Origin of the sequence: Ancylobacter sp. (assembly GCF_965249975.1) — a bacterium.
In the GTDB taxonomy this organism is placed as follows: Bacteria; Pseudomonadota; Alphaproteobacteria; order Rhizobiales; family Xanthobacteraceae; genus Ancylobacter.
On sequence record NZ_CBDFNE010000010.1, the window covers coordinates 1 to 48,450 of the forward strand.

General features: G+C 70.2%; 43 protein-coding genes and 1 pseudogene. 21 read left to right on the plus strand and 23 right to left on the minus strand.

Going from position 1 to position 48,450, the window contains the following annotated elements; translation table 11 throughout:
- The 5 genes from ACP2AH_RS10130 to ACP2AH_RS10150 all read left to right on the plus strand — a co-directional run.
- A partial coding sequence (locus tag ACP2AH_RS10130; RefSeq protein ID WP_425105689.1) for a phosphoribosylanthranilate isomerase occupies window positions 1–433 on the plus strand: 433 nt, incomplete at its 5' end.
- The gene (gene trpB / locus ACP2AH_RS10135; RefSeq protein WP_425105690.1) at window positions 430–1,662 is read left to right on the plus strand and encodes a tryptophan synthase subunit beta; all 1,233 of its coding nucleotides are present in this window, start codon (window positions 430–432) and stop codon (window positions 1,660–1,662) included. The genes ACP2AH_RS10130 and trpB, both read left to right, overlap by 4 nt.
- On the plus strand, window positions 1,659–2,498 hold the full coding sequence (gene trpA / locus ACP2AH_RS10140) for a tryptophan synthase subunit alpha (protein WP_425105691.1): 840 nt from the start codon (window positions 1,659–1,661) through the stop codon (window positions 2,496–2,498). Before trpB ends, trpA begins: the two co-directional genes overlap by 4 nt.
- 145 nt (window positions 2,499–2,643) lie before the next feature.
- Complete coding sequence (gene accD, locus ACP2AH_RS10145; protein ID WP_425105692.1) at window positions 2,644–3,597, plus strand: acetyl-CoA carboxylase, carboxyltransferase subunit beta; 954 nt, start codon at window positions 2,644–2,646, stop codon at window positions 3,595–3,597.
- A gap of 7 nt (window positions 3,598–3,604) precedes the next feature.
- Window positions 3,605–4,954, plus strand: a complete 1,350-nt coding sequence (locus tag ACP2AH_RS10150; RefSeq protein ID WP_425105693.1) for a bifunctional folylpolyglutamate synthase/dihydrofolate synthase — start codon at window positions 3,605–3,607, stop codon at window positions 4,952–4,954.
- A gap of 111 nt (window positions 4,955–5,065) precedes the next feature.
- On the opposite strand, the gene infC is transcribed toward ACP2AH_RS10150, so the two are convergent.
- Entirely contained in the window at window positions 5,066–5,590 is a 525-nt protein-coding gene (gene infC, locus ACP2AH_RS10155; RefSeq protein ID WP_307018739.1) for a translation initiation factor IF-3, read from the minus strand.
- 327 nt (window positions 5,591–5,917) lie between these two features.
- Here infC and ACP2AH_RS10160 point away from each other — a divergent pair, with 327 nt between their 5' ends.
- Complete coding sequence (locus ACP2AH_RS10160) at window positions 5,918–6,721, plus strand: alpha/beta hydrolase (protein ID WP_425105694.1); 804 nt, start codon at window positions 5,918–5,920, stop codon at window positions 6,719–6,721.
- 19 nt (window positions 6,722–6,740) lie between these two features.
- Here the strand turns inward: ACP2AH_RS10160 and rsmD are convergent, their stop codons facing one another.
- Both rsmD and ACP2AH_RS10170 read right to left on the minus strand, forming a co-directional pair.
- Window positions 6,741–7,298, minus strand: a complete 558-nt coding sequence (rsmD, locus tag ACP2AH_RS10165) for a 16S rRNA (guanine(966)-N(2))-methyltransferase RsmD (RefSeq protein WP_425105695.1) — start codon at window positions 7,296–7,298, stop codon at window positions 6,741–6,743.
- A 12-nt stretch (window positions 7,299–7,310) separates the two neighbouring features.
- Window positions 7,311–9,458, minus strand: coding sequence for a pseudouridine synthase (locus tag ACP2AH_RS10170; RefSeq protein WP_425105696.1), 2,148 nt, complete (start codon window positions 9,456–9,458; stop codon window positions 7,311–7,313).
- Window positions 9,459–9,593: 135 nt separating this feature from the next.
- Here ACP2AH_RS10170 and ACP2AH_RS10175 point away from each other — a divergent pair, with 135 nt between their 5' ends.
- Window positions 9,594–10,025 carry a nucleoside deaminase gene (locus ACP2AH_RS10175; RefSeq protein WP_425105725.1) on the plus strand — a complete coding sequence of 144 codons (432 nt, stop codon included), beginning with the start codon at window positions 9,594–9,596 and terminating at the stop codon, window positions 10,023–10,025.
- 3 nt (window positions 10,026–10,028) lie between these two features.
- Here ACP2AH_RS10175 and ACP2AH_RS10180 read toward each other — a convergent pair whose 3' ends face one another.
- The 9 genes from ACP2AH_RS10180 to ACP2AH_RS10220 form a co-directional block, all read right to left on the minus strand.
- A complete protein-coding gene (locus ACP2AH_RS10180; protein WP_425105697.1) occupies window positions 10,029–11,036 on the minus strand; it encodes a patatin-like phospholipase family protein in 1,008 nt (335 codons plus the stop codon).
- A 151-nt stretch (window positions 11,037–11,187) separates the two neighbouring features.
- Window positions 11,188–12,453 carry a phosphoribosylamine--glycine ligase gene (purD, locus tag ACP2AH_RS10185; protein WP_425105698.1) on the minus strand — a complete coding sequence of 422 codons (1,266 nt, stop codon included), beginning with the start codon at window positions 12,451–12,453 and terminating at the stop codon, window positions 11,188–11,190.
- Window positions 12,454–12,697: 244 nt separating this feature from the next.
- Window positions 12,698–14,695: a MacB family efflux pump subunit gene (locus ACP2AH_RS10190; RefSeq protein WP_425105699.1), complete on the minus strand. Its 1,998-nt coding sequence runs from the start codon at window positions 14,693–14,695 to the stop codon at window positions 12,698–12,700.
- Window positions 14,696–14,699: 4 nt separating this feature from the next.
- Window positions 14,700–15,902 carry an efflux RND transporter periplasmic adaptor subunit gene (locus tag ACP2AH_RS10195; RefSeq protein ID WP_425105700.1) on the minus strand — a complete coding sequence of 401 codons (1,203 nt, stop codon included), beginning with the start codon at window positions 15,900–15,902 and terminating at the stop codon, window positions 14,700–14,702.
- A 114-nt stretch (window positions 15,903–16,016) separates the two neighbouring features.
- Window positions 16,017–16,211, minus strand: a complete 195-nt coding sequence (locus tag ACP2AH_RS10200; RefSeq protein ID WP_425105701.1) for a hypothetical protein — start codon at window positions 16,209–16,211, stop codon at window positions 16,017–16,019.
- Window positions 16,212–16,249: 38 nt separating this feature from the next.
- Window positions 16,250–17,152, minus strand: a complete 903-nt coding sequence (locus ACP2AH_RS10205; protein ID WP_425105702.1) for a S49 family peptidase — start codon at window positions 17,150–17,152, stop codon at window positions 16,250–16,252.
- A 63-nt stretch (window positions 17,153–17,215) separates the two neighbouring features.
- Entirely contained in the window at window positions 17,216–18,001 is a 786-nt protein-coding gene (locus ACP2AH_RS10210) for a tRNA1(Val) (adenine(37)-N6)-methyltransferase (RefSeq protein ID WP_425105703.1), read from the minus strand.
- Window positions 17,998–18,222, minus strand: a complete 225-nt coding sequence (locus ACP2AH_RS10215) for a DUF2007 domain-containing protein (protein ID WP_425105704.1) — start codon at window positions 18,220–18,222, stop codon at window positions 17,998–18,000. Before ACP2AH_RS10215 ends, ACP2AH_RS10210 begins: the two co-directional genes overlap by 4 nt.
- 54 nt (window positions 18,223–18,276) lie before the next feature.
- Window positions 18,277–19,209 carry a rhamnan synthesis F family protein gene (locus tag ACP2AH_RS10220; RefSeq protein ID WP_425105705.1) on the minus strand — a complete coding sequence of 311 codons (933 nt, stop codon included), beginning with the start codon at window positions 19,207–19,209 and terminating at the stop codon, window positions 18,277–18,279.
- Window positions 19,210–19,566: 357 nt separating this feature from the next.
- On the opposite strand from ACP2AH_RS10220, the gene ACP2AH_RS10225 reads away from it, so the two are divergent.
- Complete coding sequence (locus tag ACP2AH_RS10225) at window positions 19,567–20,586, plus strand: polyprenyl synthetase family protein (RefSeq protein ID WP_425105706.1); 1,020 nt, start codon at window positions 19,567–19,569, stop codon at window positions 20,584–20,586.
- Window positions 20,587–20,653: 67 nt separating this feature from the next.
- Here the strand turns inward: ACP2AH_RS10225 and ACP2AH_RS10230 are convergent, their stop codons facing one another.
- On the minus strand, window positions 20,654–20,977 hold the full coding sequence (locus tag ACP2AH_RS10230) for a YnfA family protein (RefSeq protein WP_425105707.1): 324 nt from the start codon (window positions 20,975–20,977) through the stop codon (window positions 20,654–20,656).
- A 20-nt stretch (window positions 20,978–20,997) separates the two neighbouring features.
- The gene (locus ACP2AH_RS10235; protein WP_425105708.1) at window positions 20,998–21,885 is read right to left on the minus strand and encodes a 4-(cytidine 5'-diphospho)-2-C-methyl-D-erythritol kinase; all 888 of its coding nucleotides are present in this window, start codon (window positions 21,883–21,885) and stop codon (window positions 20,998–21,000) included.
- Window positions 21,886–22,127: 242 nt separating this feature from the next.
- Here ACP2AH_RS10235 and rimP point away from each other — a divergent pair, with 242 nt between their 5' ends.
- The 6 genes from rimP (at window position 22,128) to truB (ending at window position 29,973) form a co-directional block, all read left to right on the plus strand.
- A complete protein-coding gene (rimP, locus tag ACP2AH_RS10240) occupies window positions 22,128–22,970 on the plus strand; it encodes a ribosome maturation factor RimP (protein ID WP_425105709.1) in 843 nt (280 codons plus the stop codon).
- On the plus strand, window positions 22,970–24,589 hold the full coding sequence (gene nusA / locus ACP2AH_RS10245) for a transcription termination factor NusA (protein ID WP_425105710.1): 1,620 nt from the start codon (window positions 22,970–22,972) through the stop codon (window positions 24,587–24,589). Before rimP ends, nusA begins: the two co-directional genes overlap by 1 nt.
- Window positions 24,590–24,630: 41 nt before the next feature.
- Entirely contained in the window at window positions 24,631–25,338 is a 708-nt protein-coding gene (locus ACP2AH_RS10250; protein ID WP_425105711.1) for an RNA-binding protein, read from the plus strand.
- A gap of 65 nt (window positions 25,339–25,403) precedes the next feature.
- Window positions 25,404–28,367: a translation initiation factor IF-2 gene (gene infB, locus ACP2AH_RS10255; protein WP_425105712.1), complete on the plus strand. Its 2,964-nt coding sequence runs from the start codon at window positions 25,404–25,406 to the stop codon at window positions 28,365–28,367.
- Window positions 28,368–28,537: 170 nt separating this feature from the next.
- A complete protein-coding gene (gene rbfA / locus ACP2AH_RS10260) occupies window positions 28,538–28,969 on the plus strand; it encodes a 30S ribosome-binding factor RbfA (RefSeq protein ID WP_244379980.1) in 432 nt (143 codons plus the stop codon).
- Entirely contained in the window at window positions 28,966–29,973 is a 1,008-nt protein-coding gene (gene truB, locus ACP2AH_RS10265) for a tRNA pseudouridine(55) synthase TruB (RefSeq protein ID WP_425105713.1), read from the plus strand. The genes rbfA and truB overlap by 4 nt, the downstream gene beginning before the upstream one ends.
- A 36-nt stretch (window positions 29,974–30,009) precedes the next feature.
- Here truB and ACP2AH_RS10270 read toward each other — a convergent pair whose 3' ends face one another.
- Complete coding sequence (locus ACP2AH_RS10270; protein ID WP_421698910.1) at window positions 30,010–30,381, minus strand: winged helix-turn-helix transcriptional regulator; 372 nt, start codon at window positions 30,379–30,381, stop codon at window positions 30,010–30,012.
- A 77-nt stretch (window positions 30,382–30,458) separates the two neighbouring features.
- Here ACP2AH_RS10270 and ACP2AH_RS10275 point away from each other — a divergent pair, with 77 nt between their 5' ends.
- From ACP2AH_RS10275 to mbfA, 4 genes are all read left to right on the plus strand, one after another.
- Window positions 30,459–30,785, plus strand: coding sequence for a nuclear transport factor 2 family protein (locus ACP2AH_RS10275; protein ID WP_425105714.1), 327 nt, complete (start codon window positions 30,459–30,461; stop codon window positions 30,783–30,785).
- 215 nt (window positions 30,786–31,000) lie between these two features.
- Window positions 31,001–31,270: a 30S ribosomal protein S15 gene (rpsO, locus tag ACP2AH_RS10280; protein ID WP_371348376.1), complete on the plus strand. Its 270-nt coding sequence runs from the start codon at window positions 31,001–31,003 to the stop codon at window positions 31,268–31,270.
- A 251-nt stretch (window positions 31,271–31,521) separates the two neighbouring features.
- A complete protein-coding gene (gene pnp, locus ACP2AH_RS10285) occupies window positions 31,522–33,678 on the plus strand; it encodes a polyribonucleotide nucleotidyltransferase (protein WP_425105715.1) in 2,157 nt (718 codons plus the stop codon).
- 451 nt (window positions 33,679–34,129) lie between these two features.
- On the plus strand, window positions 34,130–35,086 hold the full coding sequence (gene mbfA, locus ACP2AH_RS10290; protein WP_244379998.1) for an iron exporter MbfA: 957 nt from the start codon (window positions 34,130–34,132) through the stop codon (window positions 35,084–35,086).
- Between the two features lie 103 nt (window positions 35,087–35,189).
- Here the strand turns inward: mbfA and ACP2AH_RS10295 are convergent.
- From ACP2AH_RS10295 to ACP2AH_RS10325, 7 genes and pseudogenes are all read right to left on the minus strand, one after another.
- A pseudogene (locus ACP2AH_RS10295) lies at window positions 35,190–35,878 on the minus strand (IS5 family transposase); the annotation flags it as partial.
- Window positions 35,879–36,064: 186 nt separating this feature from the next.
- Complete coding sequence (locus ACP2AH_RS10300; protein ID WP_425105726.1) at window positions 36,065–38,080, minus strand: methyl-accepting chemotaxis protein; 2,016 nt, start codon at window positions 38,078–38,080, stop codon at window positions 36,065–36,067.
- Window positions 38,081–38,197: 117 nt separating this feature from the next.
- Complete coding sequence (locus ACP2AH_RS10305; protein WP_425105716.1) at window positions 38,198–39,196, minus strand: asparaginase; 999 nt, start codon at window positions 39,194–39,196, stop codon at window positions 38,198–38,200.
- A gap of 64 nt (window positions 39,197–39,260) precedes the next feature.
- Complete coding sequence (gene glcF, locus ACP2AH_RS10310; RefSeq protein WP_425105717.1) at window positions 39,261–40,580, minus strand: glycolate oxidase subunit GlcF; 1,320 nt, start codon at window positions 40,578–40,580, stop codon at window positions 39,261–39,263.
- A 3-nt stretch (window positions 40,581–40,583) separates the two neighbouring features.
- Window positions 40,584–41,912, minus strand: coding sequence for an FAD-binding protein (locus tag ACP2AH_RS10315; protein ID WP_425105718.1), 1,329 nt, complete (start codon window positions 41,910–41,912; stop codon window positions 40,584–40,586).
- A gap of 1 nt (window position 41,913) precedes the next feature.
- Window positions 41,914–43,335 (minus strand): 8-oxoguanine deaminase, encoded by a 1,422-nt coding sequence (locus ACP2AH_RS10320; protein WP_425105719.1) that lies wholly within the window; start codon window positions 43,333–43,335, stop codon window positions 41,914–41,916.
- Window positions 43,335–44,831, minus strand: a complete 1,497-nt coding sequence (locus ACP2AH_RS10325; protein WP_425105720.1) for an FAD-linked oxidase C-terminal domain-containing protein — start codon at window positions 44,829–44,831, stop codon at window positions 43,335–43,337. The genes ACP2AH_RS10320 and ACP2AH_RS10325 overlap by 1 nt, the downstream gene beginning before the upstream one ends.
- Before the next feature lie 284 nt (window positions 44,832–45,115).
- Between ACP2AH_RS10325 and ACP2AH_RS10330 the strand changes: the two genes are divergently transcribed.
- Window positions 45,116–45,535, plus strand: a complete 420-nt coding sequence (locus ACP2AH_RS10330) for a hypothetical protein (RefSeq protein ID WP_425105721.1) — start codon at window positions 45,116–45,118, stop codon at window positions 45,533–45,535.
- Between the two features lie 70 nt (window positions 45,536–45,605).
- On the opposite strand, the gene ACP2AH_RS10335 is transcribed toward ACP2AH_RS10330, so the two are convergent.
- The gene (locus tag ACP2AH_RS10335) at window positions 45,606–46,460 is read right to left on the minus strand and encodes a hypothetical protein (protein ID WP_425105722.1); all 855 of its coding nucleotides are present in this window, start codon (window positions 46,458–46,460) and stop codon (window positions 45,606–45,608) included.
- 268 nt (window positions 46,461–46,728) lie between these two features.
- On the opposite strand from ACP2AH_RS10335, the gene ACP2AH_RS10340 reads away from it, so the two are divergent.
- On the plus strand, window positions 46,729–48,060 hold the full coding sequence (locus tag ACP2AH_RS10340; RefSeq protein WP_425105723.1) for a DUF3422 family protein: 1,332 nt from the start codon (window positions 46,729–46,731) through the stop codon (window positions 48,058–48,060).
- Window positions 48,061–48,144: 84 nt separating this feature from the next.
- On the plus strand, window positions 48,145–48,450 hold a 306-nt coding region (locus tag ACP2AH_RS10345), incomplete at its 3' end, for a hypothetical protein (protein ID WP_425105724.1).

Consider the following 48,450-nt stretch of genomic DNA (forward strand, 5'->3'; position numbering starts at 1 on the left):
CCTGCCGGTCATGAAGGCGCTCGGCATTGCCTCAGCTGAGGACCTTGCCGCGCTGGCCGCCTATGAAGACGTGGCCGACCGGCTGCTGCTCGACGCCAAGCCACCCAAGGGCGCCACCCTGCCCGGCGGCAATGGCGTCGCCTTCGACTGGAACCTCATCGCCGGCCTTGACCCCGCCCAGCCCTTCATGCTGTCAGGCGGGCTCGACCCGGAAAACGTCGCGGACGCGGTGCGGCTCATCCATCCGCCCGGTCTCGACGTATCCTCCGGTGTCGAACGTGGACCCGGCATCAAGGACCCGTCCCGCATCGAGGCTTTCCTGCGCGCCGCGCGGGCGGCCGAGGCGCAAGGGTCTTCCGCCCCGACCGGCAACACTGCCCCCGGCTCCGCGCCGACGCCGCCTTCACCTGCCAGAGAGACGAGCCCGTCGTGAACGCTCCCAATTCCTTCCGCACCGGCCCCGACGACAACGGGCATTTCGGCCTCTTCGGCGGCCGTTTCGTTGCCGAAACGCTCATGCCGCTCATCCTCGATCTGGAGACGGCCTATAACGAGGCCAAGGCCGATCCCGCCTACAAGGCGGAGATGGATGCCGGGCTGAAGCACTATGTCGGCCGCCCTAGCCCGCTCTATTACGCCGAGCGGCTGACCGAGCATCTGCGCGCCGGCGCGCCGGCCGGCATGGGCGCCAAGATCTATTTCAAGCGCGAAGAGCTGAACCACACCGGCTCGCACAAGGTGAACAACGTTCTCGGCCAGATCCTGCTCGCCCGCCGCATGGGCAAGAAGCGGATCATCGCCGAGACCGGCGCCGGCCAGCACGGCGTCGCCACCGCCACGCTGTGCGCCCGCTACGGGCTGGAATGCGTGGTCTATATGGGCGCCGTCGACGTCGCCCGGCAGGCGCCCAACGTGTTCCGCATGAAGATGCTCGGCGCCAGCGTCGTTCCCGTCCAGTCCGGCTCGAAGACGCTGAAGGACGCGATGAACGAGGCGCTGCGCGACTGGGTGACCAACGTTTCCGACACCTTCTACTGCATCGGCACGGTGGCGGGCCCGCACCCCTACCCCGCCATGGTGCGGGACTTCCAGAGCATCATCGGCGCCGAGACCCGCGAGCAGATGCTGGAGATGGAAGGCCGGCTGCCGGACAGCCTGATCGCCTGCATCGGCGGCGGCTCCAATGCCATGGGCCTGTTCCACCCCTTCCTCGACGACCCGAGCGTGAAGATCTTCGGTGTCGAGGCCGCCGGCCACGGCATCCCCTCCGGCCAGCATGCCGCCTCGCTCACCGGCGGGCGCCCGGGCGTGCTGCACGGCAACCGCACCTATCTGCTGATGGACGGCGACGGCCAGATCGCCGAGGCGCATTCCATCTCCGCCGGCCTCGACTATCCCGGCATCGGGCCGGAGCATTCCTGGCTGCACGACACCGGCCGCGCCACCTATATCTCCGCCACCGATGACGAGGCGCTGGAAGCGTTCCAGCTGGTGGCAAAGCTCGAAGGCATCATCCCGGCGCTGGAGCCGGCGCATGCGCTGGCCAAGGTCGCGCAGCTCGCCCCCACCTTCCCGGAAGATCACCTGATGGTGGTCAACCTCTCCGGCCGTGGCGACAAGGACATCCCGCAGGTGGCGGACATTCTGGGAACGAGCCTATGAGCACCCGCATCGAAACCCGTTTCCGCGCCTGCGCCACGGAAGGGCGGGCCGCGCTCGTCACCTTCGTCACCGCCGGCGATCCCGACCACGACACTTCGCTCGCCCTGCTCAAGGCGCTGCCGGCGGCGGGCGCCGACATCATCGAGCTCGGTGTGCCCTTCACCGACCCGATGGCCGACGGCCCGGCGATCCAGGCGGCGGGCCTGCGTGCGCTGGCGGCCGGGCAGACGCTGGCCAAGACGCTCGCCATGGTGAAGACCTTCCGCGAGAGCGACGCCACCACGCCGCTGGTGCTGATGGGCTATTACAACCCGGTCTATGTCTATGGGGTCGAGCGCTTCCTCGCCGACGCCAAGGCGGCGGGCGTGGACGGCCTGGTGGTGGTGGACCTGCCGCCGGAGGAAGACGGCGAACTCTGCCTGCCGGCGCTGGCGGCGGGGCTCGACTTCATCCGCCTCGCCACCCCGACCACCGACGACAAGCGCCTCCCGGCGGTGCTCGCCCACACGGCGGGCTTCGTCTATTACGTCTCGATCACCGGCATCACCGGCGCGGCGCAGGCCGACCCGGACGCGGTCGGCCGGGCGGTGGCGCGCATCAAGCGCCACACCACGCTGCCCGTCGCGGTCGGCTTCGGCGTGAAGACCCCGGAAAGCGCCGCCGCCATCGCCGCCAATGCCGATGGCGTCGTGGTCGGCTCGGCGCTGATCGACGCGCTGCGCGCCACGCTCGATGCCGAGAACCGCGCCACGCCCGCGACCATTACCGCCGTCACCGATCTGGTCGGCCGGCTCGCCGAGGCCGTGCGCGGGGTGCGCCGCCAGGCTGCCGAGTAGCGTTTGAGGACGGCGCACGCCCGCGCGGCCGCGGCCGAATCGCGCGTGCGCCTTTTCATCGCCCTTCTGCGGCATTAGATGAGGGGCGGCCGGCGGCGGGGAGACCCCCGTCGCGGCCGCTGCGTCACCGTCCGGAGCCCGACCGTTGAACTGGATCTCGAACGTCGTCCCCAAGCTGAGCTCCTTCCTGAACCGTCGGGAAGTGCCGGAAAATCTCTGGGTGAAGTGCCCGGAGACCGGGCAGATGGTGTTCCATAAGGATCTGGAGGCGAATCTCCACGTCGTCCCAGGCTCCGGCTACCATATGCGCATGGACCCGGCGTCGCGGCTGCGCTCGGTGTTCGACGGCGGCAAATGGTACGATATCGGCCTGCCGGCGGTTGCGACCGACCCGCTGAAGTTCCGCGACGAGAAGCGCTATGTCGACCGTCTGAAGGACGCCCGCGCCAAGACCGGCGCACAGGACGCGGTGAAGGTCGGCTATGGCAAGCTGGAAGGCCTCCCCGTCACCGTGGCGGTGCAGGATTTCGGCTTCATGGGCGGTTCGCTCGGCATGGCGGCGGGCGAGGCCATCGTCACCGGGCTTGAGACCGCCGCCTCGCGCGGCACACCCTTCATCATGTTCGCCTCCTCCGGCGGCGCCCGCATGCAGGAAGGCATCCTCTCGCTGATGCAGATGCCGCGCACCACCTGCGCCATCCAGGAACTGCGCGAGGCCAAGCTCCCCTATATCGTGGTGCTGACCAACCCGACCACGGGCGGCGTCACCGCCTCCTATGCCATGCTGGGCGACATCCAGATCGCCGAGCCGGGCGCGCTCATCGGCTTCGCCGGCCCGCGCGTCATCGAGCAGACCATCCGCGAAAAGCTGCCCGAGGGCTTCCAGCGCGCCGAATATCTGCGCGACCACGGCATGATCGACCTCGTCGTCCACCGCCACCAGATGCGCCCGACATTGGCGCGGCTCTGCCGCCTGCTGATGCGCGCCCCGGCCGTGGCGGGCGAGGCGAAAACGCCGGTGAAGCCCGCCGAGGACAAGGCGCCCGAGGCGCCGGCCCTGCCGGCCCCCGCCGCCAACCCCGCGCCCGCCAGCGCCTGAGGCCCCCATGAGCGCGCTCCCCGCCGCCGGCCCCGCGCCCACCGAGGGGCCGCGGGCGCCGGTCGACGACATTTTCGACCGGCTGCTGGCGCTGCACCCGAAGCTGATCGACCTCTCGCTCGACCGGATGTGGCGGCTGCTGGAGCGGCTCGGCCATCCCGAGCGGCGCCTGCCGCCGGTGATCCATGTCGCCGGCACCAATGGCAAGGGCTCGACCGTCGCCTTCATGCGGGCGATCCTGGAAGCCGCCGGCCGGCGCGTGCATGTCTACACCTCGCCGCATCTGGTGCGCTTCAACGAGCGCATCCGCCTCGCCGGCACGCTGGTGGACGATGCCCGCCTCACCGGCGCGCTGGCGCGGGCGGAAGAGGCCAATGGCGGCGAGCCGATCACCTTCTTCGAGATCACCACGGCGGCGGCGCTGCTGCTGTTCGCGGAAACCCCCGCCGACATATTGCTGCTGGAAGTCGGCCTCGGCGGCCGGCTCGACGCCACCAATGTGATCGAGCGGCCGCTGGTGAGCGTCATCACCCCGGTCTCCATCGACCATGTCGATTTCCTCGGCGAGACCGTGGCGGAAATCGCCGGCGAGAAGGCCGGCATCCTCAAGCGCGGCGTGCCCGCCGTGCTCGGCCACCAGCCGCGCGAGGCGCTGCGCACGATCGAGCGGCAGGCGGCGCGGCTCGGCGTGCCGCTCTCGGTGATGGGCGAGCACTACCAGGCGCATGAGGAAGGCGGCCGGCTGGTCGTCGCCGACGAGGCGGGCCTGCTTGACCTGCCGCGCCCGCGCCTGGTCGGCCCGCACCAGATTGTCAATGCCGGCCTCGCGGTGGAAGCGCTGCGGGTCGCCAATCTCGGCCTGCCGCCCGCCGCCTTCGAGGAAGGCATGCGCAGCGCGCAATGGCCCGCGCGGCTGCAGCGGCTGGGCCCCGGCCCGCTCACCGCCCGCGCGCCGGAAGGCGTCGACATCTGGCTCGATGGCGGCCACAACGCCGCCGGCGGTCAGGCGCTCGCCGCCGCTCTGGCCGATCTCGAAGACCGGGTGCCGCGGCCGCTGGTGCTGATCGTTGGCATGCTCGGCAACAAGGATGCGGACGCCTTCCTCGCCCCCTTCGCCGGCCTCGCCCGCGAACTGATCGCGGTGCCGGTGCCGGGCGAGCACAAGGGCGCGGCGCCGGAGGCGCTGGCGGACGCGGCGCGGGGGCACGGGCTCGACGCCTCCACCGCCCCGAGCGTCGCCGCCGCGCTGGAAGGGCTGGCGGAATTTCCCGTCGGGGCCGCGCCGCGCGTGCTGATCGCCGGCTCGCTCTATCTCGCCGGCGCCGTGCTCGGCGAGAACGGCTCACTGCCGGACTGACGCGCAGGTTTGGGCGCAGGCCGGCGCGAACGTTGGCGCACAAACGACAATCCCGGACACGGCCTCGCGGCCGTTCCGGGATGATGTCGGTCGAAGGGTGACCGCCGCGCCTCAGCGCGGGGCCAGCACCATGATCATCTGGCGGCCTTCCAGCGAGGGCTCGGCCTCGACCTTGGCGATGGTCGCCAGCTCTTCCTTCACCTTGTTGAGCAGCTTGTAGCCGAGCTCCTGGTGCGCCATCTCGCGGCCGCGGAAGCGCAGGGTGATCTTCACCTTGTCGCCTTCCTCGAAGAAGCGGTGGATGGCCTTCATCTTCACCTCATAGTCGTGGGTGTCGATGCCGGGCCGCAGCTTGATTTCCTTGATCTCGACGACGTGCTGCTTCTTGCGCGCCTCGTTGGCCTTCTTCTGGTTCTGGTATTTGAACCGGCCATAGTCGAGAATCTTGCAGACGGGCGGGGCCGAGTTCGGCGCGATCTCGACGAGATCGAGGCCGGCGTCCTGCGCCATCGCAATCGCATCGCGCGTCAGCACGACGCCGCGATTCTGCCCGTCCTGGTCGATGAGCTGAACTTCGCGGATGCGGATATCTTCGTTGACGCGCGGACCGTCCTTTTCCGGCGCGACGGGTCTCATGGGGCGGCGAATGGCGTCTTCTCCTCTGCCATTTCAGAATGTGGCGTTTCCACCGCGCTTCGAAGGGTCGCCGGCCGGCTGATTTCCGCGCGCGTAAAACGGTCGCAGAAGATCGTGACAAACCCGTCAGAAGTCAACGGCGGTAAAGCACGGATCGCATGTAATAACGCCTGCCGGGCCGGCTTTCGTCGTCGCCCTGCCCGCCGGGCCTGTTCCCACGCGAGGTGTGCCTGTAAGCCAAGATGGCGCGCGCGCCTCGAATCGCAAGGCTTTTGCCGGCCGAGAGGTTGTGACGCACCGTTCGTGCCCCGACCGGAGGAGACAGAGATGAGCGAGGCCACCCCCACCCGTCCCGATGCGGGCGCCGCCCCTTCCTTCCTCACCGTCGGCGCGGATGCCCCCGCCATCGCGGTGCGCGTCACCCCCGGCCGCGCGACGCCCGAGCATCCCGGCATTGTCTGGTGCGGCGGCTTCCTCTCCGATATGCGCGGCACCAAGGCGGAGGCGCTGGCGGATTGGGGCGCGGCGCACGACCGGCGCGTGGTGCGCTTCGACTATTCCGGCCATGGCGAATCCGGCGGCGCCTTCGAGGAGGGCACCATCTCGCGCTGGGCCGAGGACGCCTTCGCCGTGTTCGACCGCATGACCGAAGGCCCGCAGATCGTCGTCGGCTCCTCCATGGGCGGCTGGATCGCGCTGCTGCTCGCCCGGGCGCTGGCGGCGCGGGGCGAGAGCGCCCGCCTCGCCGCGCTGGTGCTGATCGCCCCGGCACCGGACTTCACCGAAGAACTGATGTGGAAGGCGATGCCGGAGGATGTCCGCGCCGCGCTGCTGCATGACGGGCGCTGGGTGCGCCCCTCGCAGTATGGCCCCGGCCAGGTCATCACCCGGGCACTGATCGAGGACGGGCGACAGAATTTGGTGCTCGGCGCGCCCTTCGCGGTCGGCTGCCCGGTGCGCATCCTGCAGGGCGTGGCCGACCCTGATGTGCCGTGGCAGCACGCGCTGCGGCTCGTCACCTGCCTCGCTGAGGACGATGTGGTGCTGAGCCTGATCAAGGATGGCGACCACCGCCTCTCGCGCCCCGAGGATATCGAGCGGATTCTGGCGGCGGTGCAGGAGGTGGGGTGAGGGCGCGCCTGCGCGCCGCTCAGGCGGGCGCGCGCAGGAAGACGATCTCGCTGCTGTCGTAGCGGCGGCGTTCCAGTTCCTCGAAACCCTCGGGGGCGGTGAAGGCGGCCTCGACCGATTCCTCCACCACGACGAGCGCTTCCGGCGCCAACCATTTGCCGGAAAGGGCGCTCGCCAGCGCCTTTTCCGCCAGCCCGCGCCCATAGGGCGGATCGCAGAACACGAGATCGAAGGCGTCATTGGCGAAGGCCTCGCCCAGCTTCGTCGCGTCGCGGCGGAAGATGCGGGTGATGCCGCCGACGCCGAGCGTCTCAACATTGGCGCGGATCAGCCCGCGCGGCTCCGGCGCCTCGTCGACGAACACCGCGAGCTTCGCACCACGCGAGAGCGCTTCCAGCCCCAGCGCCCCGGTGCCGGCGAACAGGTCGAGCACGCGGGCACCGTCGGCGGCATCGCCATAGGCATGGGCGAGCACGTTGAACAGCGCCTCACGCAGCCGGTCGGAGGTCGGCCGCGTGGCGTTGGATGAGGGGCCGCGCAGCGCGCGACCCTTGAAGCGCCCGCCGACGATGCGCATCGACGCGCCCCGTCAGCCGCGCGGCGACCGCGGCGGACGCCCGCCCGGTTTGCCACCAGACGGCTTGCCGCCGGAGGGACGATTGCCGGACGGCTTGCCGCCCGAGGGCCGGCCACCTGCGGGTTTTCCGCCGAAGGACTTGCCGCCGAAGGATTTGCCGCCCGCGGGCTTGTCACCGAAGGATCGGCCACCCGGCTTGCCGCCGGGCTTGCCCGCGAAAGGCTTGCCGCCTCCCGAACGCCCTTCCGGCCGGTCGGCGAAGTTCTTGGCACCGTAGCTCTTGCCGCCCGCCGGCCGGTCGCCGAAGGAGCGGGCCGGACGATCCCCGCGCGGCGCGCGGTCACCACGGTCCTCGCGCGGCGGGCGGTCGTCGCGCGCGGGCCGGTCGTCGCGGCTGCGGAACGGGCGCGCGCCTTCCGGGCGCGGCGCGCGCTCGCGGAACGGACGGTCCCCCTCGGGCCGCTCACGGCGGGCGGGGCGCTCCTGCCCTTCCGGACGCGGCCGGAAGGAGCGCGCCGGGCGCTCACCCTCGGGGCGGGGTGCCCGCTCGCGGAAGGGACGGTCGCCCTCCGGACGCTCGCGACGGGGCGGGCGCTCATCACCCTCAGTGCGCGGGCGGAAGCTGCGCGTCTGCTCGGACTTCACCCGACCGCTATAGGGCCGGTCGCTGCCGGCGCCGCGGAAGGGGCGTCCACCCTCCGGGCGCTCGGCGCGGGCCGGACGCTCGCTACGCTCGCCCTGCGGACGGGGCGCGCGTTCGCGGAACGGACGCTCAGGGCGCGGCGCGCGGTCACCAGCCTCGTCGCGGCTGCGGAAGGGGCGCTCGGAACGTTCGCCCGCCTCGCCCTCGCGCTCGACACGCGGGCGGGAGGGACGCGGCCCGCCGACCTTGCGGTCGCGGCTCTTGGCACCGGCGCGGGCGGGACGCTCGCCGGAACGCTCGCGGAAGGGACGCTCCTCGCGCTCGGCGCCACTCTCCATCTCATCGGCCCGCTCGGGGCGCTTGCGGAAGGTGCGCTCACCGCCGCGCTCGCCGACAGGAGCGCCGGGACGCGTTCCGGTGCGCACGCTGGCGCGCTCCTCGTCGCGGCGGGCGCGGGCCGGGGCGGGCTCGGGCACGGGGTCGGTGGAGCGCACGCGCTGCACCAGCACCTTGCGGCCCTTGCGGTCGGCAACGACACCGGCGGTCACGCTCTTGCCCTCGCCCGGCTCGGTGTCGATGGGCAGGCGCCGATGGCGGTCCTCCGCCCCTTCGGGCTTGGCGTAGCGCGCCTTACCGGGCTTCGCCGGGCGCTTGGGCGCCTCGTCCTCGGCGTGGTTGAACAGCGGCCCCTCGAAATCCGCGCCGGCCTGCTTGGCCAGCGCCTCACCGAGCTGGTCGGCGAGAATGCGGGTGCGCACCTCCTCCGCCTCGCCCTGCGCCAGCTCGCCGAGCTGGAACGGGCCATAGGAAAGGCGGATCAGACGGTTCACATCGAGCCCGAGCGAGCCCAGCACATTGCGGACTTCGCGGTTCTTGCCCTCGCGCAGCGCCAGGGTCAGCCACACATTGGCGCCCTGCACGCGGTCGAGCACCGCCTCGATCGGGCCGTACTGCACGCCGTCGACGGTGACGCCGGCGATCAGCGCGTCGAGCTTGTCCTGGGTAATGTCGCCCTTGGCGCGCACGCGGTAGCGGCGCAGCCAGCCGGTTTCCGGCAGCTCCAGCACCCGGGAGAGCCCGCCATCATTGGTGAGCAGGATCAGCCCCTCGGTGTTGAGGTCGAGCCGGCCGACGGAGACGAGGCGCGGCAGGCCGGCGGGCAGGATCTCGAACAGGGTCGGGCGCCCTTCCGGGTCGTAATTGGTCGTCACCACGCCCTTGGGCTTGTGGTAGAGGAACAGCCGCGTGCGCTCGCGGTCGGGCAGCTTCGCGCCGTCGACGGTGATCTCGTCCTCGGCGGTGACGGTGCGGGCGGGGCTTTCCAGCACTTCGCCATTCACCGCGACGCGCCCGGCGAGGATCCATTCCTCGATCTCGCGGCGCGAGCCGAGCCCGGCGCGGGCCACCACCTTGGCGACGCGCTCGGCCTCGCGCGGGCCGGCCTCCTCCGGCGCCGCCGGACGGGCGGGGCGGGGGACGCGGTTGTGTTCCTTGCGGGGCGGCGTGTTTTTGGGCATGGGGATGATCCGGTCTCCGGGCGGCGGGTGCTAGCATGTCCTGCGGGGGGATGCGAGCTTTTGGCGAGATTTCGGGCGAGCAGAGCCTTGACGAGCGACGATTGCGACGCCAGCGGCCGGGCACGCCGCGACTTCATGCAGCTGGCCCTCGATGAGGCGGCGCGGGCCGCCGACCGAGGCGAGGTGCCCGTGGGCGCGGTGCTGGTGCACGCCGGCGAGGTGCTCGCCGCCGACGGCAACCGCACCCGCGAGCAGGCCGACCCCACCGCCCATGCGGAAATACTGGTGCTGCGCGCCGGGGCCGCGCGCCTCGGCAATGACCGGCTCGGCGACTGCGATCTTTACGTCACGCTGGAGCCCTGCACCATGTGCGCGGCGGCGATTTCCTTCGCCCGGCTGCGGCGGGTCTATTATGGCGCCGCCGATCCCAAGGGCGGGGCGGTGGAAAGCGGCGTGCGCTTCTTCGCCCAGCCCACCTGCCACCACCGGCCGGAGGTCTATGGCGGCTTCCGCGAGCGCGAATCGGCACAGCTGCTGCGGGACTTCTTCGCCGGGCGGCGGGGGTAAGACCTAGCCCAGCACCGCCTCCAGCCGGCGCTTCACCTCGTCCTTGACAGGCTCGGCGGCTTTGAGGATCGCCGCGGCGCGGAAGAAGTCCAGCACGCGGAAATCATGCACGTTGGGGCGGATGAGAATGTCCGGCGCGCCCGCCTTCAGCTTCTCGCCGACAATGGACGAGGCCATGATCTGCAGCGTGGCGAACATCGCCTCGAACGGCGCGGGAACGCCGCGCGTCTCGGTGCCATGGCCGCCGGTGATGTCGACCGCGATCACCACATCGGCGCGGCTGCGCAAAAGGTCGAAGGGCAGCGGGTTCACCGCCCCGCCATCCACCAGCGTGTGGCCCTCATGCTGCACCGGGCGGATGAGGCCGGGAATGGCGAGCGAGGCCGCCAGCGCCGGGCGGATCGGGCCTTCGGTAAAGGTGCGCTCGCAGCGCTCCCAGTAATCCGTGGCCACCACCCGCAGCGGGATGGACAGTTCCTCGAAGGTGTCGGGCACCATCTTGGGCAGGAAGCCGCCGATGAAGCGCTCGGCATCGATCAGCACCGGATTGCCCAGCCCGGCGCCGAACAGGTCGGCGATGCGCCCCACCCGCGCGGCGAGCAGGCGCTTCATCACCTCGCCGCGATTCTTCAGCGTATGGGTGACGAGATGGCGGATGTCGCGCGCCGGCATCCCGGCGGCATAGACGCTGGCGAACAACGCCCCGATGGACGCCCCCGCCATGGCGGCGGGCCGAAGGCCGAGATCGTCCAGCGCTTCCAGAACGAGAATATGCGAGAGGCCGCGCGCCCCGCCCGACCCCAGCGCCACGCCCAGCGTCGGCCCGCCGGGACCGGCCACGCCCGGCACGGGCGGGGAGACAGGGGCACCAGCGACGGGGCTGCCCGACGAGGACAGCACGGCGCCGCCCGCCTCTTCCTTCCCACCCTTCCGGGCGGAGGGAGGCGCCGCCGCCTCCGGGGCGGGATCGGCCGGCACCCGCCGACGCCGGCTGTGAGGGAAATCGTCCATCGTTCTGCCCATCTGCCGCGCACCGGGGAGGCGGTTCCTCCGCAAGGCGCGCCGGTTCTGCCACGCAGGCGCGGCAATTATTTGAACATGGGCACGCCGATGCGGGGCCGCCAGAGCGCGCGGCGGGCAAAATGCCCGGCGCGGGCCGGGCTCAGCCCGCCAGCGCCCGCCAGGCGATGTCGTGGCGGCAGAAGCCTTCCGGCCAATCGATGCGGGCGACGGCGTCATAGGCCCGCTCGCGCGCCTCGGCGACATTGGCGCCGACCGCGGTGACGTTCAGCACCCGCCCGCCATTGGCGACGATATCCTCGCCCGAACGGCGCGTGCCGGCATGGAACACCTTGACGCCGGGAATGGTCTCGGCCGCCTCCAGCCCGCCAATGCGCGAGCCCTTGCCATAGGCGCCGGGATAGCCCTTCGTCGCCATGACCACGGAAATCGCCGCGTCTGGCTTCAGCGGCACCGGCTGGTCCTCCAGCCGCCCGGTCGCCACGGCGGCGAGCAGCGGCAGCAGGTCGCCCTCCATCCGCATCATCAGCACCTGGCATTCCGGGTCGCCGAAGCGGACATTGTATTCGATCAGCTTCGGCCCCTCGCTGGTGATCATCAGCCCGGCGAACAGCACGCCGCGAAACGGGCTCGCCGCATCGGCCAGCGCGCGGGCGGTGGGCTTGACGATGTCGTGCAGCGTGCGCCGCTCCATCTCGGCGGTGAAGACCGGCGCGGGCGAATAGGCGCCCATGCCGCCGGTGTTCGGCCCCTCGTCATTGTCGAAGGCGCGCTTGTGGTCCTGCGCCGAGCCGAAGGGCAGTACGGTCTCGCCATCGACCAGGCAGAAGAACGAGACTTCCTCGCCCTCCAGAAACTCCTCGATGAGAATTTCCGTCCCGGCGCCGCCCATGGCAAACACCTCGTCAATGCCGGCGAGCGCCTCGTCCAGCGTCATCGCCACGATCACGCCCTTGCCCGCCATCAGCCCGTCGGCCTTGAGCACGATCGGCGCGCCATGATGCTGGACGAAGGCGCGGGCGCCTTCCACATCGGTGAAGCGGCCGAAGGCGGCGGTGGGAATGGCGTGCGCCTTGCACAATTCCTTGGTGAACAGCTTGGAGCCTTCCAGCTGCGCCGCCACCCGGCGCGGGCCGAACACGGCGATGCCCTCACTGATCAGCCGGTCGGCGATGCCGTCCACCAGCGGCGCCTCCGGCCCGACGACGACGAGGTCGATCTTCTCGGCGAGGCACAGGGTGACGATGGCGTCGTGGTCGTCCAGCGGCACGCTGTCGAAACAGGTGGCGAATTCGGCGATGCCGGGATTGCCGGGAAGCGCGAAGAAAGCCCCCATGAGCGGGCTCTGCGCCAGCTTCCAGGCGAGGGCATGCTCGCGGCCCCCCGAGCCGAGCAGAAGAACGTTCATGCGGCAAACCTCCAGCGCCCCGACATGGCGTTTCGCCTAAACGTTCGGGCGACGGGGGGCAAGGGGGAGGGCCGATTGGGAGGTCGAGCCCGACACCATCGACCATCCTTCGAGGCGCGGGCTTTGCCCGCGCACCTCAGGATGACGTTCCACCAGGACGGTTCGCCACGCCCGTCATGCTGAGGTGCGAGCGAAGCGAGCCTCGACGCACGCGGCCGGCACGCGCCCGGCTCCCGCAGGCGCCTCACTCATAGGCCAGCGCCACCACCGGATCGAGCCCGGCGGCCTTGCGCGCGGGGAGATAGCCGAAGACGAGGCCGGTGAGGAAAGCGCAGCCGAAGGCCAGCAGCGGCGGCATCAGCGACAGCACGATGGTGGCGCCCATCCACTCCACCCCCAGCGCGGCGGCGAGGCCGAGCCCGACGCCCACCGCCCCGCCGACCGAACACACCACCAGCGCCTCGGTGTTGAACTGCAGCATGATGTTGCTCATGCGCGCCCCGGTCGCCATGCGGATGCCGATCTCGCGGGTGCGCTCCGTCACGCTTACCAGCATGATGTTCATCACCCCGATGCCGGCCACCAGCAGCGAGATGGCGGCAACGCAGCCGAGCACGAGGGTGAGCGTGTTCTGCGTCTCCATCGCCGTTTCCAGGAATTGCGCGGTGTTGCGGACCTGGAAGTCCTCGGCCTGGTGGCGCTCGGTCAGGATACGGGTGATCGCCGCCTCGACGCGGGGAATCTCGTCGGCATTGCCCACCTTCACCGTGACCGAGTTGAGGAACTGCCGGCCGAACACCCGGACGAAGCCGGTGGAGAGCGGCACCAGCGCCACATCGTCCTGGTCCTGGCCGAAGGCATTGGCGCCGCGCGGGGCGAGCACGCCGATCACCTCATAGGGCACGTTCTTCACCAATATGTAGCGCCCGACCGGATCGTCGGCGCCGAACAGGTTCTGCGCCACCGTCTCGCCCAGCACCACCACCGGCGCATAGGCACGCACATCCGCCGGGGTGAACATTACCCCGCGGCTGAGCGTCCAGTCGCGGGCGGCGAGATAGTCGGGCGAGGTGCCGGTCACGGTGGTGAAATAGTCGAGCGAGCCATAGCGCAGCGTGTAGCGGCCGGAACGGTCGGGGGCGATGGCGTCGATGCCGGGGATGCTCCTCAGCGCCTCGGCATCGTCCGGCAGCAGCGTGGCATTGTCGCCGGCGGTGCGGATGCCCGGCGCGCCGGGGCGGACGATGAGCAGATTGGTGCCGATCTGCGAGATGCGGTCCAGCACGCTCTGCTTGCCGCCATCGCCCACCGCCAGCATGGTGATGACCGAGGCGACGCCGATGACGATGCCAAGCAGCGTCAGCGCGGTGCGGAACAGGTTCGCCGTCATCGAGGCAATCGCCATGCGCACCGCTTCCGCGAGGTCCGGCACGAAGCGCGCGAGCCCGCCACGCCGCGCCGGGCCGGTGCCGGGCAGCGGCGTGCGGGAAGGCTCGTCCTCGCGCCGCTCGTCGGAGACGATGCGCCCATCCTGAAACCGCACCACGCGCCGGGCATGGGCGGCGACATCGGGATCATGGGTGATGAGAATGACGGTATGGCCCTCGGCATTGAGTTCGCCGAGCAGCGCCAGCACCTCTTCGCCAGAGCGCGAATCGAGCGCGCCGGTCGGCTCGTCGGCGAGGATGACGGGCGCGGCGTTCATCAGCGCGCGGGCGATGGAGACGCGCTGCTGCTGGCCGCCGGAGAGCTGGCTCGGGCGGTGCTCGCTGCGCGCGCCGAGGCCGAGCCGGGCGAGCAGCGCATGCGCCCGCTCCTCCCGCGCCTCGCGGCCCGTGCCGGCATAGATGGCGGGAATGGCGACATTCTCCGCCGCCGTCAGGCTGGGTAGCAGATTGTAGCGCTGGAACACGAAGCCGAAGGTGGAGCAGCGCAGCTCCGCCAGCTCGTCCGGGCCGAGATCCTCCACATCGACGCCATTGACCCGGTAGAGGCCGGCGGAGGGGCGGTCGAGGCAGCCGACAATGTTCATCAGCGTCGATTTGCCGGAACCCGACTGGCCCATGATGGCGACGAACTCGCCGGGCTGGATCGCCAGCGACACCTTGTCGAGCGCCCGCACCACGCTCTCGCCATTGGGGTAGATGCGGCTCACCTCGACCAGCTCGATGATCGGCGTCTCCGGCGGCGCCGGCCGCGCGGGGGCGGCGCCGGGCGCGCTGCGGGTGGCGCTGGTGCTCATCGGCTCAGCCCAGCCGCGGCGGCATGGGGGGCCGCCCGCCGCCGGGCCGCGCTGCCGCCGGCGGCGCGTTGGTGCCGGTTATCACCGTCTCGCCGGGCTGGAGCCCTTCGGTGATCTCGGTCTGGCTGCGGTTGGACAGGCCGGTCTTCACCGCGCGCTCCTGCGGCCCCTGCGGGGTGAGCACGCGCACGCTCTGGCTGCCGTCGCGGGCGGTGCGGATCGCCGGAGTCGGCACCAGCGGCACGCCCTTGGCCTCGCCGAGGCGGAAGAACACCTGCGCCGTCATGTCGGTCATCAGCATGAGATCGTCGTTCGGCACGTCGATCAGCACATTGTAGAGCACCACGTCATTGACGATGGTGGGCGTTGGCTCGATCTGCCGCACCGTGCCGCGCCAGCGCCGTTCCGGCAGGCCGAGCGTGGAGAACGAGGCCGGCGTGCCGACGCTGATGCGGGGAATGTCGCCTTCCGCCACCTGGGCCGTCACCGTCATGGTCTGCAGATCGGCGATGCGCAGCACGATGGGCGCCGACTGGTTGGCGTTCAGCGTGCCGCCCTCGCGGGCGGTGATGGAGACGACCGTGCCGTCCATCGGCGCGTAGATCTTGGTGTAGCCGAGATTGGCGAGGTCGCCGTCGAGCGTCGCCTGCATCTGCGCGATCTGCGCCTTCAGCGCGTCGATCTTGGCTTCGCTGATGCGCGCGGTCGCCTCGGCGGCGTCGGCCGCGTCCTTGCTGCCGGACTGGTTCTTCAGCAATTGCTGGGCGCGCTCGTTGCGCAGCCGGTCGAGGGTCAGCTGCGCCTGCGCCTGCGCCAGCTGGGCGCGCAGATTGTCGAGGCTGGCGCGGTCGCCGGCCACCCGGGTCTGGTAGACGGTGGGGTCGATCTCGGCGAGCAGGTCGCCTTTGCGGACGATATCGCCAACATCGGGGTGGATGGTGCGCAGCTGGCCGGAAACCTGCGTGCCGACATCGACATAGGTCTTGGGCTGCATCTTGGCGATGGCGTTGACGCTGGTTTCGATGTCGCCCAGCGCGACCACCGCCGTCTGGAAGGCGGGCGCCGCCGCCGGGGTCTCGACGCGGGTATAGGCGGCATAGCCCGCGCCGGCCAGCAGCAGGGCGGCGAGCAGCCACGGCCAGCGGCGACGGCGCCGCCGGCGCGTCGTCCTCTCCCCCGTCCAGCCCGCCTCGGCCTTCTGCAGCATCGCGCCTCGCCTCCTCACACGCTCAAGGGGTAAGGCCCAAAGGGGTAAGCCCCAAGTCCCGGCGATCAAAGTGAATTCGCGGTAATGATGGGGGTGGTGGGCTGCCCGGCCGGGTCAGGAATCGATCGGCCGGTACTCGCCGGTGGCGGGGTCGCGGCGCAGCGTCGCACGCGGGTCGAGCGTGCCGGCCTTCTCCGCCCGGCGCTGGGCGTCGAGCTCGGCATTCACCCGGCGCGATTCACGCGCCAGCACCTTCGCGAGGGCGGCGGTGCCGAGCGCACCGAGGGCGAGAATGAGCAAAGGCGGCATCGACGTTTTCCGGGTGTTTTCCGAGCGTCTGCCGGGCGTCAAAGCCCGAAGCGGGCCCATAATGCCCGCTCCTCTGCGGCGGAAATGAGGGCCTGCGCCGCCCCCGCGCCGATCTCCGCTGCCGGCCCCTCGCCCAACGCTGCCGCGATACCCACGCCGGGCGAGCGGCGGCCGAACAGGCCCGCCTTCACCTCGATCAACGGCGTGCGCACGTTCTCGCCATAGCGGGCGCGCAGGAAGCCCCGGAGATCGCCCAGCGCGTCGACCAGGCCCAGTTCCTGCGCCTGCGGCGCCGCCCAGAACTCGCCGGAGAACAGCGTGTCGTCGTCGCCCGAGAGCACGTCGCCGCGCCGCGCCTTCACCAGCGCCACGAAGGAGGCGTGGATTTCCTGCTGCAGGGCTTTCAGCCGCTCGACATCTTCCGGCTTTTCCGGCTGGAACGGGTCAAGCATCACCTTGCGGGTGCCGGCGGTGTAGACGCGGCGCTCGATGCCGAGCTTTTCCAGCGCGGCGGGAAAGCCGAAGCCGGCGCTGACCACGCCGATGGAGCCGAGAATGGAGAAATCATCGGCGACGATCTCGTCCGCCGCGCAGGCCAGCATATAGCCGCCCGAGGCCGCGACATCCTCGACGAAGGCGATCACCGGCAGCTTCTTCTCCACCGCCAGCGCGCGGATGCGCTTGTAAACGAGGTGCGACTGGGTCGGCGCGCCGCCGGGCGAATTGATCACCAGCGCCACCGCCTTCGCCCCCTTCACCGCGAAGGCGCGCTCCAGCGCCCGCGCCGTGTTGGCGAAGGTGATACCGGGCCGGAACGGGCTCGCCATACCGATCGCCCCGTTGAGCCGCACCACCGGCACGACAGGCGTGCCGCCGCGCAGCTTGGCGGGCAGAAAGGGATCGAGGCGGCGGCGAAGATCTGAGAGGAATGAAGTGGCCATACGCTACAGATAGGGTGCGTTCGGGATTTGCTCAATGACCGCGCGCAGGCTTGTGACGCAGCGTCAGCCGGGGCCGATCGCACGCCCCTCGCGTAGCACCTGTTCCGCCGCCGCGCTCGGCCGGCCGGCCTCATCCGCCAGCACGAAGCCGGGCAGGAAGGCGGGGGGCGTGCGCCGGCCCTTCACCGCCCCGATCAGCAGCCGGTGCGCCGGTGCGCCGGGCCCGGGATGCACCGGGCGGATGGTCACGGCACCGAAACGACCCTTCAGCCCCGCCAGCAGCGCCTCGATCGCCTCCGGCCGGTGGATCAGCGCCAGCCGCCCGCCGGGCGCCAGCAGCCGCTCCGCCGCGCGCAGCCAGATCGTGACATCGGCATCGGCGACGGCATGGGCGAGCGCGCGGCCCGCATGCGGCGAGAGGCGGTGGCGGGCGGGATCGTTGAAGGGCGGGTTCATCAGCACGAGATCGGCGGCGCGGGCGGGCGGCTCCGGCGGCCCGGAGGGACGGCCGAGCGTCGCGACATCGGCCTCCACCACCCGCACCCTCGCCGACAGGTCGGGCGACTGACGGGCGGCGTTGCGGAGGGCGAGCGCGGCGAGTTCCGGCACGATCTCGACCAGCATCACCTGCGCCGCCGGCACCCGCACGGCATAGGCCAGCCCGGCCGCGCCGACCCCGGCGCCGAGATCGACCACGCGCGCCGCCCCCGGCGCGCACGCCGCCAGCAGCATGGCGTCATGTCCGGCGCGGTGGCCGCGCGGCGGTTGCAGCAGTTGAAGCCGCCCGCCAAGAAAGGCGTCGTCGGTCAGGGCGTCGCCGGCCTGCGCCGCCTCGGTTCCGACGCTCATGGCGCGACGAGCGCGGCGCCGAAGCCGGCGCCGTCCAGCAGCGCCCGCGCCGCGCCTTCGCGCTCATCCTCCACCAGCAGCCGGCGCGGCAGCAGGCCGATCGAGCCTTCCATCACGCTCATATGCTGGTCGAGCACGAGATGGCCGATATCGGCACTGTCGAGCAGGGCGACGATGGCGGAGAGGAGGACGATGTCATTGGTCCGCAGGATTTCACGCATCGCCCATATGAGGCAGCAAGCCGCCCGGCTGGCAAGCGACCCGTGCGGGCGACGTCACTGGCGCATCTCGGCGCGCACGGCGGGGTCGAAATCCTCATCGAGGCCCAGGCGGACGAGTTCACGGTACTGAATGGTCAATTTGCGCTTCAGCGCGGGGAAGCCGAGCTCCAGCACGAATTCCGGGTGCATCATCGGGAAGGAGGCGAAGAGCCGCTTGCGGCGGATCGGGCGCGCCAGCGCGTCGCGGATGCGCAGCGGCGACCATGCCTTTGCGATCAGCGGCTTGAGTTTCGCCGCGTCCTTCGGGTTCAGCTGGCACTGATAGGCGAAGATCCGGGCGAGTTTTTCCGGGTCGTCCAGCGCCATCAGCCGGTCGATCACCGTGCGCCAGTTGACGAGCGCCCCCAGCGTATAGCCCCGGCGGGCGAAATGGCGCGACAGGCCGCGCTCCAGCCGCCGGACCACCAGATGCTTGTTGTCGATCAGCGGCATGTCGCGCCAGAAGGCGAGAAAATCCGCGCTCGCCAGCAGGCGCGGCGAAAAGCGCAGGAAATAGGACTGCACATAGTCCCGGCTCACGCCGAAGCGCGGCACGCCGTTGAGCAGGAAGCCGAACACGTCTTCCGGCGCCTGCCGGCAGCGCGCCAGCGCATCGCAATCCGTGCGCAGCGGAAACCACAGGCTGTCGTTCATCACCACCAGCAGGCGCGGACGTACGCCGCGCTCGAACAGGGTGAGAATGCCTTCGCGGAAGCCGCCGAAATCATAGCCAATATTGGGCCGTTCGATCACCAGATGCGTATCAAGCGCCAGCCGCGCGCGGTCCTCGTCGCGCAGCGGCGTGTTGGACACGACGACGCAGGCGAGCCCGTTGCGGGCGAAATGCGCCAGCGTGGCAAAGGTGGAGGCGGGAATGCCGTCACGCGGAAAGATCACCAGAATGGCGACCTCGTCGGCGATCGGCTGCCGTCCCTGCGTAACCGTCACGCGTTCGTGGCGGCTTGCGTCATATTCGCGCCGCCGCACGGCGCCGAGAAACAAATACGGGGTACTGCGCAGCTTGGCGCGCCAGCGTCCAAGCTCCTTGCGGACTTTTGAAACCAAGGCCAAGCCCGGGACCCCAAGCAAAACGACGGATGGCGATTACTGGCAAATCGGCGTTATCTCCGCAACAGCGGGTTTCGATGCCGCAACGGCACGACACGCTGCCGCGCAACCCTGGCCGCGCGTGCCGGAAAAGGTGGCTCCACGAAAACTTTCACCTTCCGGCCGGGTAAGCTATGAGAACCCGTCGGGTTGCACGCGCACCGGCGCTCGCCGTCGCCATTGCTGAGGGAGCCCCCTTTGTCCGTCGCCTACTCCTTCGCTACCGCCGCGACCCCGACCGAAGCCTCGCTGGAGGGCATCGTCGGCCTCGTGCGCGCCGACATGGACCGCGTCAACGCGCTGATCCTCTCGCGCACCGGCTCCGAGGTGACGATGATACCGGAGGTGGCGCAGCACCTGATCTCGTCCGGCGGCAAGCGCCTGCGGCCGATGCTCACCCTCGCGACAGGGGCGCTCTCCGGCTATGAGGGCGACGGCACGGTGAAGCTGGCCGCCTCGGTCGAGTTCATGCACACGGCGACGCTGCTGCATGACGACGTGGTGGACGACAGCGAGATGCGCCGGGGCAAGCTCGCCGCCCGCATGTTGTGGGGCAATGAGGCGAGCGTGCTGGTGGGCGACTTCCTGCTCGGCCAGGCCTTCCGCATGATGATCGAGGTCGGCAATATGCGGGCGCTCGACATTCTCTCCACCGCCGCCGTCGTCATCGCCGAGGGCGAGGTCGCCCAGCTCGCCGCCGCCAAGAACATCGGCACGGATGAGGAAGCCTATCTCGCGGTGATTCGCGGCAAGACGGCCGAACTCTTCGCTGCCGCCTGCGAGGTCGGCCCGGTGCTGGCCGGCCGCACGCCGGAAGAGCAGGCCGCCTGCCGCGCCTATGGCATGAATCTCGGCATCGCCTTCCAGCTGGTCGACGACGCGCTCGACTATGGCGGCTCGCAGGCCGATCTCGGCAAGAATGTCGGCGACGATTTCCGCGAGGGCAAGATTACGCTGCCCATCGTGCTGGCGGTGCGCCAGGGCGACGAGGCGGAGCGCGACTTCTGGCGCCGCTGCCTGGAGCGCGGGGAGATCGGCGAGGGCGATCTCGAACAGGCCATGGGGCTGCTCGTGCGCCACAGCGCCATCGCCCAGACCGTGGAGCGCGCCCGCGCCTATGGCGCCGCCGCCAAGCAGGCGCTCGACGTCTTCCCCGCCAGCCCGGCGCGCGAGGCGCTGCTCGACGTGGTGGATTTCTGCGTCGCCCGGGTGCGCTGAACAGAGCGTTTTCGAGCGAAGTGGATACCGGTTCGCGTGAAGAAAACGCGACCAACAGTGAAATGATTCAGCCGCGCGGCGCGTAGAGGATGAGCGCCGCGCCGGCGAGGCAGATCGCCCCGCCCATCAGGTCCCATCGGTCGGGGCGGAAGCCTTCCACCGCCCATAGCCAGACCAGCGACGCCGCGACATAGACCCCGCCATAGGCGGCGAAGGCGCGCCCGGCGGCGGCAGCGTCCACCTGGGTGAGCGCCGCGCCGAAGGCGAGGAGGCTCAGCCCGCCCGGCACCAGCCACAGCGCGCTCGCCCCGTTGCGAATCACCGCCCAGAAGGCGAAGCAGCCGGCGATTTCCAGCAAGGCCGCGAGGGCGAAGAACGGGGCGGTGTGCATCGTGGCTCCTTGGACCTCGCTCAGCCCAGCACGGTGGACTTCACCCACCAGCCGGGATGCGCGCCCGTCACCTGCCGCGCGGCGGCGGCGGCGGCGCGGCAATCGTCATAGAGCGCGAACATGGTCGCGCCGGAGCCGGACATGCGCACCAGCCGCGCACCCGCCGTGGCGCCCAGCGCCCGCTCGACATCCCCCAGCACCGGCGCCAGCGCGCGGGCCGGTGGCTCAAGGTCGTTCGGCTCCAGGACGAGCCAGTCCAGCAGCGCCGCCCGCGACGGCGCGGGCGGAAAGGCCGCTCCGCCCTGGTCCCGCGATGTGCCCGGCGCCAGCGCCAGGGCGCGGAACACCTCGGCGGTGGCGACCGCGACGCGCGGATTGACCAGCACGGCGCCGAAACGGGGTAGAGCGAGCGCAGAGATGGCCTCGCCGCGCCCGGCCATCAGGCAGGAGCGCCCATACAGGCAGGCCGGCACGTCCGAACCGGTGGCGAGCGCCGCCTCGAACAGCCGTTCATCGTCCACGGCGAGCCCATTGGCCCGCGCCAGCAGCCGCAGCGCCGCCGCCGCATCGGCTGAGCCGCCGCCCAGCCCCGCCGCCACCGGCAGCCTTTTGGCGAGGGTGAAGCGGCCGAGCACCAGCCGCGGCACACGCGCCGCCAGCGCCCGCGCCGCCTTCAGCACCAGATTGTCCGCCTCCCCTGCCAGCACCGGCGCGCCGGGCCCTTCCAGCCCGAGGCTCAGTTCGGCGCCCGGCAGCAGCGACAGCCGGTCGCCCGCGCCGGCAAAGGCGACTACGCTCGACAAATCGTGATAGCCATCCGCGCGTCGGCCCAGCACCCGCAAGGTGAGATTCACCTTGGCGGGCGCGCGTTCGTGCAGCAGGACGGAGGGCGGCGGATCGGCTCGCATGGCCCCGCTTATGCGACGCGCGCCGGCCGCCGGCAAGCGAAGGCCGCTGCGGCACGGAAGGCCGGCGCACCGCCGCCGCCGGAGGCCGCGGCAGGGTTCGACTTGCGCGAGACCGCCTTTTGGCTGTATAAGCAGCGCATTCAACGATCTCACAAACGATCATCTGGTCGGTTGAGAGTGGGTTCGGCCGGCGGGACCCGCTCTTTTTGCATTGCGGATCGTCAGGCGATCCGACGAGGACGATGAGCGACACCGAAGCCCACGCCATAGACGCGACCACCCCGCCCGAGGGCCGGCTCGACGAGCCGCGTCTCGTTATCGAGGCCGGCCCCGCCGCCCGTGTGGCCGCCATTGTCGGCCCGGTGCTGGAAGGGCTCGGCTTCCGCCTGGTGCGCGCCAAGATTTCCGGCGGCAGCCCGCCGACCCTGCAGATCATGGCCGAGCGCCCGGACGGTTCCTTCGGCATTGACGAGTGCGAGGCGGCGAGCCGCGCCATCTCGCCGGTGCTCGATGTCGAGGACCCGATCAGCGGCGCCTACAACCTCGAAATGTCCTCGCCCGGCATCGACCGGCCGCTGGTGCGGGTGTCCGATTTCCAGCGCTGGGCCGGCCATGACGTGAAGATCGAGATGGCCGTGCCGCATGAGGGGCGCAAGCGCTTCCGCGGCATCCTCGCCGGCGCCGAAGGCACGAACGCGCTGGTGCGCCTGCCGGACGCCCCGGCCGATGCGCCCGGCACCGTCGCTCTGCCCATCGCCGACATCGGCGACGCCCGGCTGGTGATGACCGACGCGCTGATCCGCGACGCGCTGCGCCGCGACAAGGCGCTGCGCGAGGGCGCGGGCATCGAGGAAGACGACATCGACACCGCCGATATCGGCGACGTGCCGCTCGACGGGGATGACGACGAGAACGGCGACGACGACATGTTCGTCGGCGGCGAGGGCGTCGCCCCGCGCGTCATTCCGCCGAAGAAGATGCCGGTGAAGCCGAAATCCAAGCCGATGCTGAAGCCCAAGGGCGCGGCCAAGCCCGGCAAGAAATCCAACGCCAAACGCAAATCCTATGCGAAGGAGACGCACTGATGGCCGTCGTCAGCGCCAACCGGCTTGAACTCCTGCAGATCGCCGACGCGGTCGCGCGGGAAAAGACGATCGACCGGGGCATCGTGATCGCCGCGATGGAAGATGCGATCGCCAAGGCCGCGCGCTCGCGCTACGGCGCCGAGACCGACATCCATGCCGAGATCAACCCGCGCACCGGCGAGCTGCGCCTAGCCCGCCACCTTCTGGTGGTCGAGCAGGTCGACAACCCGGCGGTGGAGATCGACCTCATCGGCGCGCGCCGGCTGAACCCGGCGGCGCAGATCGGCGATTCCATCGCCGACACCCTTCCGCCCTTCGATTTCGGCCGCATCGCCGCGCAGTCCGCCAAGCAGGTCATCGTGCAGAAGGTGCGCGAGGCCGAGCGCGACCGTCAGTATGACGAGTTCAAGGACCGCATCGGCGAAATCGTCAACGGCGCGGTCAAGCGCGTCGAATACGGCAATGTCGTCGTCGATCTCGGCCGTGGCGAAGCCTCGCTGCGCCGTGACGAGCTGCTGCCGCGCGAAGTCTTCAAGACCGGCGACCGCATCCGCGCCTATGTCTATGACGTGCGCCGCGAGCAGCGCGGGCCGCAGATCTTCCTCTCGCGCACCCATCCGCAGTTCATGGCCAAGCTGTTCGCGCAGGAAGTGCCGGAGATCTATGACGGCATCGTCGAGATCAAGTCGGTGGCCCGCGATCCCGGCTCGCGCGCCAAGATCGCCGTCACCTCGCGCGATTCCTCGGTCGATCCGGTCGGCGCCTGCGTCGGCATGCGCGGCTCGCGCGTGCAGGCGGTGGTGAACGAGCTGCAGGGCGAGAAGATCGACATCATTCCGTGGTCGCCGGACGTCGCGACCTTCATCGTCAACGCCCTCGCCCCGGCCGAAGTGGTCAAGGTGGTGCTCGACGAGGACCGCGAGCGTATTGAAGTCGTGGTCCCGGATGCCCAACTAAGCCTCGCCATCGGCCGCCGCGGCCAGAATGTGCGCCTCGCCTCCCAGCTCACCGGCTGGGACATCGACATCATGACCGAGGCGGAAGAGAGCGAGCGGCGGCAGAAGGACTTCGCCGAGCGCACCACCATGTTCGCCGAGGCGCTCGACCTCGACGAGATGATGGGCCAGCTGCTGGCCTCGGAAGGCTTCGCCTCGGTCGAGGAAATCGCCTATGTGCCGCTGAACGAACTGGCGAGCATCGAGGGCTTCGACGAGGACACGGCGCAGGAACTGCAGAACCGCGCCCTCGCCCATCTGGCGCAGGTGGAAGCCGCCTTCGACGCGCGCCGCCGCGAACTCGGGGTCGAGGACGCGCTGCGCGACGTGCCGGGCGTCACCTCGCCCATGCTGGTGGCGTTCGGCGAGAACGACATCAAGACGGTTGAGGATCTCGCCGGCTGCGCCACCGACGACCTCACCGGCTGGACCGAGCGCAAGGACGGCGAAACCGTCCGCGTCGCCGGCGCGCTGGAGGGCTTCGAACTGTCGCGCGAGGACGCCGAGCAGCTGATCATGCAGGCCCGCGTCAAGGCCGGCTGGATCACCGCCGAGGAACTCGCCGGCCCGGCCGAGGATGAGATCGACGCCGAGGCGGACGAGGCCGGCGAGGCCGGGGCCTGAGCGGCCGGGCCGAGGGCGGCGCGACCGAAGGGAAGACGACGGTGACGGACGAGACGGCCCCTCACGGGGCGGCACCGGCGGACACCGGCCCCGAGACGGGCTTCACGGACGCCGATCAGGCGGATGTGGGGCTCACCGATGCCGGCCTGCCGGATGCGGGCCGCGCGCCGACAAGGCTGTGCATCGCCAGCCGGACGGTGCGGCCAGTGGAAGAATTGCTGCGCTTCGTCGTGGCGCCGGACGGCACGGTGGTGCCGGATATCCACGCCCGGCTGCCCGGGCGTGGCGCCTGGCTCACCGCACGGCGTGCCGTGCTGGCCGAGGCGCTGAAGCGGAAGGCGTTTTCCCGCGCCTTCAAGGGCAAGGGACGTGCCGGCCCGGAACTGTCCGATCTCGTCGGTCAGCTCCTGGAGAAGGATGCGCTCGCCTCCCTCGGCATCGCCAAGAAGGCGGGGCAGGTGGTGACGGGCAACGCCAAGGTGATCGAGGCGCTGCAGAGCGGGAAGGTCGCGGTGCTTGTGCATGCGAGCGAAGCCGCCCCGGACGGGGTGGGAAAGCTCGACGCGCTGGCACGGCGGATCGGCGAGGCTGACGGACGGGAAATTGCCCGCATCGGCAGCCTGCCGGGAGCACAATTGGACTTGGCGCTTGGGCGGGCAAATGTGGTACATGCTGCGCTGCTCGCGCATCCGACGAGCGCGGGGTTCCTCGCGCGAATGAAACGGCTCGAAGGCTGGCGCGCGGAATAAGCAGGCTGGCCGACGATAGTGGGGCCTTCCCGCATGAGGCGGGAAGGTACAGGAACGGATACCGAATGACCGATACGAAGAACCCGGGCGAGAAGACGATGGGCGTCGGACAGGGTGGCAAGACCACCCTCACGCTCAAGCGACCTGTCGAGCAGGGCGTCGTCCGCCAGAGCTTCAGCCATGGGCGGTCCAAGTCCGTCGTGGTGGAGAAGGTGAAGCGCCGTGTGCTCGGCCCGGGCGACAAGCCCGAGGCGCCGACCCCGGCCGCACCCGCTTCGCCGCCGGCATCCGCTCCGCCCGCCGCGCAGGCGGCCCGTCCGGCTCCGGCCGCTCCGGCCGCGCCCGCACGTCCGGCTCCCAGCGCCCCGGCGGCTGCCGCCGCGCCGGCACGCCCGGCGGTGAGCGCACCGGCAGCGGCGCCGGCAACGGCAACGGCGGCCCCCGCACCGGCCCGTCCGGCGGCGAGCGCACCGGCACGCCCCGTGACGAGCGCCCCTGCACGCCCGGCCGCGAGCGCCCCCGCCCGCCCGGCGGGCAGCGCCCCCGCGTCGAGCACGCCGGCAGGTTCGTCTTCCGGCCGGCCGCCGCTGCGCACCCAGCCCTCCCCGGGCGCGAATCTCTCCAGCCCCCGTCCGGCGCCGCAGGGCAGCCGCCCGGGCGGCGTCGTGCTGCGCACGCTGACGGAAGAGGAGGCCCGCGCCCGCGCCGCCGCCCTGCAGGATGCCCGCATCCGCGAGGTCGAGGATCGCAAGCGCGCCGAGATCGAGGCCGCCCGCCGCGCCGAGCGCGAGGCGCGCGAGAAGATCGAGCGCGAGGCCGCCGAGGCCCGCAAGCGCGAGGAAGACGCGCGCCGCGCCTTCGAAGAGGAAGCCAAGCGCAAATCCGAGCAGGAGGCGCGCAAGCGCTTCGGCGAGGACCAGCCGGCCGCCGCCTCGGCGAGCCCGGCGTCCCGCGCCGCCACGCCGGCCAGCCCGTCGCAGACCCCGGCCGCCGCTCCCGGCGCGCCGCGTGTCGCCACGCCGCGCGGCCCGATGGATGCGGAAGAGGACGATCGCCGTCCGGCGCGTCGTGGCCCCGGTGGCGCCCCCGCGCGTCCCGCCGTTCCGGCCAAGCCGACCCGCACCGCCGGCCCGGAAAAGAGCCGCGGCCGCCTGACCGTCGTCAACGCCCAGTCGGCCGATGACGAGCGCCAGCGTTCCGTTGCCTCGTTCCGCCGCCGCACCCAGCGCATGAGCGGTCATCGCCATGTCGAGGCGAAGGAAAAGATCGCCCGCGAAGTGACCATTCCGGAGACCATCTCCATTCAGGAGCTGGCCAACCGCATGGCCGAGCGCGCGGTCGACGTGATCCGCCTGCTGATGAAGCAGGGCCAGATGGTGAAGATCACCGACGTGATCGACGCCGACACCGCCCAGCTCATCGCCGAGGAACTCGGCCACAGCGTGCGCCGCGTCGCCGAATCGGACGTGGAAGAAGGCCTGTTCGACACCGCGGACACCGAGGAGAATCTCGAGACCCGTCCGCCGGTCGTCACCATCATGGGCCATGTCGACCACGGCAAGACCTCGCTGCTCGACGCCATCCGCAAGGCCAATGTCGTCTCCGGCGAGGCCGGCGGCATCACCCAGCACATCGGCGCCTATCAGGTGACCTCGCCGCTCGGCGGCAAGATCACCTTCATCGACACGCCCGGCCACGCCGCCTTCACGGCGATGCGTGCGCGCGGCGCCAAGGTGACGGACATCGTGGTGCTGGTGGTGGCGGCTGATGACGGCGTCATGCCGCAGACGGTCGAGGCCATCAATCACGCGCGCGCCGCCAAGGTGCCGCTGATCGTGGCGATCAACAAGATCGACAAGCCGGACGCCAAGCCCGAGCGCGTGCGCAGCGAATTGCTGCAGTACGAGGTTCAGGTCGAAAGCCTCGGCGGCGACACGCTGGAAGTCGAGGTCTCCGCCAAGGCGCAGACCAATCTCGACAAGCTGCTGGAGCTCATCAGCCTGCAGGCGGAAGTGCTCGACCTCAAGGCGAACCCCAACCGCGACGCGGAAGGCACCGTCATCGAGGCCAAGCTCGACCGTGGTCGCGGTCCTGTCGCCACCGTGCTGGTGCAGCGCGGCACGCTGCATGTCGGCGACATCGTCGTTGCCGGCGCCGAGATGGGCCGCGTGCGCGCGCTCATCGACGACAAGGGCAACAATGTCAGCGATGCCGGGCCGTCCTTCCCGGTGGAAGTGCTCGGCTTCAACGGCACGCCGGAGGCGGGCGACCGCCTCGCCGTGGTCGAGAACGAAGCCCGCGCCCGCGAGATCACCGACTATCGCCAGCGCCAGAAGCGCGAGAAGGCGGCGGCCCGTTCCGCCACCGTCCGCGGCTCGCTGGAGCAGATGATGAGCCAGGCCAAGACCACCGGCCGGAAGGAATTCCCGCTCATCATCAAGGGCGACGTGTCCGGCTCGGTCGAGGCGATCATCTCCTCGCTGGAGAAGCTCGGCACCGACGAGGTGCAGGCCCGCATCATCCACTCCGGCGCGGGCGGCGTGAACGAGAGCGACGTGACGCTGGCCGAGACGGCCGGCGCGGCGATCATCGCGTTCAACGTGCGCGCCAACAAGGAAGCGCGTGACGCGGCCGAGCGTGCCGGCATCGAGATCCGCTACTACAACATCATCTACGACCTCGTGGATGACGTGAAGGCGGCGATGGGTGGCCTGCTCGCCCCGGTCAACCGCGAAACCATGCTCGGCAACGCGCTCATCAAGGAGATCTTTGCGGTCTCCAAGGTGGGCAAGGTCGCCGGCTGCCTGGTCACCGACGGCATCGTCGAACGCGGCCAGCATGTCCGCCTCATCCGCGACAACGTGGTCATCCACGAAGGCAAGCTGGCGACGCTCAACCGCTTCAAGGATGCGGTCAACACGGTGCATTCCGGCCAGGAATGCGGCATGTCCTTCGAGAACTACCAGGACATGCGCGCCGGCGACGTCATCGAGTGCTACCGCGTCGAGGTGGTGCAGCGCACCCTCTGAGGGGGCTCCCTCTGGGCCGTGCGGCCGACGCCGCCGCTCACGACACATTCAGGCCGTTCCCGCACGCGGGCGCGGCCTTTCCACGGGAGCGCGCGGTCCAAGCCCGCCCGCTCCGGTCGCGGTCGGCCCCTTGCTCCCTCAGGCGGGCGGGGCCCTGAAGGTTTGATGACATGAAGAATAAAGCGAGTTCGGGCGCCGGCCCGAGCCAGCGCCAGCTGCGCGTGGGCGAGCTGGTGCGCCACGCCCTCTCCGACATTCTCGCCCGCGGCGACCTGCCCGATCCGGCGCTGGCCAAGGTGCTGATCACCGTGCCGGAAGTGCGGATGAGCCCGGACCTCAAGATCGCCACCTGCTATGTCATGCCGCTTGGCGGCAAGGACCCGAAGGCGGCGATCGAGGCGCTGGCGACCAATGCCAAGCCGCTGCGCGGCGAGATTGCCCGCCGCGTCGAGCTGAAATTCGTCCCCGAGCTGCGCTTCCGCATCGACACCTCCTTCGAGGAGGGCGCGCGCATCGACGCGCTGCTGCGCCTGCCGCAGGTGCAGCGCGACCTCGACGGCCCCGACACCGACACTCCTGACAGCCGAGAGGACGAGGCATGAGCGCCCCGCTCGATTCCGCCCACCCGACCGAGGACGCCGAGCTGCCGCCGGCCGCGCCGGCGGAGACCGGCCGCGACGCCCCGCGCAAGCGCCGGCCCAAGCGCGATGTCGATGGCTGGGTGCTGCTCGACAAGCCGGTCGGCATGACCTCGACGCAGGCGGTCGGCGCGGTGAAATGGCTGTTCCAGGCCAAGAAGGCCGGCCACGCCGGCACGCTCGATCCGCTCGCCTCCGGCTGCCTGCCGATCGCGCTGGGCGAAGCGACCAAGACCGTTCCCTTCGTCATGGACGGGCGCAAGGTCTATCGCTTCACCGTGCGCTGGGGCATCGAGACCGACACCGACGACAGCGAGGGCCAGCCGGTCGAGACCTCCGAGGCGCGCCCGACGCGCGAGGCGATCCTCGACCTGCTGCCGGGCTTCCGTGGCGAGATCGAACAGGTGCCGCCGGCCTATTCGGCGCTGAAGATCAATGGCGAGCGCGCCTATGATCTCGCCCGCGACGGCATCGAGGTGCAGCTCGCCGCCCGCACCGTGGTCATCCATTCGCTGGAGCTGGTCGAGCAGCCCGATGCCGACCACGCCGTGTTCGAGGCGGAATGCGGCAAGGGCACCTATGTACGGTCGCTGGCCCGCGATTTCGGCCGGGCGCTCGGCGTGCGCGGCCATATCTCGGCGCTGCGCCGCACCCGTGTCGGTACCTTTGCCGAAGAGGATCTGGTGCCGCTGGCGAAGCTGCGCGAAGTCTCCGAATCCATGGACGACGCCCCGCCGCTATTCGCGTTGCGCCCCGTCGAGATCGGCCTCGACAGCCTGCCGGCGCTTCGCGTCTCTTCCTCGGATGCCGCCCGCCTCGCCCATGGCCAGCCGATCATCCTGCGCGGGCGCGACGCGCCGGTGCTGGAAGGCCCGGTCGCCATCACCGCCGGCGGCCGCCTCATCGCCCTCGGCGAGGCCGAAGCCGGCGAGATCCACCCCAAGCGGATCTTCCATTCCGCGAAATAGGCGGTCCGCCTCACGGAAAAAGCAGGCGCGGGCGGTTCATTCCGCCGGCCGCGCCGCCGCCCAGGACAGCAGCGCGTCGAGGGCAGGGCACAGCGCCTGCCCCCACTCGGTGAGCGCATATTCCACCTTGGGCGGCACCTGCGGATAGACGATGCGCCGGACGATGCCGTCGCCCTCCATCTGCCGCAGCTGCTGCGCCAGCATCTTCTGCGAAATCGCCGGGATGGCGCGTTCGAGATCGGAAAAGCGCAGCACCCGTCCGCCGAACAGGTGGAACAGGATCACCAGCTTCCAGCGCCCTTCCAGCAGCTTCAGCGCCTGTTCGACGCCGGAGGCCGCCGACTCGCGCGTATAGGCGTCAGCCTTACTTTGGGGTAAGGGGCTTACTTTTTCGTGCGTACTTGTCATTTAGTTAGCCTAAGCTCATCTCGAAGGTCCCGCAACCGCGCGGCGCCCGGTCGCCGCCCTGCCTGGAGCCTGCCCGGATGAGTGTCGAACTTCCCCCCGCCATCGCCGCCTATTTCCGCGCCGACCGCGACGATCCCGCCGCCGTCGCCCGCTGCTTCACGCCGGATGGCGTGGTGAAGGACGAAGGCCGCCTTCACCGCGGGCCAGAGGCCATCGCCGCCTGGAAAAAGCAGGCGTCCGCCGCCTATGACTACACCAGCGAGCCGATCGGGGTGGAGCCGGACGGTGATCGCCTCATCGTGACGGCGCATGTCGTCGGCACTTTTCCCGGCAGCCCCGTGGATCTGCGCTATGCCTTCACGCTGGAAGGCACGCATATCGCCCTTCTGGAGATCGCGCCCTGAGGGGCGCGGGGCGCCGTCCGCACAGCTTCCACTAGCACCTGCGCCGATTTCGTGTATGGTGCCGGCGCGTCGCGGACCCCCTGTCCGCGCGACCGTAGTTCTTTGACCGCGCTGGACGACATCCCGGCCCGGCCAATCTGCGGACCCCGGCGCGCCCTTCCGGCCTTCCCGGCCCGGCGCCGCCTTTCACCTGAAGTCACGAAAGGACTTGCCCGATGTCGATCACTCCCGAGCGCAAGCAGGAGCTCATCAAGGAATACGCCACCAAGCCGGGCGATACCGGTTCGGCGGAAGTGCAGGTGGCGATCCTCACCGAGCGGATCACCAACCTCACCGGCCACTTCAAGGGCCACGCGAAGGACAACCACTCCCGTCGCGGCCTGCTCAAGATGGTGTCGGCGCGCCGTGGTCTTCTCGACTACCTCAAGAAGACCGAGGAAGCCCGCTACAAGTCGCTGATCCAGCGCCTGGGCATCCGCCGCTGAGGCACGACGCGAGGCTCGCGCCCCACAGGCGCGGGCCTCGTGCGCATTGAAGACGGCGCGGGCGGAGGACCCGCCGCGCTGAAGACGCATGATGCGGCGGGCATGGGGCTCGCCGCGACCGATAGTGAAGCGGCGCGCCATGGCAGGATCGCCGGAGACTCACGGGTCCGCGCCCCCGCCGCGCCGGCTTCCACCGCCCGAGTCTCTCGCCGTCTTGCCCATGGCCCCGCTTCGGAAAGCCAGAGACAGACATGTTCGATATTCACCGCGAGGAACTCGACTGGGGCGGGCGCACCCTGACCCTCGAGACCGGCCGTATGGCGCGCCAGGCTGATGGCGCCGTGCTCGCGACCTATGGCGACACCACCGTGCTCGCCACCGCCGTTTCCGCCAAGGCGCCGAAGCCCGGCCAGGACTTCTTCCCGCTCACCGTCAACTACCAGGAAAAGACCTACGCGGCTGGCCGCATTCCCGGTGGCTATTTCAAGCGCGAAGGCCGCCCGAGCGAGAAGGAGACCCTCGTCTCCCGCCTGATCGACCGTCCGATCCGCCCGCTCTTCGCCGAAGGCTACAAGAACGACACCCAGGTCGTCGTCACCGTGCTCTCGCACGACCTTGAGAACGACCCCGACATCGTGGCCATGGTCGCCGCCTCGGCCGCCCTCACCCTGTCCGGCGTGCCGTTCATGGGCCCGATCGGCGGCGCCCGCGTCGGCTTCGTCGACAATGAATATGTGCTGAACCCGACGCTCGACGAGCTGAAGGAATCGGCGCTCGACCTCGTGGTCGCCGGCACCGCCGACGCCGTGCTGATGGTCGAATCCGAAGCCAAGGAGCTCTCCGAAGAGGTGATGCTCGGCGCGGTCATGTTCGGCCACCGCCACTTCCAGCCGGTCATCGACGCCATCATCCGCCTCGCGGAGAAGGCCGCCAAGGAGCCGCGCGACTTCGCCGCTCCCGACCATTCGGCGCTGGAAGCCGAGCTGCGCACCCTGATCGACGCCGATCTGCGCGCCGCCTACAAGATCGTCCGCAAGCAGGACCGCTACGAGGCGGTCGGCAATGCCAAGGCGAAGGCCAAGGCGCATTACGCCGCGCTCGCCGCCGAAGGCAAGGACGTGCCGGACTCCCAGACCCTCTCCGAGGTGCTGAAGGAGCTCGAGGCCAAGATCGTGCGCTGGAACATCCTCGACGAGGGTATCCGCATCGACGGCCGCGACACCAAGACCGTCCGCCAGATCGTCGCCGAGGCGAGCGTTCTGCCGCGCGCCCACGGCTCCGCCCTGTTCACCCGCGGCGAGACGCAGGCCCTCGTGGTCGCCACGCTCGGCACCGGCGAGGACGAGCAGTTCATCGACAGCCTGGAAGGCACCTACAAGGAGCGCTTCCTGCTGCACTACAACTTCCCCCCCTTCTCGGTGGGCGAGACCGGCCGCATGGGTTCGCCCGGCCGCCGCGAAATCGGCCATGGCAAGCTCGCCTGGCGCGCCATCCGCCCGCTGCTGCCGCCGGCGCATGAGTTCCCCTACACGCTGCGCGCCGTCTCGGAGATCCTGGAGTCGAACGGCTCCTCCTCCATGGCGACCGTCTGCGGCACCTCGCTCGCGCTGATGGACGCCGGCGTGCCGATGCGCCGTCCGGTGGCCGGCATCGCCATGGGCCTCATCCTTGAGGGCGAGAAGTTCGCCGTGCTCTCCGACATCCTCGGCGACGAGGATCATCTCGGCGACATGGACTTCAAGGTGGCCGGCACCGACAAGGGCGTCACCGCCCTGCAGATGGACATCAAGATCGCCGGCATCACCGAGGAGATCATGAAGGTCGCCCTCGCCCAGGCGAAGGATGGCCGTCACCACATTCTCGGCGAGATGAGCAAGGCGCTGACCGGCGCCCGCTCCGAGCTCGGCGAGCATGCCCCGCGCATCGAGGTGATCCAGATCCCGGTCGACAAGATCCGCGAAGTGATCGGCTCGGGCGGCAAGGTGATCCGCGAGATCGTCGAGAAGACCGGCGCCAAGATCAACATCGAGGACGACGGCACGGTGAAGGTCGCCTCCGCCTCGGGCGAGTCGATCAAGGCGGCGCTGAACTGGATCAAGTCCATCGCCTCCGAGCCGGAGATCGGCCACATCTATGAGGGCACGGTGGTCAAGGTCGTCGATTTCGGCGCCTTCGTGAACTTCTTCGGCGCCAAGGACGGCCTCGTGCACGTCTCGCAGCTCGCCAAGGAGCGCGTGGCCAAGCCCTCCGATGTCGTCAAGGAAGGCGACAAGGTGAAGGTGAAGCTGCTCGGCTTCGACGAGCGCGGCAAGACCCGCCTGTCGATGAAGGTCGTCGACCAGGCGACCGGCGAGGACCTCGAAGCCAAGGCCAAGGCCGAGGATGGCGAGGCCGCTTCGGCGGAGTGATCCGCCGCTTCACGCGGTTGAGGATTGTGAGCGGGGCGCCTTCGGCGCCAGCTCCGCACAAGAACGGGGCGCCTTCGGGCGCCCCGTTTTCATTTGCGCGGTACCGCCCGCAACGACGCTCAGAGCGTCATCCTTCGAGGCGCGCCTGACGGCGCGCACCTCAGGATGACGTGGCTCGCGAGGCACCGCCCTGCCAACGCTCGGCGTTTCAGGCTTGTTTCCCTCTTCCACATACGGCTTTCCGGCTTCGGGGGCTTGGAACACCGTCATACTGAGGTGCCGGCCGCAGGCCGGCCTCGAAGCATCTCGCCGCAGGACGACGCAACCTGTTCCCGCGGACACCCGAGCGCGGGTCCCCGCGTTTCACACAAGCCTGCCCTGCCTGTCAGGCAATCGACACCTGCGGCGCCCTAGGATTAGAACCTTTCTAATCTTAGCCCCGGGGCCTGCCATGAAACGCTTCTCCGACCTCAGCGAGGCGGAAATCCTCGCCCTCGCCATCTCCAATGAGGAGGAGGATGCCCGCATCTACCTCCAGTTCGCCGGCCGGCTGAAGGCGGACTATCCCGCCACGGCGGCGATGTTCGAGCGCATGGCCCAGGAGGAGCACGGCCACCGCCACGCGCTGCACCAGCTCTATGTCGCCCGCTTCGGCGAGGCGCTGCCCTACATCACACGGCAGGATGTGAAGGGCTTCCTCAAGCGCAACCCGCTCTGGCTGATGGACACGCTGCGCATCGACGCGGTGCGCCGGCAGGCCGAGGTGATGGAATACGAGGCGCAGCAATTCTACATCAAGGCCGCCGCCCGCGCCCATGACGCCGCCACGCGCCAGCTTCTCGCCGATCTCGCCGAGGCGGAAAGCGCGCATGAGACGCTGGCGCAGGAACTCGGCGGGCAGATCGAGACCAGCGGCGCCCGCGTGCATGAGGACGAGGCCGCCCACCGGGTCTTCGTGCTGCAGATCGTCCAGCCGGGCCTTGCCGGGCTGATCGACGGGTCGATCTCCACCCTGGCGCCGATCTTCGCCGCCGCCTTCGCCACGCAGGATTCCTGGGCCGCCTTCCTGGTCGGTCTCGCCGCCTCCATCGGCGCCGGCATCTCCATGGGCCTCACCGAGGGCCTGTCGGACGACGGCGCCATCACCGGGCGCGGCAGCCCGTGGCCGCGCGGCCTCGCCTGCGGGGTGATGACCATGCTGGGCGGGCTCGGCCACACCCTGCCCTATCTCATCCCCGATTTCTGGACCGCCACGGCGGTCGCCGGCGTCGTCGTCGCCGTTGAGCTCGCCGCCATCGCCTATGTGCGCACCCACTATATGGAAACGCCCTTCGGCTCGGCCTTGGTGCAGGTGGTGCTCGGCGGCCTGCTGGTGCTGGCCGCCGGCATCCTCATCGGCAGTTCGTGACCGGGCGGTCGTGGGCGGGCCTTTAGGTGACCGACTCATAACTTCGCAGCCATATGCGGATTGAAGCGAGTTGGACTGACGCGAGAAAGTTGTCATCTCGCTTGTCGTAGCGGGTGGCGACGGCCCTGAAATGTTTGAGTTTGTTGAAGAACCGCTCGACGGCGTTGCGTTGGCGGTAGACCCAGGCGCTGAAGGCGAAGGTTTTGACCCTGTTGGGCATGGCGCGGACATTGGCCCATGCTCCGCGCCGGTTCATCTCTTTGCGCAAGGCGTCGCTGTCGTAAGCCCTATCGGCGAGAAGGATGTTTCCCGGCTCGAGCGTGCCCAGCATGTCGGCGGCCGAGCGCCCGTCGTGAGCCTGGCCTTCGGTCAGCTTGAGGCGGATCGGTCGGCCTTCAGCATCGACAAGGGCGTGGATCTTGGTGGTCAGGCCGCCACGCGAGCGACCCATGCAACGGGATCGCCCATCTTTTTTTGGCCGTTGGCGGCATGCTGGTGAACGCGGATCGACGAGGCGTCGATCATCTGGATATCGCCATCGTAAGCGGCTGAGACGGCTTGCAGAATGCGCGCCCAATGGCCCGCCTTGCGCCATCGGTTGAAGCGGTTGACGCACGTCGTATGCGGGCCATAGCGCGCCGGGATATCGGCCCAAGGCGCCCCAGTGCGCAGGCGCCAGAAAATGCCATTCAGAACGCGCCGGTCATCTACCCGCGCGACCCCACGCACCTTCGTCGGCAGAAGCGGCTCGATCACCGACCACTCGAAATCCGTCAGATCAAAGCGGGCCATCTCAACCTCCAAGGCTGAGATAAGTGAATCAGAACACCAGCCCGCAGGGAATCCCGTTTATGGGTATGTGACCTAGAGCGCGATCCGATCAGATTGAATCAATCTGATCGGCAAATCGCCCTCTAACTCTAAGATAGAGAACGCGTTATCCGATCAGCTTGCGATGCAAGCTGATCGGCGCGTGCTCTAGCCCGCCCGCACCATGTCGACGAAGCTGTGCACCTCGCGGCGCAGCGTCACCGCCTGCAGCGACAGGTCGCGGGCCGAGGTCAGGACGCGGTGCGCGGCGGCGGCGGAAGCCTGCGCCGTGCGCTGGACGGCAGAGATGTTCGTGGTCACTTCCTGCGTCCCGCTCGCCGCCTGCTGGATCGAGCGGGCGACTTCCGAGGTGGTGGCGTGCTGCTCGGTCATGGCGGCGGAAATCGCCGCCGCGGCGTTGCGCAACTCGGTGATGGTGGCACTGAAGCCGGCAATCGCCCCCTGCACGCCCCCGGTCGATTCCTGAATGCCGGAAATGCGCTCGGAAATGCCGGCGGTGGCCTGCGCGGTCTGGCTGGCCAGCGCCTTCACCTCCTGCGCCACCACGGCGAAGCCGCGCCCGGCCTCGCCGGCGCGGGCGGATTCGATGGTGGCGTTCAGCGCCAGCAGGTTGGTCTGGCCGGCAATCGAGTCGATGAGGCCGGTGATGGTGCCGATCTGCTCGGCCGAGGCCTTCAGCTCGTTCATCTGGCCGCTGGTGGCGGCGACTTCGCCCACCGCCCGCTCGGTCATGACGGTGGAATGCTGCAGCCGGTCGCCGATCTCCTGCGCGGCGGCGGAAAGCTCCTCCATTGCCGACGCCACGGTCTGCACATTGGAAGTGGCGAGCTGCGCGGCGGCCGCCACCGCCCCGGCCTGGTTGGTCGCCTCCTCCGCCGTGGCGTTGAGCGCTTCGGACGCCGCCTGCAGGTCGTTGGCCGCAGTCGCGACCATGTCGACCACCGCGCCCACCGCCGCCTCGAACTGGTCGGCCAGCTGGCGCATCTCGGCATGGCGGTTCTCGGCGGCGCGCTTGGCGAGCAGGCGCGCCTCCTCACGCGCCGCTTCCGCCTCGCGCAGACCGTCGCGGAACACGGTCAGCGCGCGCGCCTGCTCGCCGATCTCGTCGGTGCGCCCGGCATGGGGGATGGCGGCTTCCAGATCGCCGGCGGACACCTGCTCCATGGCCGCGCTGACCTCGCGCACCGGCCGGGCGATGCCGAGGAAGGAATAGGCGCCGGCCAGCACAGCCGCCAGAATGGCGATGGCGGAGAAGACGAGAATGCGGGTCATGCCGTCGGTCAGCGCCTGGTCGGCCAGCGCGCGCGCCTCGTCGGCCTGCGAGGCTGTCTCCGCCACCACGCGGTCGAGCACCTGGTTGGCCTCGCGCATCACAGGCTCGCTGCGGTCATTGACCAGCGCAGTACGGCTGGAGAGCTGGGCGAGATTGGCGTCGATCAGCTGCTTATAGGCGTCGAAATCCTTCAGCGCCGTGTCCACCGTCTGCGCCACCTGCGCATTGTCGCCCATCTGCGTGCGCACATCGGTGAGAATGGTGACGACGCGGTTCTGCATCGAGGTGAGCCGCTTGAGCTGCTTGGCGTCGCCTTCCAGCATGTAGGTGGAGGCGGCGAGATTGATGCTGTCGATCAGCTGCTCCAGAGGCTGGAGATTGCTCCCCATGTCGGTGTTGCCGAGTTCGAGCATCTGGCCGGCGAGGGTGGAGAAATGCGTGCGCGCCCGCATGGCGAGGGCCGGTCGGGCCTCGACCAGCTGCTGCTGCGTCTTCTCCGAATCGTGAACCTGCGCCGTGACGGCGCCGAACGCGCCGAGCAGCTGCTTGAGCTTCACGAAGTCCGCGCGGTCGTCGTCATGGGTTTCCAGCACCATCAGACGGTCGAGCCGCCCCTGCGCCGCCGCGATATCGCCGTTCACCGCGCCGAGCAGCGCCTCATTATTGGGATTGGCGAAGGACAGGCGCATTTCCGTGGCGTTGAGCTGGATGCGGGTCAGCAGATCGGCCACTTCCTCGCTTTCGTCGAGGATGGTCGCCTGCCGTTCGGCGGCGTCATTCGCCTCCTCGATGCTCGCCATGGCGAAATGCCGGCTTACCAGCACGCCGCAGGAGAGAAGAACGAGCAGCACGGACGCAATGCCGAGCTTCATCGCGATGCCAAGACGCATCGTGCCCACGAGATACCTCCACATGTCCTTTTACCTCGCGGCACAAAAGGACATGTGGCTTGCGCCAGTCTTGCCGGTGGTTGTGGGCGGCCGGCTCAGCGTGGCTGGCTGGGGCCCCTATTCATAGGCGGCCAGAGCCTGCGCCAGTGCCGCCCGGTCGGCGCCGGCGGCCAGCGCCAGCGTGAGCAGCAGCCGCGCCTTCACCCCGGTGAGCAGCCCGGCGGAGAGCGCGCCGCGCGCCAGCAGGTCGATCTCCGAGCCGGGATAGCCATAGGTGCGGGCGAAGACCGGCCCGGCCAGCGTCCGGCTGGCCAGCACCACCGGCAGCTGCGCCGCCACCTCGCCGACCAGCGGCGCCAGCGCGCCCGGCACATGGCCGGCCCCCGCCCCTTCGATGACGAGGCCGGCATAGCCGAGAGCGGGCACGGCGCGCAGCAGCCTGCCATCGTCGCCCATGGCGATCTTCAGGAGCGCCACCGGCGGCAGCGGCGCGGCTGCGGGGTCGAAGGCCAGCGCCGGGCGCGTCACGCGGGTGAAGAGCCGCACGCGCCCCTCCGCCACCAGCCCGAGCGGGCCGGCCATGTCGGAGACGAAGGCGGAGGTGAGCGCCGTGTGCGCCTTGCGCACGAAGCGGGCGGCATGGATCTCGTCGTTCAGCACCACCAGCGTGCCGAGCCCGCGCGCCGCGTCGCTGGCGGCGACGAGGGCGGCGGCGAGAAGGTTGGCCGGCCCGTCGGCGCCCGGCTGCTGCGGGCCGCGCATGGCGCCGACCACCACCACCGGCCGTTCGCCCGGCACCAGCAGATCGAGCGCGAAGGCGGTTTCCTCGATGGTGTCGGTGCCCTGAATGACCACCGCGCCATCGATGCCGGCGGCGAAGCCGGCGCGGATCTCGCCCGCCACGGCGGCAATGTTCTCCAGCGTCAGCGAGGCGCTGCCGACCTTCATCGGCGAGCGTGCCTCGATGTCCGCCACCTCGGCGAGGCCGGGCACGGCGGCCACCAGCTCGGCCGCGCCCAGTGTCGGCGCGATGCCGCCATCGGGCGCCGTGGTCATGGTGATGGTCCCGCCGAGGGAGAGGACGAGAAGACGGGGACGCGGAAGGAAAGAGGACATGGAAGACCTGACGACGCAGCGGGGAAGCTCCACCCTAGCCGCCCGCCGCCACGCCGTCAGCCCGTCACGCCGCCGCGCGCAGCCCCGCCAGCTCGGCCGGCATCGGCCCGCCCGTGGCCCAGTCCAGCAGCTCCACCGTGTGAACGACTGGCACGCGTGTGCCGCCGCCGATCTGCGTCATGCAGCCGATGTTGCCGACGGCGATCACCTGCGGATCGGTGCGCTCGATATTGGCGACCTTGCGCGCGCGCAGCCGGCCGGCGATCTCCGGCTGGAGGATGTTGTAGGTGCCGGCCGAACCGCAGCACAAATGTCCCTCGGCCGGTTCCAGCACGGTGAAACCGGCGCTGGCCAGCAGCGTCTTCGGCGCGGTGCGCACGCGCTGGCCATGCTGCAGCGAACAGGCGGAGTGATAGGCAACGCGGATGCCCGGCGCGATGACCGGCGCGGGAAGCTCCTGCGCGGCGAGGAACTCGCTCACATCCTTGGCCAGCGCCGACACTTTCGCCGCGCGCTCGGCATAGGCCGGGTCGGTGCGCAGCATGTGGCCGTAATCCTTGATCGTCGTGCCGCAGCCCGAGGTGGTCACGAGGATGGCGTCCAGCCCCTCGCCCTCGATCTCGCGCATCCAGGCGTCGACATTGGCGCGGGCATTGGCGAGCGCCAGATCCTCCTTGCCCATATGGTGGGTGAGCGAGCCGCAGCAGCCGCCGCCGACGGGGCGGACGATCTCCACGCCCAGGCGGGTGAGCAGGCGGATCGCCGCCGCGTCGATCTCCGGCCGCAGCACCGGCTGGGCGCAGCCATCGAGCAGGGCGACGCGGGCGCGGCGGGAGCCTTGCGCGGCGAAACGGCGCACGCCTTCATCCGCCGAGCGCGTGGCCGGCCGCGCCGGGGCGAGGCGCAGCATGGCGGCCACCGGCGCGAGGCCGGGGATGGACTCGAACAGGCCGGCCAAGGGCTTCGCCACCATCGCCCCGCCAATGGCCAGGCGGAACAGCGTGCGGCTCGGCAGCACCCGCGCCAGCAGAGCCCGCGTCAGCCGGTCCATCAGCGGGCGGTCATAGGTCGCCTCCACATGGTCGCGCGCATGGTCGATCAGGTGCATGTAATGCACGCCCGAGGGGCAGGTGGTCATGCAGGACAGGCAGGACAGGCAGCGGTCGATATGCTTGGCGACTTCCTGTGTCGCCGGCCGGTCGTTCTCCAGCATGTCCTTGATGAGGTAGATGCGCCCGCGCGGGGAATCCAGTTCATCCCCCAGCAGCACATAGGTCGGGCAGGTGGCGGTGCAGAAGCCGCAATGGACGCACGCGCGGAGTACTTGTTCGGAACGTGCCGTCTGCGGATCGGCCAGCTGGGCGAGGGAGAAGTTCGTCTGCATGGCTCACACTCCCGCATACATGCGCCCGGGGCTCAGCACGCGCCCGGGGTCGAAGCCGTTCTTCATCCGGGCGATCAGCGCGCCGGTGATCGGGTCGAGCGGCTGGAACACCTCTTCGCCCGCCCGCGCCGCCGCGCTGGCGCGGATCAGCGTCGCATGGCCACCGCCCGCTGCTGCCACCGCCGCGCGCACCGCCGCCGTCTGCGGTTCCGCGCCGGGCATCTCCACCCAGACGAGCCCGCCGGCCCAGTCATAGAGACAGCGCGCGCCGAGCCCCGCCAGTGCCGCGCCGATGGACGGCCCCGCCATCGGCGCCACCGAGACCCGCCAGAGGGCGGGGTGATTTTCCAAATGGGCTCCCTCATCCCCGGGCTTGACCCGGGGACCCAGACCTTGGGGCCGGCGCACGGCTTCACTCTGGGTGGCCGGGTCAAGCCCGGCCATGAGGGAGGCCGAAAGGGACACCGCAAACGGCGTCACGTCGCGCACCGCCTGCCAGAAGGCGAGCGACGCCTCCGCGTCGAGAAAGGACAGCGTGCCGCGCCCGCGCAGCATCTCTTCCAGCTTGCCCCGGCGGTGGCGGATCGAGGGCGCCACCCCTTCCAGCCGCAGCGCCGTCACCGAGGCGCCCGCACCGGCGACGGCGGGAATGGCGGCCGCCACCGCTTCCGGCACATGCGCGGCGCCGGACACGTCGTAATAGGAGCCGACCGCCGCGCTCATCGCGCCCGCGGCGGCGGCCGGGTCGAGGCCGAGCAGCAGCAGCGTCTCCACCGTCTCCGGGCGCGGCAGCACCTTGATGGTGAGTTCGGTGAAGGCGGCGAGCGTGCCATAGGACCCCGCCAGCCCGCGCGGCAGATCATAGCCGGTGACGTTCTTCACCACCCGCCCGCCGGCCTTGAACGCTTCCGCCCGGCCGGAGACGGCGCGGATGCCGAGCGCGTGGTCGCGCGCCGCCCCGGCGCTCGGCCGGCGCGGCCCGGCGAGGTTGCAGGCCATCAGCCCGCCCAGCGTGCCGCCGCCCGGCGCCACACCGAGCAGCGGGCCGAAATCCATCGGCTCGAAGGCCAGCATCTGCTTCGAGGCCGCCACCAGCGCCTCGATCTCGGCCACCGTCGTGCCCGCCTTGGCGCTCAGCACCAGCTCTTCCGGCTCGTAGAGGGTGACGCCGGAAAGGCCGCCCAGCTCCAGCGTGGCGTCGGTCTGGATGTGGCGGCCGAGCCCGGCCTTGGCGCCGGAGCCGGCGACATCGAGCGTGCGCCCGTTGGACACCGCCCAGCGCACCGCCTCCACCACCTCCGCCTCGTCGCGCGGACACAGCCTCTCGCTCATCTCAAGCCACTCCCGAAAGCGCGGCGAGCCGCGCGGCATGCGTGTTGTGTTCGGCCACCACGGAGGGCAGGTCGATGGTCACCACCTCGCCCTGGGCCACCACCGGCCGTCCCTGCACATAGGTGAAGGCGGCGCGCCCCGGCGTGCAGAACAAAGCGGCGGCGACGGGATCGGCGAGGCCGCCGGCGAAGGCGACATCGTCGAGCCGCAGGGCGAAGAAATCCGCGCAATAGCCCGGCGCCAGCGCGCCGATATCGCTGCGCCCCAAAACCGAAGCGCCGCCGAGCGTGGCGAGCTCCAGCGCCTCGCGCGCGCTCATCCACTCATGGTCGCGCGAGGGATCCGACGTGGAGAGCGAGGTGTCCGGCCCCTCGGGCGGGCGCAGGCTAATCTGCAGCCGCGCCAGCAGCATGGCCTGCCGTGCCTCGGTGAGCAGGTTGTTGCCGTCATTGGAAGCCGAGCCATCGACGCCAAGCCCGACCTTGACCCCTGCCGCCCGATAGGCCCGCACCGGGGCGATGCCGGAAGCGAGGCGCATATTCGAGGACGGGCAATGGCACACACCGACCCCGGCGCCGGCAAAGCAGCCGATCTCATGTGCGTTCACATGCACCGCGTGGGCGAACCACACATCGCGGCCGAGCCAGCCCAGCTCTTCCATATAGGCGACAGGCCGCTTGCCGAAGCGCTCCAGCGTGTAGCGCTCCTCGTCCACGGTCTCGGCCAGATGGGTGTGCAGCCGCACGCCCTTCTGCCGCGCCAGCGCCGCGCTCGCCCGCATCAGCTCCGGCGTGACCGAGAAGGGCGAGCAGGGGGCGAGGGCGATCTGCAGCAGCGCGCCGGGCGCGGCGTCGTGATAGCGGGCGATGACGCGCTCACTGTCGGCGAGGATGGCGTCCTCGTCCTCCACGCAGTCGTCCGGCGGCAGGCCGCCCTTGGACTGGCCGAGCGACATGGAGCCGCGCGAGACCATGAAGCGCATGCCGATCTCGCGCGCGGCGGCGATCTGGTCGTCCACCGCGCAGCCATTGCGGAAGACATAGGCGTGGTCGAAGCAGGTGGTGCAGCCCGACAGAGCCAGTTCCGCCAGCCCCACCAGCGTCGCCGTACGCGACGCCTCCGGCGTGCGCGCCGCCCACAGCCGGTAATGCGCGCCAAGCCAGCGGAACAGATTGACGTTCTGCGCCGCCGGCAAGGCGCGGGTCAGCGTCTGGTCGAGATGGTGATGGCAATTCACCAGACCGGGCAGCACCACATGGCCGGAGAGATCGAGCACCTCGTCGGCGCCGGCCGGCAGGTTCGCGCTCGGCCCCACCTCGACGATCATCCCGTCGCGCGCGAACAGCCCGCCGCCGGATATCTCGCGGCGGGCGCCGTCCATGGTGACGAGCACCGTGGCGTTGCGGACGAGGAGCGTCGACATCAGAAGCGCGGCAGGTCGGGGAAGGGCAGCTTGCCGCCCGAGACATGCATGCGGCCCAGCTCGGCGCAGCGGTGCAGCACCGGGAACACCTTGCCGGGGTTGAGCAGCGCGTCGGGATCGAAGGCGCATTTCAGCCGCTGCTGATGGGCGAGGTCGGTCTCGTCGAACATGGAGGGCATGAGGTCGCGCTTTTCCACCCCCACACCGTGCTCGCCGGTGAGCACGCCGCCCACCTCGACGCAGAGCAGCAGAATATCGGCGCCGAAGGCCTCCGCCTTCTCAAGCTGGCCGGGCTGGTTGGCGTCGTAGCAGATCAGCGGGTGCAGATTCCCGTCGCCGGCATGGAAGACATTGCCGCAGCGCAGCCCGTATTTCTCCGACATCTCCTCCATGCGCTTCAGCACCAGCGGCAGCGCCTTGCGCGGAATGGTGCCGTCCATGCAGAGATAATCCGGCGAAATCCGTCCCACGGCGGGGAAGGCGGCCTTGCGCCCGGCCCAGAAGGCGACGCGCTCCTCCTCGCTGGTGGAGGCGCGCAGCGTGAGGCAGCCGAGCGTGCCGGCAATCTCAGCCACGCGCTCGATAAGGTGGTTCACCTCCGCCTCCGGCCCGTCCAGCTCGACGATCAGCAGCGCCTCGACATCGAGCGGGTAGCCGGCGCCGAGAAAGGCCTCGGCGGCATGGACCATCATCTTGTCCATCATCTCCATGCCGCCGGGGATGATGCCGGCGGCGATGATGGCGGCGACGCAGGCGCCCGCCGCCTCCGACGAGGGGAAGCCGACCAGCACGGCACGCGCCGTCTCCGGCTTCTTGAGGATGCGCACCGTGACTTCCGTCACCACGCCGAGCAGGCCTTCCGAGCCGACGATGAGGCCGAGCAGGTCCAGCCCGCCGGAATCGAGATGCTTGCCGCCGAGGCGGATGACCTCGCCCGTGATCAGCACCATCTCGACGCCGAGCACATTGTTCGTCGTCAACCCGTATTTCAGGCAGTGCACCCCGCCGGAATTCTCGCCGACATTGCCGCCAATGGTGCAGGCGATCTGCGAGGACGGGTCGGGCGCGTAATAGAAGCCCTCATGCGCCACCGCCGTGGTGATGCCGAGATTGGTCACGCCCGGCTGGGCGACCACGGTGCGGTTGTCGAAGTCGATGTCGAGGATGCGATTGAACTTGCCCATGCCGAGCAGGATGCCGTCTTCCAGCGGCAGCGCCCCGCCGGACAGCGAGGTGCCCGCCCCGCGCGGCACCACCGGAATGCCGTTAGCATTGGCATAGGCCAGCACCTTCGACACCTGCTCGGTGGTGGAGGGCAGCACGACCACGAGCGGGAGCTGGCGATAGGCCGTCACCCCGTCGCTCTCGAAGGGGCGCATCTCGGCCTCGGCATCGATCACCCCCTCGCCGGGGACGATGGCGCGCAGATCGGCGACGATACGGGCGCGGCGGGCCAGCACATCCGCCTTCGGCGCCGGCATGACGAGACCGGACATGGCACTCCTCCCTGGGAACGTCTGTGAGGCCCCGGCAGCCGACGGCGCGGCGCGGGGCTCTTCCGCTTTCGAGCCATTCTAGGGAAAAGCGCGCCGGCTTCCTATGGTAAAAAAACTAGACCAAGGATGAATATGTCGTGTCCGACCGTCGGCTTCGGTATCGCAGCACGGCCCCCTTGCGCGCGATCAAGGCGGTGCGCACCTCCACCGGATAGGCCAGTGCCCAAGAACGTGCCACAGGCCGGCCGCGCCCGATGCCGGCCGCCGCACACAGGGAGACGCGCATGAACGAGCTCACCGCCCGCACGGAGGATGCCGACACCGGAGCGCTCAGCCGCATCCGCCTGCATCTCGCCCGCTCGAAGGAATTTCCCGAGGGCAGCGCCCGCCATGGCTATGAATTCGTCGCCCCGCTGGACGGCGCGGGCCGCATCGACGCGGAGGCGTGGAAGGGCCAGCGCGCCGCCTGCACCGTCACCCGCTTCTGGGCGAATGAGGCGCCGGAGCATGGGCGGCTGGTGCACCGCGCCGGCGGCGCGGGGGGATCGAGCTGGGTGTTCGACTATGAGGCGGAGGCCAGCGACGATGACGAGACCGGCTATCGCTTCGGCGACCATGCCTTCGTGCCGGGCGAATATGTCTCGCTGCGCGACGAGGAGGGCGAGCTGCACACTTTCGTCGTGTTCTCGGTCGAGCCGGCCTGAGAGCGCCGCATGAACGAAAACGGCGCGGCACCCTCGCGGGCCCGCGCCGTCGTCAGCCGTTCGAAGGCTGTCAGTTGGACGTGCCGGTCCCGGCCGGCGCGGTCGGCACGGCGCTGGGGGCGGAAGCGGTCTCGGCGCCCGCCAGCGGGGCGGCGGTGCCGCTCTGGGTCGCGGGCGCGGCAGCCGGCGTGGTGCCCGGCGCCACGGCGGGGGTCGCCGCCGGCGTCGCGGACGGGCCCGCGGCCGGAGTGGCGGCCGGCGTCGCCGGGGCAGCGGCGGCATCGGCCGGGGCTTCCACCGGCTTCGGCTTCGGCGTGGCGGCCACGGCGCGCGGGCGGGCCGGGCGCTGGATCATGCCCATGACCTTGTTGTGCAGTTCCGGCGCCTTCTCGATGTTGAAATGGCTCAGCGCGCCGGCGCCGGTCAGGTCGATATTCTCCACCTGGCGCCCGGCCACCGGCTTGCCCGAGCCGCCGGCCTGGTAATAATTCACCACCTTGCCGATCTTCGGCGAGGCGGTCATCGGCGTCACCGGATCGAAGGTCACCACGAGGGGAACCGGCACGCCGGCGTCGCTCACCCGGTTGCCCATGGTGACGGCGGCATCCGCGCCGAGCGAATGGCCGATGATGATGACCGGCGTCGGCCGGCGCTTGCCCACCGTGGCCTGCTCGATGGCGAAGCGGGTCAGCGTGTCGAGATCGACATAGGAATGCACGCTGGCGTCGATGCCGCGCGCGCGCATCTTGGCGGCGAGGTCGTCCATGCCGAGCGAGAAGATGTTGGCGAGCCCGCGCAGCAGATAGACCCGGGGCTGGTTCGGGTTGGGCTTCGACTGCGCATGGGCCGGGGCCGGTACGGCCAGGGCGATGGCAAGCACGGCGACGATGGCGAGCCAGCCGGCCCAGACCCGCGAGAACTTCATGTCACACATCCCGAAAACACCGTCTGTCTTCATGCTCTGGGGCCCTGACCCTTGCAAATGGATTCTAGAAACGCTCCGCTTTGCCGGAAGTCTGATGCAGGGACGCAACAGTACCTCCCGTTAAGGCAAGGGGCGCGACGCGGCGCGACGCCGCGGCGCGTCCGCCATCGCCCCCTTGCCAGCGCGCCGCGAGCATGCAACCCACTCGAACGCGCGGAGTTCCCCGGAGCGACGGTACGTCGCTGGGGAGGTGAAGGAGCGAGCTTCGGTGACGACGAACGCGACGGCCCGGGCGGCCGGCAAGACCTTTTACGACCATCCGCTGCGCGCCCCCGTGATGGCGGAACTGCACGCCCGTCCCTTCGTGGCGGTGTCGACGCCCGCGCGCATCCTGCATGTCGCCTTTCTCGTCGACCGCGCCCAGGCGGTGGCGGACCGCGCCGCCTTCGCCAGCCTGTGCATGGCGCGCGGCCAGCCGGCGCCGGACCGCGAGGCCAAGCAGCACCGCGTCGCCTTCGGCCGCTTCGTCGTGCGCTGGGAGCGCCACGCCGAATTCACCACCTATACCTGGGAGCTGCCGGCCGAGGATGTGGTCGAGGGCGGCCTGCCCTTCCAGCCTTCCGCCGCCAGCCTGACCGACGTGCTCACCCAGCTGCCGCAGCCGGGCCCGCTGCTGGTGGCGGTGGATCTGCACCTCGTCACCGATACGGCGGACGCGCTGCCGCTCGACCGGCTGTTCGACCGCACCAGCCTCGCCCGCTCGGATGTCGAGGACGGCTTCGCCGAGATCGCCACCGACTTTCAGCCCGACCCGTCCGGCTTCGTGCGCATTCTGGTGCGCGATCGCGGCATGACTGACGACGCCGCCGGCGCGCTGGTGCAGCGCGTGCTGGAAATCGAGACCTACCGCACGCTGGCGCTGCTCGGCCTGCCGGAGGCGCAGCGCCTCGCCCCCACCGTGGCGCATAGCGAGCAGGAACTCTCCAGCCTCACCGAGCAGATGCGCCAGAGCGAGGGTCTCGCCGCCAATCACAAGCTGCTCGACGCGCTGACCGGCCTCGCCGCCCAGCTGGAAGCGGACGCCGCCGCCTCGCTGTTCCGCTTCGGCGCCACCCGCGCCTATGAGGAAATCGTCAATTCGCGCCTGCGCACCATCGGCGAGCGGCCGATTTCCGGCTATCCCACCTGGCAGCAATTCCTGCTGCGCCGGCTGCAGCCGGCCATGCGCACCTGCCAGGCGATCGAGCAGCGCCAGGCCAATCTGTCGGTCAAGCTCACCAGCGCCGCCAACCTGCTGCGCACCCGGGTCGATGTCGAGCTGGAACAGCAGAACCGCAACCTGCTGCAGAGCATGAACAAGCGCGCGCGCATGCAGCTGCGCCTGCAGCAGACGGTCGAAGGGCTCTCCGTCGCCGCCATCTCCTATTACGTCATCAGCCTGCTGCACTACGCGCTGGAAGGGCTGCACGCCCGCGCCGAGGAAGCCGGGCTGCACTATGATGTGGGCACCGCCACCGCCATCGCCGTGCCCATCGTGGTGCTGGTGATCTGGTCGGTGGTCCGCCGCATCCGTCGCGGCCACGCCGAGGAGAAGAGCTGATTTCGTCCCGCCTCTCGCTCCGGCGGCGCGCCATCTCCTAGATCATTTCACCGTTTCACGGAAACAGTGAAATGATCTAATCCTTTGTTTTATCGCGTTTTCTTCACGCGAACCGGTATCCACTTCGCTCGAAAACGCTCAAAAAAAGCCCCGGTCTCCCGGGGCTTTTTGCTGTCGGCCGCGCTTTTCTATTGCGCGAAGCCGCCGGTGGAGGGCGCCGGAGCGCCGATCCACTGGGTCTGGCTGTTGTCCGGGGCGGGCGCGGGGGCACTGGCCGCCGGGGCCGGCGTGACGGTGCGGGCCGGCGCGGTCGCCGCGGGTGCAGTGGCCGCCGGCGCCGGGGTGGCGGGCGCGCTCTGCACCGTGGTGCTCGGCGCGGCCGGGGCGGTG

What these genes read in the sequence shown, in the direction of transcription:
- ACP2AH_RS10275 (WP_425105714.1), top strand. Translation starts at nt 30,459, where the DNA reads ATGAGTGTCGAACTTCCCCCCGCCATCGCCGCCTATTTCCGCGCCGAC.
- infB (WP_425105712.1), top strand. Translation starts at nt 25,404, where the DNA reads ATGACCGATACGAAGAACCCGGGCGAGAAGACGATGGGCGTCGGACAG.
- ACP2AH_RS10200 (WP_425105701.1), bottom strand. Translation starts at nt 16,211, where the DNA reads ATGCCGCCTTTGCTCATTCTCGCCCTCGGTGCGCTCGGCACCGCCGCC.
- trpA (WP_425105691.1), top strand. Translation starts at nt 1,659, where the DNA reads ATGAGCACCCGCATCGAAACCCGTTTCCGCGCCTGCGCCACGGAAGGG.
- mbfA (WP_244379998.1), top strand. Translation starts at nt 34,130, where the DNA reads ATGAAACGCTTCTCCGACCTCAGCGAGGCGGAAATCCTCGCCCTCGCC.
- ACP2AH_RS10325 (WP_425105720.1), bottom strand. Translation starts at nt 44,831, where the DNA reads ATGTCCGGTCTCGTCATGCCGGCGCCGAAGGCGGATGTGCTGGCCCGC.
- rsmD (WP_425105695.1), bottom strand. Translation starts at nt 7,298, where the DNA reads ATGCGCATCGTCGGCGGGCGCTTCAAGGGTCGCGCGCTGCGCGGCCCC.
- ACP2AH_RS10235 (WP_425105708.1), bottom strand. Translation starts at nt 21,885, where the DNA reads ATGCGAGCCGATCCGCCGCCCTCCGTCCTGCTGCACGAACGCGCGCCC.
- ACP2AH_RS10160 (WP_425105694.1), top strand. Translation starts at nt 5,918, where the DNA reads ATGAGCGAGGCCACCCCCACCCGTCCCGATGCGGGCGCCGCCCCTTCC.
- ACP2AH_RS10230 (WP_425105707.1), bottom strand. Translation starts at nt 20,977, where the DNA reads ATGCACACCGCCCCGTTCTTCGCCCTCGCGGCCTTGCTGGAAATCGCC.
- ACP2AH_RS10270 (WP_421698910.1), bottom strand. Translation starts at nt 30,381, where the DNA reads ATGACAAGTACGCACGAAAAAGTAAGCCCCTTACCCCAAAGTAAGGCT.
- pnp (WP_425105715.1), top strand. Translation starts at nt 31,522, where the DNA reads ATGTTCGATATTCACCGCGAGGAACTCGACTGGGGCGGGCGCACCCTG.
- nusA (WP_425105710.1), top strand. Translation starts at nt 22,970, where the DNA reads ATGGCCGTCGTCAGCGCCAACCGGCTTGAACTCCTGCAGATCGCCGAC.
- ACP2AH_RS10175 (WP_425105725.1), top strand. Translation starts at nt 9,594, where the DNA reads ATGCAGCTGGCCCTCGATGAGGCGGCGCGGGCCGCCGACCGAGGCGAG.
- ACP2AH_RS10330 (WP_425105721.1), top strand. Translation starts at nt 45,116, where the DNA reads ATGAACGAGCTCACCGCCCGCACGGAGGATGCCGACACCGGAGCGCTC.
- rimP (WP_425105709.1), top strand. Translation starts at nt 22,128, where the DNA reads ATGAGCGACACCGAAGCCCACGCCATAGACGCGACCACCCCGCCCGAG.
- ACP2AH_RS10300 (WP_425105726.1), bottom strand. Translation starts at nt 38,080, where the DNA reads ATGCGTCTTGGCATCGCGATGAAGCTCGGCATTGCGTCCGTGCTGCTC.
- ACP2AH_RS10170 (WP_425105696.1), bottom strand. Translation starts at nt 9,458, where the DNA reads ATGCCCAAAAACACGCCGCCCCGCAAGGAACACAACCGCGTCCCCCGC.
- ACP2AH_RS10215 (WP_425105704.1), bottom strand. Translation starts at nt 18,222, where the DNA reads ATGCGTGAAATCCTGCGGACCAATGACATCGTCCTCCTCTCCGCCATC.
- ACP2AH_RS10180 (WP_425105697.1), bottom strand. Translation starts at nt 11,036, where the DNA reads ATGGACGATTTCCCTCACAGCCGGCGTCGGCGGGTGCCGGCCGATCCC.
- glcF (WP_425105717.1), bottom strand. Translation starts at nt 40,580, where the DNA reads ATGCAGACGAACTTCTCCCTCGCCCAGCTGGCCGATCCGCAGACGGCA.
- ACP2AH_RS10190 (WP_425105699.1), bottom strand. Translation starts at nt 14,695, where the DNA reads ATGAGCACCAGCGCCACCCGCAGCGCGCCCGGCGCCGCCCCCGCGCGG.
- infC (WP_307018739.1), bottom strand. Translation starts at nt 5,590, where the DNA reads ATGAGACCCGTCGCGCCGGAAAAGGACGGTCCGCGCGTCAACGAAGAT.
- rpsO (WP_371348376.1), top strand. Translation starts at nt 31,001, where the DNA reads ATGTCGATCACTCCCGAGCGCAAGCAGGAGCTCATCAAGGAATACGCC.
- ACP2AH_RS10150 (WP_425105693.1), top strand. Translation starts at nt 3,605, where the DNA reads ATGAGCGCGCTCCCCGCCGCCGGCCCCGCGCCCACCGAGGGGCCGCGG.
- truB (WP_425105713.1), top strand. Translation starts at nt 28,966, where the DNA reads ATGAGCGCCCCGCTCGATTCCGCCCACCCGACCGAGGACGCCGAGCTG.
- ACP2AH_RS10210 (WP_425105703.1), bottom strand. Translation starts at nt 18,001, where the DNA reads ATGAGCGTCGGAACCGAGGCGGCGCAGGCCGGCGACGCCCTGACCGAC.
- purD (WP_425105698.1), bottom strand. Translation starts at nt 12,453, where the DNA reads ATGAACGTTCTTCTGCTCGGCTCGGGGGGCCGCGAGCATGCCCTCGCC.
- ACP2AH_RS10335 (WP_425105722.1), bottom strand. Translation starts at nt 46,460, where the DNA reads ATGAAGTTCTCGCGGGTCTGGGCCGGCTGGCTCGCCATCGTCGCCGTG.
- ACP2AH_RS10305 (WP_425105716.1), bottom strand. Translation starts at nt 39,196, where the DNA reads ATGTCCTCTTTCCTTCCGCGTCCCCGTCTTCTCGTCCTCTCCCTCGGC.
- rbfA (WP_244379980.1), top strand. Translation starts at nt 28,538, where the DNA reads ATGAAGAATAAAGCGAGTTCGGGCGCCGGCCCGAGCCAGCGCCAGCTG.
- ACP2AH_RS10195 (WP_425105700.1), bottom strand. Translation starts at nt 15,902, where the DNA reads ATGCTGCAGAAGGCCGAGGCGGGCTGGACGGGGGAGAGGACGACGCGC.
- ACP2AH_RS10205 (WP_425105702.1), bottom strand. Translation starts at nt 17,152, where the DNA reads ATGGCCACTTCATTCCTCTCAGATCTTCGCCGCCGCCTCGATCCCTTT.
- ACP2AH_RS10315 (WP_425105718.1), bottom strand. Translation starts at nt 41,912, where the DNA reads ATGAGCGAGAGGCTGTGTCCGCGCGACGAGGCGGAGGTGGTGGAGGCG.
- ACP2AH_RS10320 (WP_425105719.1), bottom strand. Translation starts at nt 43,335, where the DNA reads ATGTCGACGCTCCTCGTCCGCAACGCCACGGTGCTCGTCACCATGGAC.